44 protein-coding genes and 1 pseudogene (1 of these 45 running past the window's edge) are annotated in these 57671 nt (G+C 69.2%); 28 read left to right on the plus strand and 17 right to left on the minus strand.

The window, feature by feature from the left end:
• Both HWX55_RS15325 and HWX55_RS15330 read left to right on the plus strand, forming a co-directional pair.
• Window positions 1–123 (plus strand): annotated as a pseudogene (locus tag HWX55_RS15325) (IS481 family transposase); the annotation flags it as partial.
• A gap of 68 nt (window positions 124–191) precedes the next feature.
• Window positions 192–791, plus strand: coding sequence for a GNAT family protein (locus HWX55_RS15330; protein WP_175976325.1), 600 nt, complete (start codon window positions 192–194; stop codon window positions 789–791).
• 127 nt (window positions 792–918) lie between these two features.
• Here the strand turns inward: HWX55_RS15330 and HWX55_RS15335 are convergent, their stop codons facing one another.
• The 4 genes from HWX55_RS15335 to HWX55_RS15350 all read right to left on the minus strand — a co-directional run bounded on the left by HWX55_RS15335 (window position 919) and on the right by HWX55_RS15350 (window position 3096).
• Complete coding sequence (locus tag HWX55_RS15335) at window positions 919–1497, minus strand: DUF4142 domain-containing protein (RefSeq protein ID WP_175976326.1); 579 nt, start codon at window positions 1495–1497, stop codon at window positions 919–921.
• Window positions 1498–1899: 402 nt separating this feature from the next.
• Entirely contained in the window at window positions 1900–2523 is a 624-nt protein-coding gene (locus HWX55_RS15340) for an HAD hydrolase-like protein (RefSeq protein ID WP_175976327.1), read from the minus strand.
• A gap of 49 nt (window positions 2524–2572) precedes the next feature.
• Window positions 2573–2839 carry a Txe/YoeB family addiction module toxin gene (locus tag HWX55_RS15345; protein WP_175976328.1) on the minus strand — a complete coding sequence of 89 codons (267 nt, stop codon included), beginning with the start codon at window positions 2837–2839 and terminating at the stop codon, window positions 2573–2575.
• Window positions 2836–3096, minus strand: coding sequence for a type II toxin-antitoxin system prevent-host-death family antitoxin (locus HWX55_RS15350; RefSeq protein WP_011547275.1), 261 nt, complete (start codon window positions 3094–3096; stop codon window positions 2836–2838). Before HWX55_RS15350 ends, HWX55_RS15345 begins: the two co-directional genes overlap by 4 nt.
• A gap of 204 nt (window positions 3097–3300) precedes the next feature.
• Here HWX55_RS15350 and HWX55_RS15355 point away from each other — a divergent pair, with 204 nt between their 5' ends.
• Together HWX55_RS15355 and HWX55_RS15360 are read left to right on the plus strand one after the other, a co-directional pair.
• Entirely contained in the window at window positions 3301–3744 is a 444-nt protein-coding gene (locus HWX55_RS15355) for a GNAT family N-acetyltransferase (RefSeq protein ID WP_175976329.1), read from the plus strand.
• A gap of 57 nt (window positions 3745–3801) precedes the next feature.
• The gene (locus HWX55_RS15360) at window positions 3802–4020 is read left to right on the plus strand and encodes a DUF1653 domain-containing protein (protein ID WP_006480837.1); all 219 of its coding nucleotides are present in this window, start codon (window positions 3802–3804) and stop codon (window positions 4018–4020) included.
• Between the two features lie 29 nt (window positions 4021–4049).
• On the opposite strand, the gene atpC is transcribed toward HWX55_RS15360, so the two are convergent.
• Together atpC and atpG are read right to left on the minus strand one after the other, a co-directional pair.
• Complete coding sequence (gene atpC / locus HWX55_RS15365; RefSeq protein ID WP_175976330.1) at window positions 4050–4508, minus strand: ATP synthase F1 subunit epsilon; 459 nt, start codon at window positions 4506–4508, stop codon at window positions 4050–4052.
• A 10-nt stretch (window positions 4509–4518) separates the two neighbouring features.
• The gene (gene atpG, locus HWX55_RS15370) at window positions 4519–5400 is read right to left on the minus strand and encodes an ATP synthase F1 subunit gamma (protein ID WP_175976444.1); all 882 of its coding nucleotides are present in this window, start codon (window positions 5398–5400) and stop codon (window positions 4519–4521) included.
• Between the two features lie 36 nt (window positions 5401–5436).
• Between atpG and HWX55_RS15375 the strand changes: the two genes are divergently transcribed.
• The 4 genes from HWX55_RS15375 to fabI are packed head-to-tail and all read left to right on the plus strand — an operon-like array spanning window position 5437 to window position 9651.
• The gene (locus HWX55_RS15375; RefSeq protein WP_279612685.1) at window positions 5437–6516 is read left to right on the plus strand and encodes a phosphate acetyltransferase; all 1080 of its coding nucleotides are present in this window, start codon (window positions 5437–5439) and stop codon (window positions 6514–6516) included.
• A 10-nt stretch (window positions 6517–6526) separates the two neighbouring features.
• Window positions 6527–7732 (plus strand): acetate/propionate family kinase, encoded by a 1206-nt coding sequence (locus HWX55_RS15380; protein ID WP_175976332.1) that lies wholly within the window; start codon window positions 6527–6529, stop codon window positions 7730–7732.
• Between the two features lie 10 nt (window positions 7733–7742).
• A complete protein-coding gene (locus HWX55_RS15385) occupies window positions 7743–8864 on the plus strand; it encodes an alpha/beta fold hydrolase (RefSeq protein WP_175976333.1) in 1122 nt (373 codons plus the stop codon).
• 28 nt (window positions 8865–8892) lie between these two features.
• A complete protein-coding gene (gene fabI, locus HWX55_RS15390; protein WP_050014998.1) occupies window positions 8893–9651 on the plus strand; it encodes an enoyl-ACP reductase FabI in 759 nt (252 codons plus the stop codon).
• A 21-nt stretch (window positions 9652–9672) separates the two neighbouring features.
• Here fabI and HWX55_RS15395 read toward each other — a convergent pair whose 3' ends face one another.
• Both HWX55_RS15395 and HWX55_RS15400 read right to left on the minus strand, forming a co-directional pair.
• Entirely contained in the window at window positions 9673–10884 is a 1212-nt protein-coding gene (locus HWX55_RS15395; RefSeq protein ID WP_175976334.1) for a crosslink repair DNA glycosylase YcaQ family protein, read from the minus strand.
• 356 nt (window positions 10885–11240) lie between these two features.
• A complete protein-coding gene (locus HWX55_RS15400) occupies window positions 11241–12629 on the minus strand; it encodes an MFS transporter (RefSeq protein WP_175976335.1) in 1389 nt (462 codons plus the stop codon).
• 390 nt (window positions 12630–13019) lie between these two features.
• Here HWX55_RS15400 and HWX55_RS15405 point away from each other — a divergent pair, with 390 nt between their 5' ends.
• Both HWX55_RS15405 and treA read left to right on the plus strand, forming a co-directional pair.
• Window positions 13020–13649 carry a TetR/AcrR family transcriptional regulator gene (locus HWX55_RS15405; RefSeq protein WP_124595242.1) on the plus strand — a complete coding sequence of 210 codons (630 nt, stop codon included), beginning with the start codon at window positions 13020–13022 and terminating at the stop codon, window positions 13647–13649.
• A 137-nt stretch (window positions 13650–13786) separates the two neighbouring features.
• Entirely contained in the window at window positions 13787–15511 is a 1725-nt protein-coding gene (gene treA, locus HWX55_RS15410; protein WP_175976336.1) for an alpha,alpha-trehalase TreA, read from the plus strand.
• Window positions 15512–15610: 99 nt separating this feature from the next.
• Here treA and HWX55_RS15415 read toward each other — a convergent pair whose 3' ends face one another.
• Both HWX55_RS15415 and HWX55_RS15420 read right to left on the minus strand, forming a co-directional pair.
• Entirely contained in the window at window positions 15611–17101 is a 1491-nt protein-coding gene (locus HWX55_RS15415; protein ID WP_175976337.1) for a carbohydrate porin, read from the minus strand.
• A gap of 92 nt (window positions 17102–17193) precedes the next feature.
• Complete coding sequence (locus HWX55_RS15420; RefSeq protein WP_175976338.1) at window positions 17194–17460, minus strand: hypothetical protein; 267 nt, start codon at window positions 17458–17460, stop codon at window positions 17194–17196.
• A gap of 1082 nt (window positions 17461–18542) precedes the next feature.
• Between HWX55_RS15420 and HWX55_RS15425 the strand changes: the two genes are divergently transcribed.
• Both HWX55_RS15425 and HWX55_RS15430 read left to right on the plus strand, forming a co-directional pair.
• Window positions 18543–18680, plus strand: a complete 138-nt coding sequence (locus HWX55_RS15425; RefSeq protein ID WP_162838124.1) for a hypothetical protein — start codon at window positions 18543–18545, stop codon at window positions 18678–18680.
• Window positions 18681–18802: 122 nt separating this feature from the next.
• On the plus strand, window positions 18803–20449 hold the full coding sequence (locus tag HWX55_RS15430; protein WP_175976339.1) for an NRAMP family divalent metal transporter: 1647 nt from the start codon (window positions 18803–18805) through the stop codon (window positions 20447–20449).
• Between the two features lie 127 nt (window positions 20450–20576).
• Here the strand turns inward: HWX55_RS15430 and HWX55_RS15435 are convergent, their stop codons facing one another.
• Window positions 20577–21485: a LuxR family transcriptional regulator gene (locus HWX55_RS15435; RefSeq protein WP_175976340.1), complete on the minus strand. Its 909-nt coding sequence runs from the start codon at window positions 21483–21485 to the stop codon at window positions 20577–20579.
• Between the two features lie 281 nt (window positions 21486–21766).
• Here HWX55_RS15435 and HWX55_RS15440 point away from each other — a divergent pair, with 281 nt between their 5' ends.
• The 15 genes from HWX55_RS15440 (at window position 21767) to asnB (ending at window position 38084) form a co-directional block, all read left to right on the plus strand.
• On the plus strand, window positions 21767–22600 hold the full coding sequence (locus HWX55_RS15440; protein ID WP_175976341.1) for an autoinducer binding domain-containing protein: 834 nt from the start codon (window positions 21767–21769) through the stop codon (window positions 22598–22600).
• Window positions 22601–22850: 250 nt separating this feature from the next.
• Entirely contained in the window at window positions 22851–25067 is a 2217-nt protein-coding gene (gene sctV, locus HWX55_RS15445) for a type III secretion system export apparatus subunit SctV (RefSeq protein WP_175976342.1), read from the plus strand.
• On the plus strand, window positions 25064–25342 hold the full coding sequence (gene sctS, locus HWX55_RS15450; RefSeq protein WP_009687668.1) for a type III secretion system export apparatus subunit SctS: 279 nt from the start codon (window positions 25064–25066) through the stop codon (window positions 25340–25342). Before sctV ends, sctS begins: the two co-directional genes overlap by 4 nt.
• Window positions 25342–27387 (plus strand): type III secretion system outer membrane ring subunit SctC, encoded by a 2046-nt coding sequence (sctC, locus tag HWX55_RS15455; RefSeq protein ID WP_175976343.1) that lies wholly within the window; start codon window positions 25342–25344, stop codon window positions 27385–27387. The genes sctS and sctC overlap by 1 nt, the downstream gene beginning before the upstream one ends.
• A complete protein-coding gene (sctD, locus tag HWX55_RS15460) occupies window positions 27368–28726 on the plus strand; it encodes a type III secretion system inner membrane ring subunit SctD (protein ID WP_175976344.1) in 1359 nt (452 codons plus the stop codon). The genes sctC and sctD overlap by 20 nt, the downstream gene beginning before the upstream one ends.
• 138 nt (window positions 28727–28864) lie before the next feature.
• The gene (locus HWX55_RS15465) at window positions 28865–29077 is read left to right on the plus strand and encodes a hypothetical protein (RefSeq protein ID WP_050015022.1); all 213 of its coding nucleotides are present in this window, start codon (window positions 28865–28867) and stop codon (window positions 29075–29077) included.
• A 124-nt stretch (window positions 29078–29201) separates the two neighbouring features.
• Window positions 29202–29678 (plus strand): hypothetical protein, encoded by a 477-nt coding sequence (locus HWX55_RS15470; protein ID WP_175976345.1) that lies wholly within the window; start codon window positions 29202–29204, stop codon window positions 29676–29678.
• Window positions 29679–29728: 50 nt separating this feature from the next.
• Window positions 29729–30613 carry a type III secretion inner membrane ring lipoprotein SctJ gene (gene sctJ, locus HWX55_RS15475; RefSeq protein ID WP_175976346.1) on the plus strand — a complete coding sequence of 295 codons (885 nt, stop codon included), beginning with the start codon at window positions 29729–29731 and terminating at the stop codon, window positions 30611–30613.
• On the plus strand, window positions 30610–31350 hold the full coding sequence (locus HWX55_RS15480; protein WP_175976347.1) for a SctK family type III secretion system sorting platform protein: 741 nt from the start codon (window positions 30610–30612) through the stop codon (window positions 31348–31350). Before sctJ ends, HWX55_RS15480 begins: the two co-directional genes overlap by 4 nt.
• Window positions 31332–31961 carry a type III secretion system stator protein SctL gene (sctL, locus tag HWX55_RS15485; RefSeq protein ID WP_027781117.1) on the plus strand — a complete coding sequence of 210 codons (630 nt, stop codon included), beginning with the start codon at window positions 31332–31334 and terminating at the stop codon, window positions 31959–31961. The genes HWX55_RS15480 and sctL overlap by 19 nt, the downstream gene beginning before the upstream one ends.
• The gene (sctN, locus tag HWX55_RS15490) at window positions 31958–33334 is read left to right on the plus strand and encodes a type III secretion system ATPase SctN (protein ID WP_175976348.1); all 1377 of its coding nucleotides are present in this window, start codon (window positions 31958–31960) and stop codon (window positions 33332–33334) included. The genes sctL and sctN overlap by 4 nt, the downstream gene beginning before the upstream one ends.
• Window positions 33327–33995: a hypothetical protein gene (locus tag HWX55_RS15495; RefSeq protein WP_175976349.1), complete on the plus strand. Its 669-nt coding sequence runs from the start codon at window positions 33327–33329 to the stop codon at window positions 33993–33995. Before sctN ends, HWX55_RS15495 begins: the two co-directional genes overlap by 8 nt.
• Window positions 33989–34798 (plus strand): type III secretion system export apparatus subunit SctT, encoded by an 810-nt coding sequence (gene sctT / locus HWX55_RS15500; RefSeq protein ID WP_069619387.1) that lies wholly within the window; start codon window positions 33989–33991, stop codon window positions 34796–34798. Before HWX55_RS15495 ends, sctT begins: the two co-directional genes overlap by 7 nt.
• Before the next feature lie 16 nt (window positions 34799–34814).
• A complete protein-coding gene (locus tag HWX55_RS15505) occupies window positions 34815–35846 on the plus strand; it encodes an EscU/YscU/HrcU family type III secretion system export apparatus switch protein (RefSeq protein ID WP_175976350.1) in 1032 nt (343 codons plus the stop codon).
• 267 nt (window positions 35847–36113) lie between these two features.
• On the plus strand, window positions 36114–38084 hold the full coding sequence (gene asnB, locus HWX55_RS15510) for an asparagine synthase (glutamine-hydrolyzing) (protein WP_175976351.1): 1971 nt from the start codon (window positions 36114–36116) through the stop codon (window positions 38082–38084).
• 56 nt (window positions 38085–38140) lie between these two features.
• Here asnB and HWX55_RS15515 read toward each other — a convergent pair whose 3' ends face one another.
• The 5 genes from HWX55_RS15515 to HWX55_RS15535 all read right to left on the minus strand — a co-directional run bounded on the left by HWX55_RS15515 (window position 38141) and on the right by HWX55_RS15535 (window position 55318).
• The gene (locus HWX55_RS15515; RefSeq protein WP_175976352.1) at window positions 38141–51634 is read right to left on the minus strand and encodes an LWXIA domain-containing protein; all 13494 of its coding nucleotides are present in this window, start codon (window positions 51632–51634) and stop codon (window positions 38141–38143) included.
• Between the two features lie 252 nt (window positions 51635–51886).
• Window positions 51887–52675: a lytic transglycosylase domain-containing protein gene (locus HWX55_RS15520; RefSeq protein ID WP_175976353.1), complete on the minus strand. Its 789-nt coding sequence runs from the start codon at window positions 52673–52675 to the stop codon at window positions 51887–51889.
• Window positions 52675–53349, minus strand: coding sequence for a type III secretion system export apparatus subunit SctR (gene sctR, locus HWX55_RS15525; protein ID WP_006480865.1), 675 nt, complete (start codon window positions 53347–53349; stop codon window positions 52675–52677). The genes HWX55_RS15520 and sctR overlap by 1 nt, the downstream gene beginning before the upstream one ends.
• Window positions 53350–53352: 3 nt before the next feature.
• On the minus strand, window positions 53353–54507 hold the full coding sequence (sctQ, locus tag HWX55_RS15530; protein WP_175976354.1) for a type III secretion system cytoplasmic ring protein SctQ: 1155 nt from the start codon (window positions 54505–54507) through the stop codon (window positions 53353–53355).
• A gap of 412 nt (window positions 54508–54919) precedes the next feature.
• A complete protein-coding gene (locus tag HWX55_RS15535; RefSeq protein WP_175976355.1) occupies window positions 54920–55318 on the minus strand; it encodes a winged helix-turn-helix domain-containing protein in 399 nt (132 codons plus the stop codon).
• A 417-nt stretch (window positions 55319–55735) separates the two neighbouring features.
• Here HWX55_RS15535 and HWX55_RS15540 point away from each other — a divergent pair, with 417 nt between their 5' ends.
• Window positions 55736–56938 carry a Fic family protein gene (locus HWX55_RS15540; protein ID WP_175976356.1) on the plus strand — a complete coding sequence of 401 codons (1203 nt, stop codon included), beginning with the start codon at window positions 55736–55738 and terminating at the stop codon, window positions 56936–56938.
• Window positions 56939–57059: 121 nt separating this feature from the next.
• On the opposite strand, the gene HWX55_RS15545 is transcribed toward HWX55_RS15540, so the two are convergent.
• Window positions 57060–57671 carry the final stretch of a xanthine dehydrogenase family protein molybdopterin-binding subunit gene (locus HWX55_RS15545; protein WP_175976357.1) on the minus strand. It continues 1599 nt past the right edge of the window, so only the last 612 of its 2211 coding nucleotides appear in the window; its start codon lies beyond the right edge, outside the window; the stop codon is at window positions 57060–57062.

A 57671-nucleotide genomic window follows, 5' to 3' on the forward strand; every position in this document is an offset into this window, starting at 1 on the left:
GAAGCCTTGGCGAGTTGGCAGCATCACTACAACTGGCATCGAGCTCATAGCGCCATCGGCGGCATTGCGCCGATGGCGAGACTTCCTGCGTCGAGAAACAACCTCTTGACGCTTCACAGCTAGCGGCACCGCCGTATGATGGGCGTTTCGCCGCCATCGCCATCATCGCCGCCATTTTCCGGAATCCCGTCATGACCGACTCATCGTTTTTGCTCGAACAACCGACCCTCACCGGCGCACGTGTCGTGCTGCGCCCGCTCGACGTATCCGACCGGCAGGCGCTACTCGACGCCGCGGCCGACGGCGAGTTGTGGAACCTGACGGTCACGGTCGTGCCGGGCGCGCAGACGGTCGACGCCTACATCGATGCGGCGTTGCAGGGCCGGGTGGCCGGCACCGTGATGCCGTTCGTGATCGTCGATCGCGCGTCGGGCCGCGCCATCGGCAGCACGCGCTTCTGGAAGATCGACCGCAAGAATCGCAAGCTCGAGATCGGTCATACGTGGCTGAGCGAATCGGCGCAGCGTACGCGCGCGAATACCGAAGCGAAGCGATTGCTGCTGGGCTATGCGTTCGACACGCTGCGATGCGTGCGCGTGCAGTTCACGACGGACGAGCTGAACGAGAAATCGCGCGCGGCGATCCTGCGGCTCGGTGCGAAACAGGAGGGCATCGTGCGTCACGAACGGATCATGCCGGATGGCCGCAAGCGCAACTCGGTGCGCTTCAGCATCATCGACGACGAATGGCCGGAAGTGCGGGCGCGACTCGACGCGAAGCTGGCGACGTAACGCGTGACGTGTGAGGCGGAGCGCTCGATGCTCGAGACGTGCGTCGCGCCGCCGGCAGGGGAGGCGGCGGCGCGACGGCGGGGGAAACGGTGCGCCGCGCACGATGCGCGGCGCTGCATCGGATGAATTACTGCGCCGATGCGAGGTGATGACGCTGCGCGAGCTTCCGCGCATCTGCGTAGTGCGCCTGCAGGATCGGCAGCGCCTGGCGTGCGACTTCCTTCAGCTTGGTGTCGCGGCCCGATGCGATTTCGGCCTGGAACGCCGAGATCGCCTTCTGCTGGCCGGCGAGCGCGACCTGTTCGATATACGCCTTGTCGAATTCGGCGCCGCGCAGGCTCTTGATGCTGTTCAGCACGGTCGTGTCGGGGTCGTTGGCCGGCACGTCGACGCCGCGCGGGCTGGCCGCGCGCATCGCCTGGATGATCTTCGCATCGTCGGTCGACACGCGTTGCGCGAACGCCTTGACCTGGCTGTCCGACGTGCGCGCATCGGCGATGCGCGCGGCGTCGTGCTGGGTCGACACGGTCTTCGTACCGTCGTTGATGAAGGTCTGGTCGGCTTCGTGGATGCGCGTCGCGGTCGCGGCCGGCGCAGCCGATGCGCCGGGTGCCGGTTGCGCGGTTTGCGCGGTCGCCGTCACGGCGACGAGAAGCAGGCCAGCGGCAGACAAGGCAAGGCGCGAAATGTGGGGAAAGCGGTTCATGGGACCTCCTCGATCGGGGCTCTGGTTGAAAAACGGATCGTGCGATCCGTCGCTGTGCGAGAGACCGGGCGCGCCCGGGCCGGATTCGACTGCCGCTCTGCCGCGGCGGCGTTCGAAGTGTTTTCCGGCCCGACTGATTCTAGGAGAGCGGTCGGGTAGCAGGTGCAACCGTGCTGTGGCTTGTGTAACGGTTGGTAAGACGAAACGATGAGCACGCGCGCAGGCCGGTAGGGCGTACCTGATGCGCGTGCGGCGGCGGCAATTTTTGCGTGCGCGTGACGCATGCAATGGATGAGATGTGCGCGCGTGTCGTCGGCATTTCATCGGCGCGATGTCGTCACGGCAGTTGTCGTCGCGGCGCGTCGGCGAGTGGGCTGCGTGTGCGTGGCGTGCGTGAAAGCATTACACGCGATCGAGCAGCGCATCGAGGCGCGGCAGCAACGGCGTCGCGCAATGCGCCTGCAACGCGTCGGGCGCGGTGTAGCCCCACGCGACGCCCTGGAACGCGATATGTGCACGCCGTGCCGCGTCGGCATCGCGGATTTCGTCGCCGACGTACAGCACTTCGTCGGCGCGCACACCGGCCTCGCGCACGAGCGCGCGCAGACGGCGCGCCTTGCCGAACAGCGGAATGCCGCATGCGAAATGGTCGACGCGCGCGCCGGCGCGCGGGCCGAGCCGGTCACGCACGATCTCCTCGGTATTCGACGTGGCGATCGCGATGCGGATGCCGCGCGCGGCGAGCGCGTCGAACGTCTCGTCGACGCCGGGAAAGAGCCGCACGTTCGCGACGCGCGGCCGCATCAGGCGGCGCATGTCGATCGTCACGCGCGGCACTTTCCACATCGGCACGTCGAGCGCGCGAATGATGTCGCGCGCCGACATCCCGCGCAGCGCCGGGCGGAGTTCGGGCGTGGCGTCGCGAAAGCCATGCAGGCGCGACGCTTCCGACAGCGCGGCGAGAAAACTGTCGAGCGAATCGGCGAGCGTGCCATCGAAGTCGAAGGCGATGAGGCGGTAGGTCATCAGGCGAGGCGTGCGAGGCGGAACGTGGCGAGGGTAGTTGGCGGCCGTGCTACTCGTAATGGTAGCGACAGGACACGATGCTGACTTGAAGGTCGTCAGCCTCGTAGACCAGACGGTTCGTATCGTCGATACGGCGCGACCAGAAGCCGGACAGATTGGCTTTCAACGGCTCGGGCTTGCCGATGCCTTCGAACGGCGTTCGCGGGGTTTCGCGAATGAGCTGGTTGATGCGCTTGAGCGTCTTGCGATCCTGCCCTTGCCAGTAGACATAGTCGTCCCATGCATCGGAAGTAAAGAGCACGCGACGTACGCTCATTCATCATCCTCGGCGAGCTTGTGTTCTTTCGCTTTGCCTTTGCGCAGTTGCGCGATCGAACGTTCGAGATGGGCGACGTTGGCCGGCGAGCGCAGCAAGTGGACCGTCTCCATCAAGCTGTCGTAATAGTCCTGCGACATGATGACGGCGTTCGGTGCATCGCGGCGCGTGATGAGCGTCACGTCTGCATCGTCGACGACCTGGTCGATGACGGTCTTCAGGTTGCCGCGAGCATCGGAAAAATGAATCGTGCGCATGGTGTGCCTCACCTGTACGTGTAATCGTACAAGTATAGCATCAACCGGATATATGTACAGAAAGTTGTACAGGTATGGGCGCGCCACGTGACAGGGCGGCGCGCAACTATGCTTCCGCGGTGGCCCGGCCGTGCCCTTGTCCCGTACCTCGCGGCGCGGTATCGTCGATGCTCCGCCTTCCGCCCCTCGAACCGGAGAACAGACGTGCCCGCAGCCACCCCCGCCACGCTGAGAATTTCCACCGACAAGCGCGAACTCGACATCGACGCGATCTTCGACTTCCTGCATCGCGACGCGTACTGGTCGCAGGGCATTCCGCGCGACGTGGTCGAGCGGGCGATCGAGGGCTCGCTGTGCTTCGGCGCGTATGTCGGCGACCGGCTCGTCGGGTTTGCGCGGCTCGTCACCGATCACGCGACGTTCGCGTATCTGTGCGACGTGTTCGTGCTGCCGGCCGAACGCGGCAACGGCTACGGCCGCGCACTGATCGACCATATCTTCGCGCAGGAGATGGTGCAGCGGCTGCGCCGCATCATGCTCGCGACGACCGACGCGCACGAACTCTACCGGCCGGTCGGTTTCGGTCCGCCCGCGAATCCCGAGCGGCTGATGGAGATCCGCCGGCCCGACATCTACACGAAACGCTGACGCGCGCCGCAGCGCATACAATACGCGCTTTCCGTTTTTGCCGAAGAGAAGCACACCATGACCGAACAGGAAGCCGAACAGCTCGCGACGCACCGCCACTACAAGGGCGGCCTGTACCGCTACATCGGCGTTGCCCGCCATTCCGAAACCGAGGAATCGGTGGTCGTCTACGAGCATCTGTGGCCGCATGCGCGCGGGCTGTGGGTGCGGCCGGAAGCGATGTTCAACGGCAACCTCGAAGACGGCACGCCGCGGTTTCGCAAGCTGCGCGACTGAGCGGGCGGCGCCGGGGCCGGCGCCGGTGTCTAGCCCGCGCTGCCCGGCTTGTCGTGCGGCGATTGTTGTCGCAGCGCCATCGCAAAGAAGCGCCGGATTTCATCCATCAATTCCGCGCGGGCCGACGCGAAATCGAACGCGCGCCGGTTTTCGTGCGCGTAGCGCTGGCGCCAGTCGTCGGCCGCATGCCGCGCTTCGCGTGCGCGCAGATCGTCGAGTTCGGGCGTGCGCAACGCGTGATCGGCGATCAGCGTCACGCCGTCCCGGCTGACCTCCAGCACGCCGCCCGCGACGAGCAGGCGGCGATGCTCGCCGGTCGGCGCATCGACGAGCATCACGACGCCCGGCCGGATCCGCGTGAGCAGCGGCGCGTGGTGCGGGTAGATCCCCAGTTCTCCGCTTTCCCCCGGCACGACGACGAAATGCGCGTCGCCGGCATACAGCACCGCTTCCACGCTTACGATGTCGAGCTTCATCGACGTCTTCATCCGTACTCCTTCAGACTGCCGCCGCGCCGGCGACGATTTCGCACAGCTCGGTGGTGATCTGCGCCTGTCGCGTCTTCTGGTACAGGTGCCGCAGTTCGCGCAACACGCGGTCGGCGTTGTCCGTCGCGGTCTGCATGCTGAACATTCGCGCGCATTGCTCGCACGCGTAGTTCTCGACGACGGCCTGATAGAGCGTCGCCTCGACGTAGCGCAGCAGCAACGTGTCGACGACCGGCTTCGGCGCGGGCTCGTACAGATAGTCGGACGCGGGTGCGGACGCGGGCGCGCCGTCGGTCGGCGCGCCGGTGTCGAGCCCCACGATCGGCAGCATCGCATCGATGCGCGGCTCGTACGCGAGCGGGCTCGTCAGCCGGTTGTATGCGACGTGCACTTCGTCGAGCTCGCCGTTGACGAACGCGGTCAGCGGCACGAGCAGCGCACCGAGCAACTGCTCGAAGTGCGGCTCGGCGGCCAGGCCGCTCGCACGCGCGGCGATGGTCGCGCCGTGGCGCAGCAGCGGCGCGAGGCCGCGCGCACCGATCACGCTCAGTTCGCATGCGACGCCGGCCTCGTCCCAGCGTTCGAGCGCATCCACGCATTCGACGAGCAGCCGCGCATTGAGCGGGCCGCACAGCCCGCGATCGGTGCTGACGACGATCAGGCCGACGCGGCGCACGGTATCGCGTCGCGCCATCAGCGCCGATACGTGGTCGGGACGGTCGCGCAGCACGCGTTCCGCCATCGCGCCGATGCGCGCCGCGTACGGGCGGAACTCGCGCGCGCGTCGCTGCGCGCTCGCCATCTTGGTGCGCGCCATCATTTCCATCGCCTTGGTGATCTTGCGCGTGGACGAGGTACTGGCGATCTTCGCGCGGATTTCGCGTATGTGCATGTCAGGGGGGGGCGTCGCGGCCATCCGGATGTCATCGTGCGGATTCATGCTATCGGGACTTCACCTGAAACAATTGACGGAAATCAAACGACTTCGCCCGGTCCCGCACCAGAATCCGTTCACATGATCCTTGCGAAGGGGCAGTCGATGACCGAGTTACGCACGCATCAGAAATACGACGCGCTGATTGCGCGTTGCCGCGCATTGCGCCCGGCGACGGTCGCGGTCGCGCATCCCTGCGACGAGGTATCGCTACACGCGGCGGCTGCCGCCGCGCGGGCCGGCATCATCGTGCCCGTGCTGGTCGGCCCGGTGGCGCGAATCACGATGCTCGCCGCGACGCTCGGTGTCGACCTGTCCGGCTATCGGCTCGTGGATGCGCCGCACAGTCATGCGTCGGCGGCGCGCGCGGTCGAGCTGGTGCGCGCGGGCGACGCGCAGGCGCTGATGAAGGGCAGCCTGCACACCGACGAGTTGCTGGCGGAGGTGGTGCGCGCCGACACGGGGCTGCGCACCGGGCGGCGCCTGAGCCACGTGTTCATCATGGACGTGCCGACTTACCCCAAGCCGCTGTTCATCACCGACGCGGCCGTCAATATCCGTCCGACGCTCGAACAGAAGGCCGACATCGCGCAGAACGCGATCGATCTCGCGCATGCGCTCGGCATCGCCCGGCCGAAGGTGGCGATCCTGTCGGCGGTCGAGACGGTCAGCTCGAAGCTGCCTTCGACGCTCGACGCCGCCGCGCTGTGCAAGATGGCCGAGCGCGGCCAGATCACCGGCGCGCTGCTCGACGGGCCGCTCGCGTTCGACAACGCGATCAGCCCGGAGGCCGCGCGGCTCAAGCATCTCGGTTCCGCGGTCGCCGGCGATGCGGACATCCTGCTCGTGCCCGACCTCGAGGCCGGCAACATGCTCGCGAAGGAGCTGACGTTCCTCGCGAATGCCGATGCGGCCGGCATCGTGCTCGGCGCGCGCGTGCCGGTGATCCTGACGAGTCGCGCCGACAGCGAACGCACGCGCCTGGCGAGCTGCGCGGTCGCGGCGCTCGTCGCGGCGGCGCGCGCCACGGCGGCGCCCGTTGACGCGCCGGCGCTTGCGGCCGACGCACACTGACGAGGCCGCGATGCGACATCCCGTCCTGGTGCTCAATGCCGGCTCGTCGAGCCTCAAGTTCTCGGTCTACGACACGCGCGACGATCGTTCGCTCGATGCGGGCCTGCACGGGCAGGTCGAGAACCTGCATGGCGCACCGCATCTGTTCGTGGCCGATGCGCACGGCGCGACGCTCGCCGACAGCCCCGTCGCGCGACCGGGGCATCAAGGCGCGATCGAGGCGCTGCACGCGTGGTTCGCTGCGCACGTCGGGCGGGAGGCCGCGTTCGACGGCGTCGGGCACCGGGTCGTGCATGGCGGCCCGTATTTCACCGCGCCGGTGCGGATCGACGCGCGCGTGCTCGATGCGATCGCGTCGCTTTCGCCGCTCGCGCCGCTGCACCAGCCGCATCACGTCGACGCGATTCGCGCGGTGGCCGCGGTTGCGCCGAACCTGCCGCAGGTCGCGTGTTTCGACACCGCGTTCCATGCGACGGTGCCGGCGCTCGAACGGGAGTTCGCGTTGCCGCGCGCGCTGACCGAGCAGGGCATCGTGCGCTACGGGTTTCACGGGCTGTCGTACGAGTACATCGCGACGGCGCTCGCGGCCCTCGATCCGTCGTGGGCGCGGCAACGGACGGTCGTCGCGCACCTCGGCAACGGCGCGAGCCTGTGTGCGCTCGAGAACGGCCGCAGCGTCGCGACGACGATGGGCTTCACGGCCGTCGACGGGCTGCCGATGGGCACGCGCACGGGCGCGCTGGACCCGGGCGTGATCCTGTATCTGCAGCGTCACGCAGGCCGGTCGCTCGACGAGGTCGAGCATCTCATCTATGCAGAATCGGGCTTGCTCGGCGTGTCCGGCGTGTCGAGCGACATGCGCACGCTGCTCGCGAGCGACGCACCGTCGGCCGCGCATGCGGTCGAGCTGTTCGCCTATCGCGCGGCCCGCGAGCTCGCCGCGCTGGCCGGCGTGCTCGGCGGTCTCGACACGCTCGTGTTCACGGCGGGCATCGGCGAGCACGCGCCGCACGTGCGTGAACGGATCTGCAATCGCGCCGCGTGGCTCGGCATCGTGCTCGACGACGCGGCGAACGCGGCCGGCTTGCCGGTGATTTCGAGCGACGCGTCGCGCGTGACGGTGCGCGTGATTCCGACCGACGAGAACCTGATGATCGCGCGCCACACGCGCCGCGTGCTGGACGACGCGATCCCTTCCACGCCGTATCCGACCTGAGAGACCTCCGATGACAGCACGCGACACGCCTTCCCCTGCCGTCAGCGCCCCCGCGCTGCCGATTTTCTGGCCGATGGCCGCCGCCACCGCGATGTTTGCGGCCGGCTCCGAGATCGCGGCGCGAAATCTCCGCTTCCTCGCGGAAGAGGAGAAGCTCCATTTCGAAGCGCATCCGGCGCTGGCGTCGACGAACCGGCCGTTGCTGGAGTTGCGCACGATGACGTTCCGCGATTATTCGGTCGCGCCGGCGCACGGGCTGCCGACGATCGTCGATGCGCCGTACGCGGGGCACAGCGCGATGATCGCCGACTACCAGCCGGGGCAGAGCCTGATGCAGACGCTGCGCGAGCACGGCGTCACGCGTCTGTACCTGACCGACTGGCGCTCGGCCACCGAGGACATGAAGGATCTCGAGATCGACCAGTATCTGGCCGAGCTGAACGTGTGCGTCGATGAACTCGGCGGCCGCGTGAATCTCGTCGGCCTGTGTCAGGGCGGCTGGATGTCCGCGATGTATGCGGCGCGCTTCCCGCACAAGGTCGCGAGCCTCGTGCTGGCCGGCTCGCCGATCGACACCGACGCGGGCGACGGCCCGATCAAGCGAATGGTGCACACGTATCCGACGTCGTTCTACGAGGAACTCGTCACGATGGGCGGCGGGCTGATGCGCGGGCGCTTCATGTTGCGCGGCTGGAAGAACATGCACCCCGACCAGCACTATCTCGCCGAGCACGTCGACCTGTACGAGCATCTCGACGATCCCGAATACCTGCGCAAGCGCGAGGTGTTCGCGAACTGGTACGAAAGCCCGATCGACTTGCCGGGGCGCTGGTACCTGCAGGCGATCGTGCAGATCTTCAAGGAGAACCGGCTCGCGAAGGGCACGTTCGTCGCGCTCGGGCGCACGCTCGACCTGAAGGACGTCGCGTGCCCGACCTATCTGCTCGCCGGCGAGGCCGACGACATCACGACGCCGGAGCAGGTGTTCGGCGCGCACGATCTTCTCGGGACGCCCGCGTCGCGGATCGAGAACCGGCTCGTGCCGGGCGGCCATATCGGCCTGTTCATGGGGACGCGCACGCTGACGACGGTGTGGCCCGACATCGCGCGATGGATCGCGGCGCAGCGCTAGGCCGGCGCGGATCGGCAAGGGAGGCGACATGACGTTGCGACACAAGCGGGGGCTCGTCGTCGGCATCGCGAACGAACAGAGCATCGCGTGGGGATGCGCGCGTGCGTTTTGCCGGGCCGGCGCGACGCTCGCGGTGACCTGGCAGTCGGACAAGACCTTGCCGCACGTCGAGCCGCTGTTCGCGCAACTCGACGCGCCGATCCGGATGCCGCTCGACGTCGGGCGGCCCGACCAGATGGCGGCGGTGTTCGATGCGATCGCGGCCCAATGGGGCGAAATCGACTTCGTGCTGCATTCGGTTGCGTATGCACCGAAGGCCGATCTGCACGGCCGCGTGGTCGACAGTTCGCCGGAAGGCTTCGCGTTGGCGATGGATACCTCGTGCCATTCGTTCATCCGGATGGCGCGGCTCGCCGAGCCGCTGATGACGCGCGGCGGGAGCCTGATGGCGATGAGCTATCTCGGCGCGGAGCAGGTCGTCGCGAACTACGGGGTGATGGGGCCGGTCAAGGCCGCGCTCGAAGCGAGCGTGCGTTACCTGGCGGCCGAACTCGGCGGCGCGGGCATTCGCGTCAACGCGATTTCGCCGGGCGTGCTGCCGACGCGCGCGGCGTCGGGCCTGCCGGACTTCGGCCGGCTGCTCGACGACACCGCGCGCCGGGCGCCGCTGCATCACGCGCTGGACATCGACGACGTCGGCGCGTTCTGCGCGTTTCTCGCCAGCGACGGCGCACGGGCGATCACGGGCGGCACGCACTATGTCGACGCCGGCATGCACATGCTCTAGCGCGTCGGCGGCGCGCGGCGTTCAGGTCCGCGCGAATGCCTGCACGAGGGCCGGCGGCGCGTGGGCGACCGTGACCTCCGGCGTGCCGTGCCACGCCGCGAGTTTCTTCACGGCCTTCGCGACGTCGGCCGCGAGCCCGGCGCCGAACCGCACGCCCGGCTCGACGTGCACGGCTTTCAGCTCGACCGTGCCGAGCGTGCGATGCGCTTTCGCATCGACGCGGCCCACCAGCCGGCCGCGATGCAGCATGGGCAGGCAGAAATAGCCGTAGCGCCGCTTGTGCTCGGGCGTATAGCACTCGATCGTGTAATCGAAACCGAACAGCGTCGACGCGCGCCGCCGGTCCCACACGACCGGGTCGAACGGCGACAGCAGCGTCGTGACCGTCGAGCGCAGCGTGTCGGCCGCGGCCGCCGGCAGCAGCGCGTCGAGCGAGCGATGCACGTAGGCCGGTTCCTTCCAGTCGTCGATCTGCACCGGAATCAGGTCGCCGGCCTCGGCGAGCCGCTCCAGCTCCGCGCGGTATGAACGGCGCGGCAGCCGATAGTAGTCGGCCACCCAGTCCGCGCGCACGACGCCGAGCGCGCGGCACGTGTAGTCGAGCAGCGCAGGCAGCACGGCCTCGCGCGGCGGCAGGTCGCGCGCATCGTCCCAGGCGGGCAGCACGCGTTCGCGCACGTCGTACACGCGCTGGAAATTGCGGCGCTCCGACACCATCAGGTCGCCCGTCGTGAACAGCACTTCCAGGTGACGCTTTTCCGGCTTGCGATCCCACCAGCCGTTGCCCTTCACGCCATCCTCGCGCGCGAAATCGGCCGAGCGCACCGGGCCTTCGTTGCGAATCCGCGCGAGCAGCCGTTCGATCTCCGGACGATTCTGCTCGTGCCATTCGGCCGCATATTTCCAGCCCATTCCCGACGGGTCGAGCATCTTGTAGCGCATCAGCCCGAACTGCTCGATCGGCAGGAAACACGCTTCGTGCGACCAGTATTCGAACAGGCGGGCCTCGGCGAGATGTTCGTCGAGCCAGTGCGGCGGGAAATCGCCGAGACGGCTGAACAGCACCAGATACGGGCTGCGCGCGACGACGTGGATGGTATCGATCTGCAACTGCGCCATCCGGCGGATCGTGTCGAGCACGTCGGACTTGGTCGCCTTGCGGCGCGGCGGTGTGAGCAGGCCCTGTGCGGCGAGATGGAGCGCGCGGGCGGCGGCGGGCGAAAGCGTGAGCATCGGCGGGACGGTCGAGGGTGGCGATCGGGAACCACTTTAGCGCGAAAGCGGCGCGCGCGTGCGACGTGCGGCTGCAACACGTCTGACAATGGTTGACAGATGCGTTTTGCAAGTTTCCCTATAGTGCGGTTCATGGCGCGACGATCAATGCGCGCAACGATTCCGCTTCCGACGCACATATGTCCATGGCACGCAGGAAGCGAATCCGGGATTCCCGACCCCCATCGGGAGACCCGGAGCCCTGAGCGGACATCCATGCGGCTGTGCACCGGCCCCGTGTGGATGTCCGCTGATTTTTTTGTTTTTCCGGTTTTCATCCATTGCCGCGCGACGGGTCATGCCGTCGCGCCGGCCGCTTATGCCCGCTTGCCGCGCGCGACTTCGTCGCCGGCGCCGGGCGGCAGCCGCCGCGTGATCGGAATCGACGCGAACGAGCACAGCCCGACCACGAGGAACGCGGGCCAGAAATCCGACCACATCATCGTCTGATGGCCCTGGAGCCAGTGCGACACGTGCAGCACGAGGCCGGCCACCGTCACGCCGAGGCCGAGCGACATCTGCTGGACGACGCTGCCGAGGCTCGTCGCGCGACCTGCGTCGCGCGGCGAGATGTCCGCGTAGATCATCGAATTCAGGCTCGTGAACTGCAGCGCGGGGAAGATGCCGCCGACCAGCACGATCAGCCAGATCGCCCAGGTCGCCATGCCGGGATGGAACACGCCGTACGCGGCGATCGCGAGGCCCGCGAATGCCGCGTTGTAGATCAGCACCGTACGAAAACCGAAACGGCGCAGCGTATGCGTGGCGGTCGAACGGCTGACCGCGCCGCCGAGCGCGGACGCGCACGTGATGAGCCCCGAGTGGAACGCGCTCATGCCGAGCCCTTCCTGCAGCGCGAGCGGCAGCAGGAACGGCACCGCACCGAGCCCGATGCGGAACAGCGACCCGCCAACGACGCTCGCGTGGTACGTCGGGATCTTCAGGAAACTGAGGTCGAGCACGGGGCGCTCTTTGCGGCGCGCGTACGGCACGTACAGCGCAAGCATCGCGGCGCCGGCCGCGCACATGATGACGGCGTTCGAGCGCGACGTGAGCGAACCGTCGATCAGCGTGAGGCCCATCAGCAGCAGCGCGGCGCCGCTGGCCGACAGCAGGAAGCCGAACCAGTCGAGCGGGCCCGGATCGGGCTCGTGCGTGTTCGCGATGTGCTTGCTGGCGAGGTAGATCCCGTAGATGCCGATCGGCACATTGATGAAGAAGATCATCCGCCAGTGCAGGTAGGTCGTGATGAAGCCGCCGACGAGCGGCCCGACCGTGGGCCCGAACAGCGCGGGAATCGCGAGGTAGTTCATCGCGCGCACGAGATCGGCGCGCGGCACCGCGCGGAAGATGATGATGCGGCCGACCGGGACCATCATCGCGCCGCCGACGCCCTGGATGAAGCGCGCGAACGTGAGCACGCCGAGCGAGTTGGACGCCGCGCACATCAGCGAGCCGACGACGAAGATGCCGATCGCGGTGCGGAACACGGCGCGCGCGCTAAAGCGGTCGGCGAGCCAGCCGCAGATCGGGATGAACACGCCGAGACCGACCACGTAGGCCGTGATCGCAATGTTCAACGTGACGGGGTTGTGCCCGAAGTCCCTCGCCATCGCAGGCAGGGCGGTGACGATGATGTTCGCGTCGACGCTTTCCATGAACAACGCACAGGCAACGATGAGCGGTGCTAGAAAGACGGGCGACATGGGCAGGGCGCGCGGTAAAGACGCCATTATGCCCACAATGTGACCGCTGCGTCACGTACGACAACAGTTGTTCCGCATGTTGCAACAGTCGTCTTCTCCGGCGGATGGCGCGGAAAGGACGACCGCGCACGTGCGAGCGATGTGCTGCCTGGGCGATGAACAACGCGGCATCGTCGTCGCGATGCGCACGCGTTTTCGATGCGAGGCCGGAGGTTGACGCGGTGATCTGCGAACCGCTTGCCGCACGGCAAGTCGACCGCGCGTTCGCGTTGGAATGCGCGACGAGCGGGGGACGACATTGGCCCCGGTCATGTCGATTCCTTTTGACCGCGTGGCCGTGCGTTTCTAGAATATGAGCACTTGCTCACATTCGAAAGCTGCCTTCCCGCCATGTCCGAATCGTCGTCGCGCATTCCGCTTTCGCCGCGCAAGGCGCCGCGCCAGCGCCGCTCGGTGGCCACCGTCGATGCGATCGTCGAGGCTGCCGCCCGCATTCTGGAGCGCGACGGCTTCGACGGTTACACGACGAACGCGGTGGCCGCGCTGGCCGGCGTGAGTATCGGCTCGCTCTACCAATACTTCCCGAACCGCGATGCATTGACGGCCGCGCTCGTCGAGCGCGAGAGCGCGCATCTGCTCGACGACGTCGACCGGGCCGCCGCGCTGTCGTGCTGCGACGACGTGCTGCGCACGCTGGTGCGCGGGGCCGTCGCGCATCAGATGCGCCGGCCGGTGCTCGCGCGGCTGATCGATTTCGAGGAGGCGCGCTTGCCGCTCGGCGCGCGCACCGCGCGCGTCGCGGACCGCATCCACGCGACCTTGCTGCATGCGCTCGGGCTGCGCGATGCGCCGCGCGTCGCCGCGCCCGACGTCGTGGCACACGATCTGCTCGCGATCGTGAAAGGCATCGTCGATGCGGCGGGCGCGCGCGGCGAGACCGATGCGGATGCGCTCGAAGCGCGTGCGTGGCGGGCGGTACGCGGGTATCTGCGCGAGTCGCGCGAATCGAAACTTGCTTGACATGCATGTTTCGTGCGACAGTCAGGCCCATTCGCACCACAACATGACGCGTATCGATCGAAGGCCATCGAGACGAACGCGCGCGCGAACGAGACCTCGTGCCGATCCACTCACCATTCGAAAGGAGGGGACACGCCATGACGTCACGTCGTGCCGCACCGCTTGCATCTCGCTTCCCGTCGCGTCAGTCACCGCCCGCGCCGCGTCCGCGCTGGGCGGCCGCACTGGCCATTGCCTATCTCGCCGTCGCCGGTTGCGCCGCGCAGGCCGACAATGCACACCAGGCCGCCGCGCAAGCGGCGAGCCCGTCCGCGTTGCCGGCCACCCCCGCAGCCGCAGCCGCATCCGCTCCCGCGTCCGGCACGCTGCTGCCGCCGCCGAGCCAGCTCTACGGCGACCTGTTCGTCGCGGTGCAGACCGCGCAGCTCTATCCCGACCAGAAGACCTTCGTCGACGCCACGCCCGATACCGATCCCGCGACGATCGTGCAGTTGTATCAGCAACAGAAATCGCAGCCGGGCTTCTCGCTGAAGGCGTTCGTCGACCAGCATTTCACGCCGCCCGCGACAGGCGGCGTGACGCCGCCGCCGAACCAGACGCTGCGCCAGCACATCGACTGGCTGTGGCCGCAGCTCACGCGCACGAGCACCACGGCGCCCCCGTACAGTTCGCTGATTCCGCTGCCGAAGCCGTACGTCGTGCCGGGCGGCCGCTTCCGCGAAGGCTACTACTGGGACACCTATTTCACGATGCTCGGGCTGCAGGTGTCGGGGCGCGAGGATCTCGTCGACGACATGCTCGACAACTTCGCATACCTGATCGATACGATCGGGCACATCCCGAACGGCAACCGCACGTACTACGCGAGCCGCTCGCAGCCGCCGTTCTTCGCGTACATGGTCACGCTCGCCGCGCAGGTCGAAGGCGACAAGGTCTACCAGAAATACCTGCCGGCGCTGCGCAAGGAGCACGCGTACTGGATGCAGGGCGAAACCACCACGCCGCGCGGGCAGGCGACGCGCAACGTGGTCGCGATGCCCGACGGCGCCGTGCTGAACCGCTACTGGGATGCGAGCGACACGCCGCGCGACGAGTCGTATCTCGAGGACGTGACGACCGCGAAATCGGTGCCGTCCCGGCCGGCGAACGAGGTGTACCGCGACCTGCGCGCGGGCGCCGAAAGCGGTTGGGACTACAGCTCGCGCTGGTTCGGCGACGGCAAGACGCTCGCGACGATCCGCACGACGTCGATCGTGCCGGTCGACCTGAACAGCCTGATGTTCCATCTCGAGACGACGATCGTGAAGGGCTGCGCGGTCACGCGCGACATCGCGTGCGTGGCCGATTTCTCGGCGCGCGCGGGGCGGCGTGCGGCCGCGATCAATCATTACCTGTGGAACCGTCGCGGCTATTACGGCGACTATGACTGGCAGTTGCGCAAGCCGCGCGACGGCGTGACGGCGGCCGCGCTGTATCCGCTGTTCGCGGGCGTCGCGTGGCCGGAGCGCGCGAAGGCGACCGCGCGCGAAGTGCGCAAGACGCTGCTGCAGCCGGGCGGGCTCGCGACGACGACCGAGAACACGGGCCAGCAGTGGGATGCGCCGAACGGCTGGGCGCCGCTGCAGTGGATCGCGATCGACGGGCTGCGCCGTTACGGCGAACCGGCGCTCGCGAAGGACATCGGCACGCGTTTCCTGTCCGACGTGAAGCAGGTGTACGCGGCCGAAGGCAAGCTCGTCGAGAAGTACGTGGTCGAGGGCAGCGGCACGGGCGGTGGCGGAGGCGGCGAATATCCGTTGCAGGACGGCTTCGGCTGGACCAACGGCGTCACGCTGAAACTGCTGGGGCTGTACGGCGAGTAACGCACGGCGGCGCGGGCCGCATGCCCGCACGGCAAGCCACCACACGGGCCGGACCGTCGCGCAGGCGGCCGTCCGGCCCGTGCCTCGATGCGCCGGGCATCAGAACGTGATCGTCGTGCGCACGCCGACCACCGTTTCGTCGCCGATGCGCGCGCCCGCCGCGTTCGGGTTCGGGATGCCGCCGCCCGGACGGAAGAAGTGCTGCAGGTCGGCCTGCACTTGCCACCACGGCGCGACCTGATACTGGTACGTCGCCTCGATGACCGTCTCCGCGCGGCGCACCGGATAGCCCGGCGTCGTGTACGCGCCCGTGTCGCCGTCGAGGCCACGCGCATGCGAGCCGATCTTCGCGTAGCCGATCGCGATGCCGGCGACGTCGTTGTCGCGTCCGACGAACGGCGCCTTCAGCGTCACGCCGGCATTGGCCGCGAAATCGACGATATTGCGATCGCCCGGCGAGCCCATCACGCGCGCGAACACGCCGACCGAGCGCGGGCTGTCGGCCGACGGCCGCCACACCATCTGGTCCGCGACCGCATAGAAGCCGTAGTTGCCGCGATGCGTGGCGGGCGTACCGTTGCTCGCCGGATCGGCGAGCGACAACCCGTCGGTGCCGTAGCGCGGATCGTTCGCGTGCTGCGACTGATACCAGACGCCGAGTTTGTACGTGCCGGGCAGGCCGGCCGGCTGTGGCGCCTTCGGATCGGCGGCCGGCGCGTTCAGCGCGTACTGCACTTCGCCGATCACGAATGCGCCGCTGCGCAGGTTGAAGTTGGTGCCGTGCGCATTCAGCACCTGCGCGTCGCCGTCGCTGCGGCCGGCCGGGTTGCCGTCGAACACGCCGACCATCGCGGTCCACGCGTCGGCCGGCTTCACGCGCAGCCGCACGCCGAGCGACGACAGCGGATACGCGGGGCCGCCGGACGGCAGGTCGGTGGACGGCAGCACGGGCCAGCCGAACGTCGCGTTCATGAACGTCGCCGCGTTCTCGCTCACCATGAATTCCTGGTCGACGCTCTGCTGGCCGACTTTCACGTCGACCTTGCCGTCGAGCAGCGACTGCTGATACCAGAGCTCCCACAGGCGCGTGGTCGAACTGGCTTCGATGCCGGTCGCGGTCTGCAACGTCTGCAGGTAGCGCTGCGAGAGGTTGGTGCCGTGGATCTGCAGCCCCGACACGTTGAACGTGCCGCCCGGCAGGCCGATCGCCTTGCCGGTGTCGACGTTGAAGCCGAATTGCGTGAGCCCCTGGTACGCGCCGCCGCGACCCGTGCCGCCGGACGTGTTGTACAGGTACTCGCTGGTTTCCTGCAGGCTCAGCGTGACACCGTGCTGGTCGAGCACGTCGCGCAGGCCGCCGATGTTGCCGAGCAGGTTCGAGCGCTCCCACAAGCCGGTGGGAGCGGGCGCGGCAGCATCGGCGGCCTGTTGTTGCGCGGGGGCGGCCGCATCGCGCGCGCCGGCCGCCGGTTCGGTTGCGGCGGGAGACGTCGCTTGCGCGAATGCGGGTGCGGCGGCGAACGACAGCAGCAGCGCGGCGAGCGCATCGACGCGACGCTTGCGCGGGACGGGTGCGAGAGTGTTCTTCATTTGGTTCCGTTGGCAGTTTGATTAGTTAGGCTGAAGAAACGGGAACGGGATGCGGGACGCATGGCGAGACGGGCCGCACGGACGCAGAGGGATTACGGCAGCCAGCCGCCGACGCGCCACACCTGCGCGAAGCCGACGCGTGGCGCGACCGAGCACAGCAGCGCGGCGAGCGCGAGCGCGGCCGCCGTCGCGGCGATCAGCGCGCAATCGAGCAGGCGGGGCGCCGCCGGCACGTGGGCGAGCGCGAAGCCGCGCCAGTGGCCGAATGCCCGCGCGAACGGCGAGCGGCCGAAAAAGGAGCGGTCGCACGCGACGTGCGCGACGCGCTTGAGCCTGACCGCGAACGATTGAAAGAACATGACGCTGCCTCCGTTTCCGTCCGGCGAACGCCGGACGACGTGATCGAGCGCGGGTGCGTGACGCGACCCTGCGATCGGAGGATGGAACATAACGGAGCGTGCGACTGACGAACCGGCGATGGCCGGCCCGGGAGGAGGCGCGCTAACCCGACGAATGCGAGCTAGCGGCGAAAGACATGCGTCTGGCTGCTATCTCGCGATGGCTTGGCCGGCCTGGACCGGCATCGAACTGCAACTAGAGCATGTGTCCACGGAGGGACTCCCTTGATGAATTGGGGCGGATTGTAGTCGCGACTTTTGCTGCGGCGCAAGCAAAAAACGCACGAGCGATGCGCTGTGTCGCGTGCGCGTCGCCGCGTGGCGGGGCTGTCGCGCGGCCGCCCGGCGATCGCGACAAGGATGCGCGGCAGGGCGCCGGGCCGTTGCTCGCACGCATCGGCGCGCGGTTGCCCGGTGACGGCGCTGAAAGGTTTCAGAACGTTATTTCGAGGGCAAATCTTTCAGTCGCGTCAGGCGGGAAATTTATTTCGAAAAATGGGGTTTCAAGGGGTTGACTTCACTTTCGGGCGGTCCATAGAATCCGCCATCTTCACTCTTGGGGCCGCCGCCTTGGACGCCTGCAGTAGTCGATCTTCGAACGACATTTCCGCCTGAGCGACCGACGTCCGCGCCTCATCGACGCCGCCGTTTGTCTCCCGGGCAAACGGTGCGCGCAGCAGTATTCCGCAGCCACTTCCTACGTGCACCCTGATTCGCGCCGGTTAGCGTGATGCGTTCTCGCATGCGTTGCCCGGTTTCACCGCCGCCAGGCAGGCGGCCGCGTTCGCGCATCCGTTCTCCGGGCGCACGAACGCCGGCCCGCCCGCCGGACGGCGGTCAACCGTGTTCTCCGGAACACCGCACAGGAGCCGCCGTGAACGACAGTGACAGTTGTCCCTTATGCCCGTTGCATACGCAGACCCTTTTGAACCCGGGTCGCGGGGACACGCCGGCCGCCTAGCCTGACACGTCGTTCAGGCGCCGGACTGGCCCCGCGCCCACGACGCGGCCGGCACGATGCCGTCGCCGCACGGAGCCAGACCATGAACTTCGGCCTTCTGCTGTCGAACCTTCCGCACGTCACGGAATCGCGCCACCACTACGACGCGATGCTGACGCTCGACGCCCGTCCGCGGGTGTTCTCCCGCCTGCTGAACCAACTGAAAGCGTTGATCCACTGAAAAGAAGCGCCGAGCGCGCCTCGGCATGCGCACGCGCGCCCGCCTTCGAGCGGCCGTCCCGCGCGCATGCCAAGGTCACACGCTCATCGAATCGCATAACCCTTAGCCGTACGGAATACATCATGTCCACGCCCTCCAACGTCTCTCCACCGATTGCGGTCGAGCGCAGCGCCGTGCTCGACGAAGCCCATCTGGGCGACATCCGCGGTGCGCTCGGCACGATCTCGCACCACGACACCGGTGCGCGCGGCACGTGGTGGGCGCGCCTGCGCACGCTGCTCGCGATCATCGGCCCGGGCCTGATCGTGATGGTCGGCGACAACGACGCCGGCGCGTTCGGCACCTATACGCAGGCCGGCCAGAACTACGGCACGACGCTGCTGTGGACGCTGCTGCTGCTCGTGCCCGTGCTGTACGTGAACCAGGAAATGGTGCTGCGCCTCGGCGCCGTTACGGGCGTCGGCCATGCGCGCCTGATCTTCGAACGCTTCGGCAAGTTCTGGGGCGCGTTCAGCGTGATCGACCTGTTTCTGCTCAACGCGCTGACCATCGTCACCGAGTTCATCGGCATCACGTTCGTGCTGGATTTTTTCGGATTGCCGAAGGTGGCCGGCGTGTGCGTGGCCGCGGCCTTGACGATGGCGGCCGTCAGTACCGGCGATTTCCGGCGCTTCGAGCGGTTCGCGATCGGGCTGTGCGTGCTGAGCCTGCTGCTCGTGCCGGTGCTCGTGTCGATCCACCCGCCGGTCGCGCAGATGACGCGCGATTTCTTCGTGCCGAACTGGCCCGCGCACGCGAAGCTGTCGGACGTGATGCTGCTCGTGATCGGGATCGTCGGCACGACGGTCGCGCCGTGGCAATTGTTTTTCCAGCAGAGCTACGTGATCGACAAGCGCATCACGCCGCGCTTCATGAAATATGAAAAGGCCGACTTGTGGATCGGCATCGCGTTCGTGCTGGTCGGCGCGGTCGCGATGATCGGCTTCAGCTCGGCGCTGTTCGGCGGCCATCCGGAAGCCGGCAACTTCACCGACGCGGGCGGCGTCATCGCGGGCCTGGAGCGGTATGCGGGCCGCACGAGCGCGACGCTGTTCGCGGTCGCATTGCTCGACGCGTGCATCATCGGCGCGGCGGCCGTGTCGCTGTCGACCGCCTACGCGATCGGCGACGTGTTCAAGATCCGCCACTCGCTGCACCGCGGCGTGACCGACGCGAAGGGCTTTTATCTCGTCTATTTCGGCATCGTCGCGGCCGCGGCCACGCTCGTGCTGATCCCCGGCAGCCCGCTCGGCCTGCTGACCGAAGCCGTGCAGACGCTCGCCGGCGTGCTGCTGCCGAGCGCGACGGTGTTCCTGCTGGTGCTGTGCAACGACCGCCAGGTGCTCGGCCCCTGGGTCAATTCGACGAAGCTCAACGTGTTCACGGGCGCGGTGATCTGGGTGCTGGTGCTGCTGTCGATCATCCTGACCGCGTCGGTGATGTATCCGGACATCAGCGGCGAAGCGATCGTCGACGTGCTGGTGGGCGGCACCGTGCTCGCGATCGCCGGCTATCTCGCGACGGTACTGATTCGCCGCAACAAGCGCGTCGTCGAGCCGGCCATCGATCGCTCGCTGCGCGACACGTGGCGCATGCCGCCGCTCGACACGCTGGCGCCGCAGAACATGACGCTCGCGACGCGGATCTGGATGGCCGTGCTGCGCGGCTATCTGGTGATCGCGGTCGGCCTCGTGATCGTGAAGGTCGTGCAGATGACGCTGTTGAAGTAACGGCGCTCGTCTGCCAGGAAGCGGCGTCGGACCCGGCACCGCGCCGCCACCCGTCCATGCCGGCCCGCGAGGCCGGCATGTGCGTTTACGCGGGCGATGACGCGCAACGGCGTTGCGCCGCCGCGTGTCAGATCAGCTCGAGCTTCGACGTCAGGTACGTGAGCTGGATCCGGTTCGCGACGCCGAAGCGCTTGCGCAGCTTGCGCAGGTGATAGTCGACGTTGTGCGCGCTGGTGTCGAGGCGCCGGCCGATCTCCTTGTCGGACGCGCCTTCGGCGATGCCGAGCAGCAGCTCCTGCTCGAACGGCGTGAGCCCGTTGACCGCACGCTCGCGCGACGTCGAGATCAGTTGCGGCGACGCGAACTTGTGGACCGACAGCCCGATCGACAGCGCCTGCTCGATCGTCGCCGGCGTGATCCATTCGCGCGTGCGGCGCGGCGCGGTGAAGCTCATGAATGCGTGCAGCCGCGTGCCGGGCACGGCCATCGAATACATGATGCCGCTGCACATCCCGTCGTCCTGCATCGTCTGCAGGAAGCCGTCGAGCGCGGCCGGGCTCACGGACGGCGCGTCGTCGCGCTCGCGGTGCGCGCGGCGCAATTGCTGCAGATCCCACACGATCGGCATGTTGCACACGCGCGCGCCGAGCGTGCGCGGATCGACGTCGTGATGGCTGTGCCGCACGTAGTCGCCGCGATAGGTGGCCGGCGTGAACGCTTCGTGCAGGTAGAGGCTTTCGACGCGCTCGCGCGTGAATTCGAGGGCGAAGTACGCGAACGTCGAGAAGCCGGTCAGGTGCAGCAGGCTCGTGACGATCCGGTTGCGCTCGGCCGTGCTCTGCGCGTGCGCGAGCGTATCGGCGACGCCGAGCTTCGGCGCGTGCGGCTGCGCGTCGTCGCCGCGCTTCACGTCGTCGCACCAGACGACCTGCACGGTGCGCTCGCGCAGCGCGTCCGCGCCGGCGTTCGACACGCGCGACGAACGCGGCAAGCTGGTTGGGGCGACCGCTTCTTCATGCAATGCAATATCGGACATGAGCCATCCCTCGGAATCGACGCGCATCGCCTGGCGGCGGCCGTATCGTGTACGGCATTCGCGGCGGTGCGACCGAGCATCGTTGTGATTGCGCCGTCGTCATCCCTGACGAAACGCGGGGGCATTGTACAAAAATGCCGGTGTGTGGGTAATATGCCGTAATACTAATCGCGGCGAAAGTTTCATGTTCGCGTGCATATAACGACGACCAGAAAATCATAAAGAAAAGACCAGATCGTGACGGGGCGCAGTTTCACATATTGGGAAAGGGCGGGCTCCTCATGACATATGCTGACGGCGCACCACGCGTCGAGTGGTTCTCACAAGCCGATATCGCGGCCGCTGCCGCTTATTCGAACGAATATCACGCCATCGAGCGTGACGTTTTTACCGGTATTCAAATAGCGCCCGGTAAAACCGACCTTGCGTCATTCGATTTCGCGCAATGCCATGCGCGATTGCGGCAAATCGGATTCAGCACGCTCGGTTACGGCGCGTACGAAATGATCGGGCGCCGCATTCTGCGCGCGCATCTGCTGCGCGATCTCGCGCCGGCGACGTTCATGCAGCCGTTCATCGAAGGGATGCTGTACGAAAGCGACCCGCGCTTCGCGCAGGTGCGGCAGAGCGGCTTCCCGGTCGCGTGGCGGCTCGACGAGATCGAGGCGGCCGCGCAGGGCAGCGGCGATCGCAAGGTGCTGGCGCTCGCCGGCCACTTGCGTGCGCACGCAATGAACAGCGGCGTGATCTTCAGTCTGTCGGCGCCGCGCCTCGACCTGCGAGTCGCGGTGAACCTGACGTCGGAAACGCACGGCACCGAATGGATCGACGATCGCGTGATCGGCGGCGCGCTGTCGGTCAGTCTTGCCGTGCACCGCGTCGCGCTGCCGTTCCTCGAGGCGCGTGTCGCGCGCATGCGCGGCTTCGCGCTCGGCGACGAGCAGCAGCAGGTGCTCGACCGGCTCGTGCACGGGCTGTCCGATCAGGAGATCGCGAGCGCGCTGCGTACGTCGCTGCACAAGGTCGGGCACCACATCCGCTCGCTGGAAAAGCAGTTCAACGTACAGAATCGCGCGCAGCTCGCGTACCTCGCCGCGCGGCGGCTGCCGTCCTGATCTGACGTCTTCGGGCACGCGCGCCGGCGGCCTCGGCGCGCGATGGAAGCGGTTCCGGCGGCGCGTGCCCGAACCGGCCGCCGGGTTTCGTAGTCCGATTCGATCGTCTGACGAAAACGCGCTTTCACGCTACGAGGCGCGCTTCTTTTTCTTTCAGTTCCCGTCGCTACACTCGTCCCATTCAACGGTCCGCGCAGCACGGGGAAGGGTTGCCCGTGCCAGCCGGCGATAACGACAGGACAACGGCACGATGGCTGAACCGAAGGCGCTCCCCCGCGACTGGCAGCGGTTGTTTTCCGCCGGCCGCGGCGTGTCCGGACGGCGCCTCGGGGGCGCATCGCCGCGCGCCGACCTGTTTCTCGCAACCTTCATCGTCGCGGTCGTCGCGCTGTTCATCCTGCCGCTGCCGCAGACCGCGCTCGACGGGATGATCTCGCTGAATCTCGCGGCGAGCGTCGTGCTGCTGACGGTGTCGACCTACGTGCCGTCGGCGGTCAGCTTCTCGTCGTTCCCCGCGTTGCTGCTGTTTACGACGCTGTTCCGGCTCGCGCTGAACATCGCGTCGTGCAAGCTGATCCTGCTGCATGCGAACGCCGGCCACGTGATCGACGCGTTCGGGCGGCTGGTGGTCGGCAACAACGTGGTGGTGGGCGGCGTCGTGTTCCTCGTGATCGCGGTCGTGCAGTTCATCGTGATCGCGAAAGGGTCGGAGCGGGTGGCCGAAGTCGGCGCGCGCTTCTCGCTCGACGCGATGCCGGGCAAGCAGATGAGCATCGACGCGGACCTGCGCGCGGGCATCATCAGCGCCGACGAAGCGCGCGAGCGCCGCGAGAAGCTCGAGCAGGAATCGCAGATGCACGGCGCGATGGACGGCGCGATGAAGTTCGTGAAGGGCGACGCGATCGCGGGCCTCGTGATCGCGTTCATCAACATCGTGGCCGGCATCGCGGTCGGCACGCTGATGCACGGGATGGACATCGGCGAGGCGCTGCAACGTTACGCGATCCTGACGGTCGGCGACGGGATGGCGTCGCAGATTCCATCGCTGCTGGTGTCGATCGCGGCCGGCATCGTGACGACGCGCGTCGCGACGCGCGATGCGCGGCAGCGCCAGCTCGGCGAACAGCTCGGCGAGCAACTGGGGGCGCACCCGCGCGCGCTGCTGATCGCGGCGTTCGTGCTGACCGGTTTTCTCGTCGTGCCCGGTTTTCCGAAATGGTCGTTCGCGCTGATCGCGCTCGGCCTCGGTGCATTCGCGTTCTCGCAACTGAAGCGCAAGACGTCGGCGCCAAGCTTCAACCTGATTCATGTCGCGGGGCGCGTCGGCGCGGCCGACGACGGCCAGCCCGCGAAGGTGTCGCACGCGGCGGGCGTCACGTCGCTGATCGCGGTGTCGCTGTCCGACGAGCTACGCACGGGCCTGAACCTCGCGCAATTGCAGGCGGCGCTGTCGAGCGCGAAGGCGCGCGTCGACGCGGACATCGGCACGGTGTTTCCGCGCATCACGCTGAACGACGACGAGGGCGCGCCGGCCGGCACGTACCGGATCTACCTGCAGGACGTGCTTGCCGCGCACGGCGCGCTGAAGCCGGGCTGGCTGCTGTGGGACGGCGTCGCGCCGCTACCCGAGCGCGCGGAGCGCCAGCCGGCCGAGGCGTTCGGCCCGTTCGCGACCGCGCTGTGGATCAAGCCGGACGGCGCGGCGCCGGACGGCAAGTGGCTGTCGAGCGAGAGCGCGCTGGCCGCGCACGTCGAGCAGATCGTGCGCCAGCATGCGGACGAATTGCTCGGCATCCAGGAGACGCAGGCGCTCGTGCATCTGGTGCGCCGCGATCACCCGGAGCTCGTCGGCGAACTGACGCGGCTCGTGCCGCTGCAGCGCGTGACCGAAGTGCTGCGTCGGCTGCTCGCCGAACAGGTGCCGATCCGCAACTTGCGCGTGATCTTCGAGAGCCTGATCACGTGGGCGCCGAACGAGCCCGACGACGTGATCGCGCTGGTCGAACTCGTGCGCGTCGACCTGCGCCGGATGATCACCGACCGTCACGCGGGCACGGCGCGCCAGCTGCGGGTCGTGCTGTTCGAGCAGAACCTGCAGGAGCGGATCGAAAGCGCGGTGATGCGCACGAAGCAGGGTAATTTCCTCGCGCTGTCGAGCGCGGTCAAGCAGGACATCGGCGAGCAGGTGCGCGCGATCGTGCAGGCCGCGCAGGCGGCCGGCACCGGCGGCCACGGTGGTCACGGCAATGCGCCGGGCGCCGCGCGGCTCGCGGTGATGGTCGCGCTCGGCGCGCGCCGCTACGTGAAGACGATCCTGCAGCCGGTGCTGCCCGACCTCGCGGTGCTGTCGTACCAGGAAGTCGAGGAGGACGTGCAGTTGCATACGGTCGGCTGGGTGAAGAACCCGCCGGACGACGGCACGGTTGGCGCGGGCGCCGACGTGCGCGCGCCGGGAGCCGTGCAATGACGAGCTCGACGATCCTCGACCTGACGCGCCAGGCGCTGATGCTCGTGCTGCTGCTGTCGCTGCCGATCGTGCTGATCGCGACCGTCACCGGCCTCGTCGTCGCGATCCTGCAGGCCGTCACGCAGGTGCAGGACGCCAATATCGGCATCGCGGTGCGGCTGATCGCCGTGATGGTCGCGCTCGTGCTGCTGTCGGGCTGGCTTGGCGGCGAAGTGCTGCGCTTCGCGCAGCAGGCGCTGGAACGCATGTTCGTTTCTTCCACAGGAGTCTTTTGATGCGTCGACGCGTCGCCTCGATCCGGTTTCAACCGCGCAGCCTGCAACGGGCCGCGCTTGCCGTGTGCGCGACCGCGCTGCTCACGGCGTCGCTGTGCATGGCGCCCGCGCAGCATGCGCGCGCCGCGGACCTGCGCTGGCGCAACAAGCCGTTCACGATCGTCGCGAACGGCAAGAAGATCGGCGACTTCATCCGCGAGCTCGCGTCGTCCCAGGGCGTGACGGCGGTGGTCGACCCGAAGGTCGACGGCGTGATCAGCGGCCGCTTTTCCGGCACGCCGCAGCAGACGCTCGACACGATCTGCTCGACCTACGGGCTCACGTGGTACTACGACGGCTCGTTCCTGTACGTCGATCCGGCCGACCAGTCGCAAACGCAGATGATCCCGATCCCGCCGAACGCGTCCGGCGAAATCGGCCGCGCGCTGCAGGCGATGCAGATTCCGGACAAGCGCTACACGCTGGTGATCAACGATCGCGCGAACAGCGTGTACGTGGCCGGCCCGCGCCGCTACGTCGAGCTCGTGCGGCAGGCGATCGGCTCGGTCGGCGATCCGTCGGCGAACGGCGCGCATGCGGACATCCGCGCGTTCCGTCTGAAATACGGTTGGGCGTCGGATTTCACGATCAACCGTTCGGGCAAGGAAGTGACGGTGCCGGGCGTCGCGACGATCCTGCGCCGGCTGTTCGGCAAGACCGGCGATACGACCGCGGCGCCGTCGAGCACGCCGCTCGGGCAGGCCGCGCGCCAGGTGAAGCTCGGCTCGGGGCTGACGATCGCGGTGCCGCGCCTCGACTTCCCCGACATCTCCGGCGGCCCGCGGCAGGGCGGCTATGGCGGTGCGGACGGCAGCATGGGCGGCGGGTTCTCGCCGTTCTCGAACAACGGCGGCGGCGACACGCTGCCGCAGATCGTCGCCGATCCGGCGATCAACGCGGTGATCGTGCGCGACCTGCCGGAGAACATGTACCGCTACCAGTCGCTGATCGGCCAGCTCGACGAGCGGCCGCGCATCGTCGAGATCAACGTGACGATCATCGACATCAACGAGGATTCGCTCGACAGCCTCGGGATCGACTGGCGCCTGCACACGACGCACGGCGACGTGCAGATCGGCAACGGCCAGAACGCGCTGAACGGCAACACGCAGTACAACGGCGCCGGCAACCCGCCGCTGACGTTCGGCATCGGCACGTCGGAAACCGGGCAGACGGGCGCCTTCATGCCGACCGGCATCGCGCTGACCGCATCGATCGGCGGGTCGCTGCGCAACTACCTGCTCACGCGCGTGAACGCACTCGCGCAGAAAGGCCAGGCGCAACTGCGATCGAAGCCGAAGGTGCTCGCGCTCGACAACACCGAGGCGATCCTCGAGAACCTCACGCAGTTCTACGTGCAGGTGCCGGGCTATCAGGATTCGTCGCTGTACAGCGTGACGACCGGCACCAGCATCAAGGTGACGCCGATGATCGTCGACGAGGCGATCCGCAATGCGGCGGCCGTGTCGGGCAATCCGCAGAGCGTGATGATGTCGATCGACATCCAGGACGGCAATATCGTGCCGGGGCAGGCCGTGTCGAACGTGCCGGTGATCCAGCAGCGCAACATCGTCACCAAGACGATGATCGACGAAGGCAAGAGCCTGCTGATCGCCGGTTTCAACGACGACGAGGTGCGGCTGAACAAGAGCGGCGTGCCCTGGCTGTCCGACATTCCGCTGATCGGCAACCTGTTCAAGTACACCGACAAGTCGGGCAACCACATGGAGCGGTTCTACCTGCTGACGCCGCGCGTCGTGACGAATGCGTCGATGTATGCGCCAGACGGCTCGCCCGTGAACCCGGGCGTCGACGGTCCGGCGAACCCTGAAGGGCTGTCGATGTATCGGCCGCCGGACAACGACGTCGCGGTGCCGCTCACGCCGAAGCCGCTGCCCGGCACGAAGTTCGGTCCGCCCGCGTTGCCGCCGCCCCCGAAGGATGCGGCGTCGCAGCCGGCCGCGACGACCGCAGGAGTGGTCACGCATGTCGACGAGCATCATTGATCCGCACGGCGACGGCGCGTTGCCCGGCGGCGCGGGAAGCGCGGGGGCCGGTTCGGCCGCGCTCGCGTCGCCGTGGAACCTGTGCTTCCTGAGCGGGCCGATGTACGGCCGCACGATGTCGCTCGCGCGCGGCGCGAACTGGGTCGGCACGGCGGCCGATTGCGAAGTGATCCTGCCCGATCGCGAGATCGGCGCGAAACAGGTATGCCTGCAGGTCGGCGCGCTCGCGGTGACCGTGCAGAACCACGGCGGCGACACCGGTGCGCCGGTGCTGTTCAACGACGAGCCGCTCGGCAGTGGCCGCCGCTCGCTGACGCCGAACGACGTCGTGACGGTCGGCTCGATCCGGCTCGGCATCGCGCGGCATGCGCAGGCGAGCGTCGCGGTGCCCGACGAAGCCGATGCGCCGGACGCCGCGCGCGAGGCCGCGTGGCTCGGCTGGCTCACGGGCGGGCTACGCCGCCTCGGCAGCCGGCGGCTCGTGATCGCGCTGGTCGCGCTGTGGGTCGGCGTGCTGCTCGGCGCACTCGGCTACGGCTTCGTCGCATGGTCGGGGCGGCTGCCGTGGCAGCACGAATCGGTGCTCGCGCGCACGCACCGGCTGCAGCAGCTGCTGCACGCGTATCCGGAGCTGGCGGTCGCGCCGCGCGACGACGGCGTGATCGTATCGGGTTACGTGAGCGACCCGGCCGCGCGCGAGCGCGTCGCGCAGATCGTCGCGGGTGTCGACAACGCGGCGCTCGGCAACATCTATGTGGTCAGCGATCTGGTCGCGACCGCGCAGACCTATTTCAGCGATACGGCGCTGACGGTCACGTATCTCGGGCGGGGCCGGATCGAGCTGACGGGCACGGCCGCGCGCGCGCAGATCGAGCCGCGTATTCGCAACTACATGAAGGACGCTCGGCCGGCGCTCGAGGTGGTCGATCACGTGCGCGACGCCGATGCGGCCGCGCCGCGCACGGCGACGACGCTCGGCGGCACGGCGGGCATTCCGGAGATCACGACCGTGTTCGCGGGCGACGGCGACCAGCGCTACATCGAGACGGTCGACGGCAGCCGCTATTTCGAAGGCGCGCGGCTGAAGGAGGGTGCGACCGTCGTGTCGATCGGCCCGGACGAAGTGGTGTTCGAGCGCAACGGCCAGCGCATCACGATGCCGCTCGGCGGCCCGTCGGCGCATGCGCCCGAGCAGGCGCCGGCGCCGCCCGTGGCGCCGCTCGCGAGCGGGGCGGCGGCGGGCGTCGCGCAGCCGGTGCCGGGGCCGACGCTGTTGCCCGATGCGCCGGCGACGCCGGCCGTCGCGACGGCCGGCGCATCGAAGGGCGCGACGCACTAGCGTCGAGACAGGATTTGCGCAGCGCGTTTCGCGATGCGCGCATTACGCGACACGCCGCGCATGCGGCGCGTCACGTCGCTGGCGGGGCATGGGGCCGCCGCCGGAAGGTGGAGTGTGGTTCACGTAAAGGAGCGAAGCATGGGTACCTCGGCAACAGGTGGTGTGACGAACACGGGCGACGTGCAGAAGCAGGCCGACGACCTGACCAAGACGCAGCTCGAACTGACCAAGATCAACTTCCAGGTTCAGCAATCGACTGCGACGTTCGAAACCAGCAACGCAGTGACCGCGCAGGAAGGGACGGCGAACGCCCAGGTTGCGCAACACCTGAGTTCCGCCGGCCGCGCGTGACGCCGGTCGCCGGCCGTGCCGCGCGACGTCGCATGCCGGGGCCGCCCGTGACGGGCGCCCGGTGTGGTGTCGATGCGTGCCGGCCGGCCCGTTTCCGGCTCTGCCGGTCAAGGAGGACACGATCATGTCGGTAACAGGCGTAGGCGCGGCGCCGCCGGGCGCGGCGGCGCTCGCGAGTGCCGCGCAGCAAACGGGCACGGCGTCCGATCCGGCGCAGGTGCGCCAGTTCGATGCGCTGATGCAGCCGGGCGCGTCGACGGCCGCCCCGCCGTCTTCGTCGGGCGTCGCGATGGCGCGCGCGCCGGCGGATGCGGCGCCGGCCGTGCAGATGACGCCCGCGCAGGCGAACCAGTCGTCGCTCGTCGAGCGGTTGCGCACGTACGGCAACGATCTCGATTCGCGGTACGCGAACATCGACAAGCATCGCAACGAGATGCTGACGTCGATGGCGGACAGCCGCAGCGACCCGCTGATGACGATGGTGAAGGCGATGGATTTCCAGTGGACCGCAACCACCACGATTTCGGAATACCAGTTGAGCCTGTCGGTTGCGCAGGCGGCGAACGGCTTCACGCATACGGTGCTGAAGACGCAGGAGTGAAAGCGCGCGTGCGGGCCATGCGGCCTCACGCGCCCTGAAGCGGACAAACGATGACGACGATCGATTCGACGCCGCGCACGCATGCGTGGCGCAGCCGGGCGGCGCGCGCGCTGCTCGCGGGGCTGCTCGTGCTGTTGGCCGGGTGCCAGAAGGAGCTGTACTCGGGCCTGTCGGAGCGCGACGCGAACCAGATGATCGCGGTGCTCGGCGACGCGGGCATCAGCGCGTCGAAGGACAACGACGCGCGCGACACGTCGGACCGCAACGCGTGGCTCGTGAGCGTCGCGGACGGCGACATGCAGTCGGCGCTCACGGTGCTGCACGCGAACGGGCTGCCGAAGCCGAGCTATGCGAGCCTGGGCGAACTGTTCCAGAAGCAGGGCCTCGTGTCGACGCCGGCCGAGGAGCGCGTGCGCTACCTGTACGGCGTGTCGCAGGATCTGTCGCGTACGCTGCAGGACATCGAGGGCGTGGTCGTCGCGCGCGTGCAGGTCGTGATTCCGGAGAACGATCCGCTCGCGGACAAGATCAAGCCGTCGTCGGCCGCGGTGTACATCCGCTACCGGCCGGGTGTCGACTTGCGCGCGATGGCGCCGATGGTCAAGGATCTCGTCGCGCACAGCATCGAAGGGCTGCAGTACGACAACGTGTCGCTGTTCCTGCAGCCGGCCGCCGCGCGCGCGACGCGCGTGGACGGAATCGGCAGCGCGGTGTCGGACATCCTGCGGCTGCGCTCGCCGCTCGGCTGGCTCGTGTTCGCGCTGATCCTGCTGACCTGCGCGGTGATCGCGCTGTCGGCCGCGCGGCGCGGGATGTTCGGCGCGCGGCTCGCGGGCCTGCTCGGCGCACCGCGCGGTGCGAACGGCGGCGGCGCGGCCGCACAGCAGGCAGGCGGCGGGCTGCGCACGCCGGACGGCGCGCGCGACGGCGCATGAGCGATCCGCATGCGCGGCCGCCGGGCGACGCGTCTGACGCGACGCGGCTGCCATGGCTGCAGCCGCTTGCGCCGCCGCCGGCCGCGCGCGCTGCCGTGTTCCATGCGCTCGTCTGCGATTTCAACCTGCGGCCCGACCGCTATCTGCACGTGACGCGCGTGCCGGCCGACTGGCCCGCGCGCTACCGTTCGCCGGACGCGTTCGGCGCGGCCGGCCGCAAGCTGCTCGCGCGACACCTGCTCGACGTGAACGGCGTGGCCGACCGGCACGACTTCGACGTCGCGAACCCGTGTGCGCGGCTCGCGCTGCTGCCGGGCGCGGCGCTCGAGCAACTGGCCGCGTATGCGGGGCTGCTGCTGCATCGCGCGTGGCTGCGCGACGCGCTGGCCGGGCGCCGCATCCGCGCGGAAGTCGCGGCGCGGCTCGGCGGCGATGCGCTCGAACTCGCGCTCGAACGCGCGCCGGAATTCGGCGCGCTTGCGGAAACGCTCGAACCGTGGCGCGCCGATCCCGCCGCGCTGCCGGCCGTGATCCGCGCGCGCGGCGGCCGGCTGCTCGCGGATTTCATCGGCGTGGCCGGCGACGCGGTCGCGCGGCGCGTGCGCCTGAAATTCAACCGCGCGATCGACGACGAGGCGCCGTACTGGCTGAACCGCGCGCAGCGCGATCAGTTCGGCGAACTGATGTTCCTGTTTCTGATTCCCGAGAGGCTTGCGTCATGGGACTGGCTTTTCTGATCACGAGCGACAACCTGCAGCTGCTGTCCGAGCGCAAGGTGCTCAAGGAGCGCGAATACGCGGCGCTGCTCGACGCGTCCGCGGTGATCGCGACCGCGCATGAAGAGGCCGCGCGCATCGTCGCCGACGCACAGCGCGAATTCGACAAGCGCCAGGCGGCCGGCTACGACGAAGGCATGCGCCGCGCGCAGCGCGAGCAGGCCGCGCAGGCGTACACGCAGGCGCTCGCCGCCACGCGCACGATGGAGACGATGAAGGACGCGATGGCCGATATCGTCGTGAAGGCCGTGCGCGCGATCGTCGGCGAGATGAGCACGCAGAAGCTGTACGAGGCCGCGCTCGCGCGGATTGCGCCGCTCGTGCGCGACGAGGCGTTCCTGATCGTGCGTATCGCGCCCGGCCGCACCGACGAGATGCGCGATGCGCTCGACGGCGCATTCGCGGGGCAGTCGAACCGGCAGAAGATCCGCATCGTCGAGGACGCGCAGCTCGAACGCCACGCGTGCACGGTCGAGACGCCGTCCGGGCGCATCGACGCGAGCCTCGACCTGCAGATCGACGCGTTGCGCCAGGCGATCCGCCGCGACGCGCTGAAGGGGGCCGCGCGATGAACGCGCCGCTCGACGATCCGCCGTCGTTCGGCGACGACGACGGCGCGCCGTTCGATCGCGGCCGCCTCGTCGGCGAACTCGATGCGGGGCTCGCGTTCTTTTCGCCGGTGTCGGTGCAGGGCCGCGTCAACCACGCGGTCGGGCAGATATTGAACGCGACGGGCATCCGCGCGCGGCTCGGCGAGATCTGCGAGCTGCGCACGCCGAACCAGCCGACGCTGCTTGCGGAGGTGGTCGGCTTTTCGCGGCAGACGACGCTGCTCACGCCGCTCGGCGACGTGGCCGGGCTGTCGCCGGAGACGACCGTCGTGCCGTCTGGGCGCGAGCATGTGTTCCCGGTGGGCGAAGGGCTGTTCGGCCGCGTGCTCGACGGGCTCGGCCGGCCGCTCGACGATCGCGGGCCGGTGACCGGCGCCGCGTGGGTATCGACGCAGCAGGACCCGCCGAATCCGCTTGCGCGCAAGCTGATCGACACGCCGTTTCCGACCGGCGTGCGCGTGATCGACGGCCTGATGACGCTCGGCGTCGGGCAGCGCGTCGGCATCTTTGCGCCGTCGGGCGTCGGCAAGAGCACGCTGCTCGGGATGATCGCGCGCGGCGCGCAGGCCGACGTGAACGTGATCGCGCTGGTCGGCGAACGCGGCCGCGAGGTGCGGGAATTCATCGAGCACAGCCTGTCGCCGGAGGTGCGCGCGCGTTCGATCGTCGTCGTGTCGACGTCGGACCGCCCCGCGATGGAGCGCGTGAAATCCGCACTGGTCGCGACCGCGATCGCCGAGCACTTTCGCGATGCGGGCAAGCGCGTGCTGCTGCTGGTCGATTCGCTGACGCGCTTCGCCCGCGCGCAGCGCGAGGTCGGCCTCGCGAGCGGCGAGCCGCCGACGCGGCGCAGCTTTCCGCCGTCGACGTTCGCGGTGCTGCCGCGCCTGCTCGAACGCGCGGGGCAGGGCGCGCACGGATCGATCACCGCGCTGTACACGGTGCTCGTCGAAGGCGACGAGGAATCGGACCCGATCGCCGAGGAAGTGCGCTCGATCCTCGACGGCCATATCGTGCTGTCGCGCAAGATCGCGCTCGCGAACCGCTATCCGGCGATCGACGTGCTCGCGAGCCTGTCGCGCGTGATGCCGCTCGTCGCGAGCCGCGCGCACCAGCATGCGGCCGCGCGCGTGCGCGAACTGATCGCGAAGTACCAGGAAATCGAGCTGCTCGTGCAGATCGGCGAGTATCGCGAAGGCAGCGACCGGCTCGGCGATCTCGCGCTGCGTGCGCGCGACGCGATCGGCGCGTTCTGCGCGCAGGCGTCGGACGAGGACGTGCGCTTCGACGCGCTGCTCGCGAAACTGACGAAGCTGGCGAACGATCATGTCTGAAGCCGACGACCGTCTCGTGCTCGCGACGCTCGCCCGCCTGAAGCGGGTGCGCGAGATGCGCAGCCAGATCGCGCGCGTCGCGGCCGCGCGCCAGCAGGGCATCGCCGCGCAGAGCCGGCGCGCGCTGGCGGCCGCGCGGGCGCAGCTCGCGCAGCAGGTCGCCGCGAAGGCCGCGATCCAGACACGGCTCGCCGACGACGTGCGCGAAGCGCGCGCATTGCAGGACGCGGCGGCCGATACACGCACGTTCGACCGGCATATCGGCACCGCGAACGCGTCGGTGAGCGAGGCCGCGCACGTGCATCGCGGCCACGAGGCGACGCTCGCCGACCTGCAGCGCGCCGCGCGCAAGGCGAAGGCCGCCGAGGACAAGCTGGACAAGGCCGGCGAGAAGGCGCTGCACGCGCGCGCCGCGCGGGTCGAGCGCGACGCCGACGAGGTCGCGGACGGCTACGCGGTCCGGCGCTTCGCGACGGGCGGCACCTGGGTGGCCGGCGCGGGCGACGCGGCCGGTCATGCGTCCACGCCGCCGGAGGCCGCCGCCGCGTTCGATGCGGCAATGACCGAAGCGGAAACCGGTGCCGACATCACGGCTGAAACCGGCCCGTCCGCCTCGCCCGACGACTCCGCCCCGCCCGCCGTCGCGGAGCGCCGATGCTAGACCAGGCCGCGGGTTTCAACGACGTCGCCGGCATGCTGCGGCCGCTGCTCTACGTGATGCCGCGCCTGCTGCCGATCATGTTCGTCGTGCCGGTGTTCAACGAGCAGATCATCACGGGCCTCGTGCGCAACGGGATCGCGGTCGTGATCGCCGCGTTCGTCGCGCCGACGATCGATGCCGCGCAGGTCGCCGCGCTGCCGTTCCTGATGTGGTGCCTGCTCGTCGCGAAGGAGGCGGTGGTCGGCATGCTGCTCGCGGGCGCGTTCAGCGCGGTGCTGTTCGCGATCCAGGGCGTCGGCTACCTGATCGACTTCCAGACCGGCAGCGGCAGCGCCGCGTTCTTCGATCCGATGGGCGGGCACGAGGGCGGCCCGACGTCCGGATTCCTGAATTTCGTCGCGATCGCGCTGTTCGTCACCGCGGGCGGGTTGCAGGTGCTCGTGCAGCTGTTCGCGCAGTCGTACGCATGGTGGCCGATCGGCTCGCTCGGCCCCGATTTCTCGTCGATGCTGCAAACCTTCATCGTGCGGCAGACCGACACGATCTTCGAATGGATGGTGAAGCTCGCCGCGCCGGTCACGATCGTGCTGGTGCTCGTCGAACTCGGCATCGGCCTGGTCGGGCGCGCGGTGCCGCAGCTCAACATCTTCGTGTTCTCGCAGCCGCTGAAGAGCGCGCTCGCGCTGCTGATGATGGTCTTGTTCCTGCCGGTGGTGTACGCGTCGCTGCATTCGCTGCTGAGCCCCGACAGCGGGCTGATGGCGCTGCTGCGCGCGCTGTTCGCCGCGCACGGCGGCGGCTGAACGCGCGGGAGCCGACATGGCCGAAAAGGACCAGAAGCCGACCGCGAAGCGCCTGCGCGAGGCGCGCGAGAAGGGCGACGTACCGAAGAGCGCGGAAACGGTGTCGTCGGCGTTCTTCGTCGGCGTGTGCGTGGCGCTCGCGGTGGGCATCGGTTCGATGTTCGCGCGATTGCAGGCGCTGTTCCGGCTCGTGTTCGACGCGGTCGGCGCGGCCGATCCATCCGCGCGGCTCGCGGTGCTGATCGACGGCGCCGCGCGCGACTGGGCCACGCAGTCCGCGCAGATCGTCGCGGCCGGGCTGCTGGCGGGGCTGCTCGCGGGCTTCGTGCAGGTGGGCGGCGTGATGGCGTGGAGCCGCCTCGTGCCGCAGTTGTCGCGGCTCAACCCGGCCGAGGGGATGAAGAACCTGTGGTCGCTGCGCAACCTCGTCAACCTCGCGAAGATGCTGCTGAAGACGGTGCTGCTCGTCGCGACGCTCGGCTGGCTGATCGTCGAGTCGCTCGATCCGTCCGTGCAGTCGGGCTTCACGCGGCCGGTCTCGATCCTCGCGCTGATCGTGAAGCTGCTGATGCTGCTGTTCGGCTGGGCCGCGCTGATCTACATCGTGATGGCGCTGATCGACATCGTGCACCAGCGGCACGAATTCAACCAGAAAATGAAAATGTCGATCGACGAAGTGCGGCGCGAGCACAAGGAGGACGAAGGCGATCCGCACATCGAGGCGAAGCGCCGCCAGCTTGCGCGCGAAGTGCAGTTCGCGTCGCTGCCGGACCGGGTCGGCTATGCGTCGGTGGTCGTCTATTCGTCGCGCGTCGCGGTCGCGCTCTACTACGGCGGGATGGGCTCGCTGCCGTGGGTGCTCGCGCGCGGCGAGGGCGACGCGGCCGAGCGGATCGTGCGGCTGGCCCGCGACGCGCTGCGCCCGACGCTCGCGAACGTCGGGCTCGCGCAGGCGCTGTACGAGACGACGCCCGAGAACGGCACGATCCAGCCGCAGCATTTCCGCGAGGTCGCGCAGTTGCTGAAATGGGCGACCGGCGCCGCGTGACGCGGCGTTCCGGGGGGCGTCATGCTGGTATGCCCCCTTTTTTTACCTGCCTTGCCTGCCGGCCATCCGGCGGGATTCGATATGGCCCCGTGATCTGGCCATCCGCACGCGGCGCTTGACGTCCATTTTTTTCCGGACGGTGCCCGCATTCACTGGTGAATTATTGCTGATTTATTTCTTCGTAATATGGCTCGACCGTCATGCCCGACGGCGGGCCGCGAGGTGCGCGGTGCGTGACGGAACAGGTCAACAGGGGCAGACAAATCAATGTGCGGAATCGACGGCTTTCTGAATAGCGTCGCCTTCGATGAGGAGACAGCGCGCGGCACGCTCGCGCGAATGACGGCGAGCCTCGCGCATCGCGGGCCGGACGGGCAGGGCATCTGGGTCGACCCGGATGCCGGCATCGCGCTCGGCCACCGGCGGCTCGCGATCGTCGACCTGTCGGTGCACGGCCGGCAGCCGATGGCTTCCGCGTGCGGCCGCTACGTCCTCGTCTTCAATGGCGAAATCTACAACCATCGCGAACTGCGCGCGGAGCTCGAGCGCACGGGGCGCGCACCGGCGTGGCGCGGCCACTCCGACAGCGAGGTGCTGATCGCGGCGATCGTCGCGTGGGGCGTCGAGGCCACGTTGCGCCGCGCGACCGGCATGTTCGCGTTCGCGCTGTGGAATCGCGCATCGCGGGTGCTGACGCTCGCGCGCGACCGGATCGGCGAGAAGCCGCTCTACTACGGCCGGATCGGCGACGCGCTCGTGTTCGCGTCCGAGCTGAAGGCGCTGCGCGGCTATCCGGGCTTCGACGGCGCGATCGACCGCGACGCGCTGTGCCTGTATCTGCGCCAGTCGAGCGTGCCCGCGCCTTACACGATCTATCGCGGCATCCGCAAGCTGCCGCCCGGCACGTACATCCAGTTCGAACATGCGCGCGACACGCCGCGCGTGCGTGCGTACTGGACGCTCGAACAGGCGATCGAGGCGGGCCGCGCGCAGCCGTTCGAGGGCAGCGCCGGCGAAGCCGTCGATCAGCTCGACACGATCCTGCGCCAGGCCGTCGCGCGGCAGATGGAAGCCGACGTGCCGCTCGGCGCGTTCCTGTCGGGCGGCATCGATTCGTCGGCGATCGTCGCGCTGATGCAGGCGCAATCGGCGTCGCCGGTCGACACGTTTACGATCGGCTTTCACGAGGCCGGCTACGACGAGGCCGGTTACGCGAAGGCCGTCGCGCGCCATCTCGGCACGCGCCATACCGAGCTTTACGTGACGGCCGACCACGCGCTCGGCGTCGTGCCGAAGCTGCCGTCGATCTACGACGAACCGTTTTCCGATGCGTCGCAGATTCCGACCTTTCTCGTCTCCGAACTGACGCGCCGGCACGTGAAGGTGAGCCTGTCCGGCGACGGCGGCGACGAGCTGTTCGGCGGCTATACGCGCTACTTCCTGACGCCGCGCCTGTGGCGCAAGCTGCATCGCGTGCCGGCCGCGGTGCGCGCGCGGATCGCCGCCGCGCTGCATGCGTTGCGGCCCGATCACGCGGACCAGCTCGCGGCCGTCGCGCAGGGCGCATGGGGCGGCGGCGTGGAAGCGCGCGAATCGTCGTCGCGCATCGGCGATCGCCTGCACAAGCTCGGCCATGTGATGACCGCCGAGAGCCGCATCGGGCTGTACCGGCTGCTGATGTCGTCCGTGCATCATCCGGAGCGCATCGCGCTCGCCGGGCAGGAGCCGCCGACGCCGCTCGACACGGTATCCGCGTGGCCCGCGCACCTGAGCTTCGCCGAGCAGGCGATGGCGATCGACACGCTCACGTACCTCCCGACCGACATCCTCGCGAAGGTCGATCGCGCGGCGATGGCCGTGAGCCTCGAGACGCGCATGCCGTTTCTCGATCATCACGTCGTCGAATTCGCGTGGCGCGTGCCGGCGTCGGTGCGCTTGCCGGAAGGGCAGTCGAAGGCGCTGCTGCGCCGGCTGCTGGACCGATACGTGCCGTCCGCGCTGATCGACCGGCCGAAGCAGGGCTTCTGCGCGCCCGTCGACCACTGGCTGCGCGGCGCGCTGCGCGACTGGGCCGACGCGCTGCTGCGGCCGTCGCGCCTGCGCGACGAAGGCTTCTTCGATGCGGCGGCGGTCGAGCGGCTGTGGCGCCAGCACCAGACGGGCCGGATGAACTGGCAGCACCAGCTGTGGACGGTGCTGATGTTCCAGGCGTGGCTGGAACATCAGCGGGCGACGTGATGCGGCGTGCCGCGCGCAACCGGCGCGCGCGGCGCCACGCGCACCGCGCGCGGGGATCAGCCGACGATCAGCGGCGTGCCGACCGACAGGCGGTTCGGATCGCGTGACACCGACGGATTGAGCTGCAGGATCTCGTTGAACGCGCGCGTATCCTGCTCGCCGCGCGTCATCGCCTGCTGATCGGCGCGCGACACGTGCGCGGCGTCGAGTAGCGACTGGCGATGCTGGTCGGCGATGACCCACAGCGAATCGCCGGCAACGACGATGTAGGGCTGCGGCGACGCAGACGGTTGCGCGGTCGACGGCGTGGCGCTGGCCGATGGCGAAGCCGGCGCGGCAGGCGACGCACTGGGCGATGCGCTCGCCGAAGCGCTTGGCGCGGCGCTTGCCGAAGGGCTGGCCGACGCGCTCGGCGACGCGCCGGGCGCGAGATTCGATTGCGACGAATTCGACCGGTTCGACGAACCGGACCCCGAGCCGAAGAACGTCGTCAACAGACCTTCGATCAGCTTGTACGCGAACGCGCCGACCGGAATCAGCACGACGGCCGTCGGGATCTTCTTGATCAGCGGCGTCGCGTTCGGGAAATGCGTGTTCAGACGCCCGCCGAGCAGCAGCGCGGTGGACACGCCGGTCGCGATCGCGAGATCGTAATGGCCGCCGCTCCACTGCACGCCGGTGCCGAGGCCGCCGTACGCGACGGCCATGAAGTCGCTCGCCGAATCGGTGAAGCGCACGATGCGGCTGCGCTTGTCCGCATTCACGCGGTGCGCGCCGATCGTGTAGACGAGGCCCGCATATGTGGCGCCGAACGCACCGCTCGCGATGGCGGCCGAGCCGTAGGCGAGATCGAACGCCCCGTGCGCGTGCACGACGCCACTGATGCCGACCGCGAGCGTCGCGGTCGACGTGATCGCGGCGCCCGCGCGGCCCGCGATCCCGAACAGGTGACGCGGGTTGCCGGTATGGAGCTGCTGCAGCGACGTACCGCCGACGGTGCCCTGCATCTGCGCGAGCACGTCCGCGGCGAGCGCCTTGATGTGGGTGGTCGCGTCGTCGAAACTCATCAGCCCGACGCGGTTCAGTTCGACATACTGCGCGGCCAGCGTCCGCGCTTCGTTCGAGATCTGCTCGAGCTGCGCGCGGCGGTTCTGGCCGTAATCGTGCGCGCCCGAGCGCAACTGCCGCGACAGCGTCACTTCGAGCCGCGTGAGCACCGCCTGCGCGGCCTTCGGATCGCCGGCCTGCAGGCTGCGCACCGCACCCTGGTGCATGACCTGGAACACGCGACCGAGACGCGAGCCCAGCAGGAACGACGACGTCGCGCTGCTCAGCATGTCCTGCCGCAGCACGTGCGTCGCGCCGAGCGTATCGGCGATCACGAGCGCGCCCGCACCGGTGACGAGCGAGCTGAAGCCGATCGACTTCCACAGCTCCGCCTTGCGGAACGACGGCCGATGCACGCGCAGCGCGTTGATCTGCGCGAGCGCCTGCAGTTCCTCGATCATCTTCGCCTGTTTCGGGTTCGCCGCGATCTGCCGGCCGACGCTGATCGGCTTCGACGGATCGTTCTTCAGCGCTTCGCGCTCGACCACCGATTGCCAGTACGCGCGACTGTCGGGCAGCGGCCCGGCGGGATCGGCGGTCGACACGACGGTGCCGCGTGCCGGCGCGCGGCCGCCGGCTTCCGCGAGCCAGCGTTCGCCGAAGCGGCGGGCGAGTTTTTCGGTGCGCGTGGCGGGCGGATGATCGGCCGCCGCCCACTGCGTCATCGCATGCTCGATCGTCGCCTTGCGCGCCTGGTTGACGAGCGCGGTCGTGTTGCGTTCGTACAGTTCGCCGCGCAGCGTCGCGAGCGCGTCGTCGGACAGCCCTTTCGACTTGCCGATGCGCGCGATTTCCGCGAACAGCACCTGCTGCTGGTTCGCGAACGCCTCGGGGCTCACCGGTTCGAACACGCGCGTGAGCGCATCGGCGCCGTGCAACCGTGCGAACTTGCCGTGACGGTCGGTCTGGTAATAGTCGACGATCCGTTCCGCCAGCGCCCGCGTCAGGTCCTGGTTCGCGATGAAGTCGGCGCCGTGCGTGCCGTACGACAGCCCGACGTGCAGCCAGTCGATCGCCTTGCGGTCGAGCAGCGCATCGAGCAGCTCGACGTGGCCGGCGCCCGGCACCGGTTCGAGCACGGCGTCCCATCCGTGAAAGCTCAGCATCACGTTCGGCGCGGGTTCGCCGGCGTGATCGTGCGACCACGTCTCGAACGACGTCATCAGCCGCGTGTATTCGGCATAGCTGTCGTTGGTGCCGGCGATCGTGCGGCGGTCGTCCGCGGAGACGAGCGGGCGGCCCGACGCCGCTTCGAGACGAAGCTGGAAGCCGTGGCGCGATGCCGCGGTGAGCCATTTGTGCAGATGCGCGATGTCGTCGAGCTCGAGCGTGCGCGTGGTGCCGTCCGGCGCCTCGCGCGTGATCGTCGCGTCGGCCTCGTTGTAGCGCGCGCCGATCGGGGAGCCGAACTGGCGCGCGCGCCGGATGAACGCCGGATCGTGCTTGCCGCCGCGCGCGGCCGCGAGCGTATGCGGATCGACCGGAATCGACACCACCGGCATCGCGCCGCCATATTGCTCGACGTAGCGCACCGCGAGCGCGGGATCGTCGCGCAGGTTGAACGCACGCGCCATCGGCGCGACGCGGTCCTGGATCTCGGCCGGCGCGCGCACGAACGCCTGGATCGCGCGCTTGTCGATCATGCGTGCCGCGCTGTGGCGCGTGGCGTACGCCTGCATCCACTTCACGAAGCGGTTGTGATCGCCGCCGGGATCGGCGACCGGCCCGCGCGACGGCATGCTCGACACCTCGCGCGCGAGACCGATGGGGATGCCGAGCGCCTTCAGCATCGGTGCGTCGGCCAGGATCGTCTGCGGTTCGTCGGTCAGCGCGAGGCCGCCGGCATCGGGCTGGTTCTTGCGTGCGGTGACCGCCTTCACGCGGTCGATCGTCGGGAACCAGTCGGCCACCTTCGCGGCGCCGTAACGCATCACCCATTCCGCGACCGTGCTCGAACCCAGGCTCGGCTGGTATGGCCGCAGCGTCAGCGGCTTGGCCGCCGGCGTTTTCGGCGGCTTCGGCGCATTCGACGCGTTTGCCGCGTTCGCGGCGCGGCGGTTGCGCCGGCCGCCCTTGCCGCGCAGCGCATTGCGGACCCGGCTGGCGGGGCCGGTTGCGCCGCTGGCGCCGCCGCCCGCCGGCTGCGCGGCTTGCTGGGCCGCGGCGAGGTCGGCCTGAGCGGCTTTCACGCGATCGATCTGGCCGGCGATCTGCGTGCGGATCCAGCGCGTGGCGAGGTCGAACTTCTGCGGCAACGCATCGAAATACGACTTCTCGTCGAGCAGCTGCGTGAGTCGTTGCGCGAGCGCGGCTTTCTGCGTGGCGGTCGCGCGCGGATCGAACGCCTCGGGCGCGAGCGTCGACAGCAGAAAGTGCTGGTTCGCGCCGAACGGGCCGCGCCCGAGCGGCATCTCGTCGAGCGGGCGGCCCGCGTCCGGGTGGTCGCGCAATTGCTCGGCGTTGTCGTACCAGAGCGCGTTGCCGTCGTGGATCGCGATGATGCCGCGGCGCGTATGCAGCGATTCGGCAACCGGATGATCGGTCTCGTACACGTACACGTAGTGATCGCCGCCCAGCGCCTTCAGTTCCAGCGCACGCATCAGGTGCAGCGTGTTCGCGCCGCTGAAGTCGATCGCGAGCTGCTTGCTGTCCGGGACGAGCTTCGGCGGCAGGAACGGACTGTCGGCGCCTTCGATCTCGGCGATCTTGCGGCGCACGCCGGGGTCGGCTTTCGCGAGGCCGCGCTGCACCCGCGTGCCGAGTTTCTGCATCGGCGGCTTCTCGTCGCCGAGCGCCTTGCGCATTTCCGCCGGCGCGAAGCCGCCGTAGCGCTCGACCGTGTCGTGCGCGACGTCCGTCACGACGAATCGCACGCCGCGCCGGCCGCCGGACAGGTTGCGCGCGCGCCGGCGGAATGCGGCGCCGAGATCGCGCGGCGCGATCGTCGCGTCGCCGAGCGACGTCGACTCGTGATAGGTCCAGTCGTGCGCGGCGTTGCGCGTCGCGTAGCCGAGCACCTTGCCGGTTTCCTTGTCGATCGCGTAAAGCGTCGCGCCGTCGCCGGCCGCTTTCGCCGCCTGCTTCGGCCGGCGAAAGCGCGGCGCGTCGGCAAGCGACTTCAGCGTCGTGACGACGTCCGCGTCGGGCGTCGCGGCCGCCTGTTCGGCTTCCCACGTGCGGCCGTCGCTGCGCGCGGTGACTCGCGCGGCGCCGCCGTACTCGCGCAATTCCGCGAGCGGCACGGGCGACACGTAGAAATCGACGTCCGCCCGTTCCGCACTGCCGTTGTCCTTCAGCGCGCGATAGACCGCGTCGGGGATCGACACGGCCGGATCGGCGGACGCCTTGTCGACGAACGTACCGTGCTCGTCGGTGCGCATGCTCGCGACGAACTTCGGCTGCGCATGGCGCGCGTCGATCGACGCGTCCGGCCGCGCTTCATGCTCGGCGATCAGCACGTACGCATTCGTGCCGAACGCATCCTTCATCTGCTGGAGCGACGCGAGTTGCGAACCGTCGATGCGGATCAGGTCGCGCTTGCCGTGCGAGGCGAGGTGATCGAGCGCATGCTGGCGGCGCGCGGCGTCAGCCGTCGCCGCGGGCACCGGCGCGTTCGATGCCGGCTGCGGCGCGGGCGCCGGCATCTCGCTCGGCATGCCGAGCGCATGCATCGCGTCGGCCTGGCTCGCGTAGTACGCGCGATAGGTCGCGTGGCCCGGCACGGACGGCGCGACGTCGCCGAAGGCGGCCGCGAGCCGGCGCAGCCCGGCTTCGTCGCCGGGCATCACGTGGTCGGCTTCGCGTGCGATCGTATCGGGCAGGCGGGCGTCCCGGGCGATGTCGATGCCGCCATCGTCGAGGATTTCGCGGCGCACCGCGAACGCGTTCGCCTGCGCGCGCGCCTCGGCCATCAGCGCGCTGTCGGTCAGCGCGTCCGGCGACGAGCGGTCGAGCGCGAGGCGGCGCGTGATCGTCTCGACCGCGTGCTGCGCTTCGTGCGCGAGCGTGTAGACGAGCGTGCCGGCGCCGTAGAACTGCCCGTCGAGCACGATCCGCTGCTTCGCGGTATCGATCCGGCTGCCGCGCCCGGGCCGGCCCACCACGATTTTCCAGCCGGCCTCGCCGGCCAGCGCGACCTGCTGGCGCAACAGGCTCGAGCGGTCGACCAGCGCATGGGCGGCCTTGGGCAGCGGCGCGCCGCCGAACCGCATCCGGATGCGCGTGATGACGGACGGCTTCTGCACGAACGCGTCGGGCGGCAAGTGCTCGGTGATGCCGGGATGCGCGAGCTCGATCGCGCCGCGCGCGATGCCGTCCTCGAGCATCACGCGCAGCGTGCCGATCTCGCGGACGATGCCTTCCACGTTCAGCTTCGGCGCATCGGTCATGACCGTCGACGGGTCGCTCAGGTAGAAGTCGCCGTGCGCGTCGAACACGCCTTCGAAGTCGTAGTACAGACGGTGCTGCGCGGTGATGTCGCGCGCGCGGTCGAGCTGCGCGAAGGCGTCGCGGGTGACGCGCGACGGCAGCATGCCGGCCATCACGTCGTGGCTGCTCAGCGACGCGAACGGCGCGTACATCACGGCCACGCGATCGAATGCCGCGAACGGGCCGCCGACCGTAAGCGTGCGCAGCCCGTGTGCGCGCAGCGCCGCGAGCCCTTCCTGTTCGAGGCGGATCGATTCGATGTGGCCGAGAATCGCGCGATTGTCGGTGCCCTCGTAGAGACCGATCGCATTGCGGCGGCCCAGTTCGAACACGGTCTTCTCGATGCCGGCGCCGGTGGCCGCGCCGGTGAAGCGCTCGACCGGCACGCGTGCGGCCGGATCGCCGCTCGCGTGGACGCCGTTGCCGTCGACGTCGAGCGCGCCGAGGTCCGGGCGCTGGTGCGGCGCCGGATCGTAGCGCAGCCACGCGTTGGTATGGCTGAGCCGCGCCTCGGCGCCGCGCCCGACCGCGATCGTCGGCGGCGCGTAGACGGGGCGCTGCCAGACGTTCGCGAGCCATGCGGCCGCGTCGCGGCCGTTGCGTGCCGACAGAATCACCGACGAGCCGGGCAGGCCGAGCACCGAGCGGTGCGCGAGCGTGACCTCGACCGGCGTGTACGGCCGGCCGTCCGGATCGACGAGGCGGCCTTGCGCGTCGGTGACGCCATGCACGATCACGATGCGGCCGTCGCGGTCGTAGGACAGCGGACCCGAGCGATCGAGCGTCAGCGCGTCGACGCCGGCGACCGGCTTGCCGTCGAACGGCGAGGCCTTCACCGCACGTGCGCGCGACCATGCCGTTTCTTCGGCGAGTGTCGCGGCCGTCTCGCGCGGCGCCGGCATCGTGACGCCGGTACGCTGCGCGGCCTGCGCGTGGCGCCGATACAGCTCGCCGTAGGTGACGCCGCCGTCGAGCGACGTCGGGCTGTGCTCGAACGCGTCGGCGAGGCGCGCGAGCGAGGCGGCGTCGCCGGCCCGCGCGCGGCCGTATTCGTTGGCGATCGCATCGGGCAGCGCGACGTGGCGGCCGATGTCGATGCCGAGGTTCGCGCGGATCTCGTCGCGCACCGCGAAGGCGTTGACCTGCGCGCGCGCCTCGGCGAGCAGCGCGCTGCGCACGTAGCGCTGCGTCGAGCCGTAGTCGAGCCCGAGCGTGCCGGTCGCGGCCTCGAGCGCATGGCGGGCTTCGTGCGCGAGCACGTAGACCATCGATCCGGTCGACTGCAGCCCGCCGTCGATCGTGACGCGCCGCCGGCGCGTGTCGATCTTGCTGCCGCCGCCCGGCTTGCCGCGCACGACTTTCCAGCCTGCGTCGGCGCCGAGCTGAAGCTGCTGCGACAGCAGGCTCGATGCGTCGATCAGCCGGTACGCTTCCTTCGGCAGCGGCGCGCCGCCGAAGCGCATCCGCACGCGCGTGATGACCGACGGCTTTTGCACGAACGCATCGGGCGGCGGCGTTTCGGCGAGTCGCGGATGCGCGAGTTCGACGTGGCCGCGCTCGAGGCCTTGCGTCAGCGCGCGTTCGATCACCGCGAGCCGCTGCAGCGTGGTGAAATGCTCGCCCGCGCCCATGCCGATCGCACCGGGGTCGCTCAGCAGGAAATCGCCGCCGCGCGTGAAGAGGCCTTGCAGGTCGAAGCCGATGCCGGTGCGTTCGACGACTTCGCGGATCTGCCGGATGTGCTCGAGCGCCGCGCGCGACACCACGCGCGGCAGCCCGCCCGTCTCGAAGCCGAAGCTGTGGAACACGCCGAGCGGCCGGTACAGCACGGCGACGCGATTCAGCGCGGAGAACGGGCCGTCCATCGTCACCGTCTTCAGCCCGTACGACGCGAGATCGTCGAGTGCGATGCTCTCGTCGATCGCCGCCTCGATCTGGCGCGCTTCGGACGTATGCGGGCCGTTGTCGTAAACCGCGAGCGCGGCATCGTGGCCGAGCGCGAACACGGTTTTTTCGGCGCCGGCGCCGAGCAACTCGCCGACGTGACGCTCGACGTCGATCCGCGCCGCCGGATTGCTTTCGAGGTGCACGCCGTCGGCGTCGGCCGCCAGTTGCCCGAGATCGTGCGGTGCCGCGGGCGCCGGGTCGTAGCGGCGGAACACGCCAGTGTCGAGCAGCGCCGCGCGTTCCCCGACCGCGTGCGGGGGCGGCGCGTACACCGGCCGCTGCCACAGATTCGCGAGCCCGGCGGCCGCCGCCTCGCCGCCGTGCTTCGCGGACAGCACGATCGAATAGCCGTCCTTGACCAGGAACGACGGCGCCTGGTCGAGCGCGTATTCATGCACGCCGGCGGGCCGCCCGCCGGCGAGCAGCGTGCCGTCCGGCAACGTGTCGGCGTGCAGCATCAACACGCCTTCGTCCTCCAGCATCGTGAAGTGGCGGCTGCGCGCCGCCTGCAGGTCGGCCGCCGCGGGCACGGGCCCGTCGCCGAACGGCGACGCATATTCGGCATGCGCGCGGCTCCATGCCACGCGTTCGTCGAAGCTGCGCACCCCGTGCGGCACGTCGCCCGTCTCGTGCGTCTGCGGCGCGGGCATCCGGCGCGGGATGCCGCCGCGGCGCTTCTGGCGCGACCATACGTCGTCGTAGAAATCGCGGTAGGTCTCGCCGTCGCGGCCCGACACGGGCGCATCGGCGAATGCGTCGACGAGGCGTCCGACCGTGCCCGCATAGTCGCGCGACGGCGCGCGCCATGCGGCGCCTTCGCGCTCGATCGCATCCGGCAGGCGCACGTGCGCGGCGATGTCGCCGCCGCCCGCGAGCTCGATTTCGTAGCGTGCCTCGAACGCGTTGATCTGCGCGCGCGCCTCGGCTTCGAGCGCCTTGCGCGTGAAGCGGCTGCGGTTGCCGTAGTCGAGGTTCAGCACGCCGGCCATCGCCTCGACCGCATGGCGCGCTTCGTGCGCGAGCGTATAGGTGATGCTGCCCGGATGCTGGAGCGCGCCGTCGATCGTCACGCGGCGCTTGCGCGGATCGATGCGGCTGCCGCCGCCGCGCTTGCCGAGCGTCACGCGCCAGCCGGCGTCCTGCAGCATGCGTAGTTGCGTGGCGAGCGTGCCCGACTGCATCGCGAGCGCCTGCGCGGCTTCGGGCAGCGCCGCGCCGCCGAAGCGCATCTGCATCCGCGTGACCCAGCCCGGCTTCGCGGCGTCGGGCGGGGCGGTCTCGGTCGTTTCAGGGTGCGCGGCGGCGAGGCCGATGTCGTCGTTCGCCGCGGTGCGACGTTCGCCGCCTGTCGGCGCGCGGTCGGCCTGGCCGCCGGCGTCGTCGAGCGCGCGTGCGCCGCGGTCGGCCGCGGCCGTTTCGCGTTCCGCCATCCGCTCGGGCGTGCCGGCGCGTTCCGGCTTGACGAGCACGAGCACGCGGTTCGGCGCGCTGAACACGCCATCGAGCGCGTTGACCGGCTCGGGCGGCGCAGCCGTGCGCGGCATCGCCGGTTCGTTCGCGCCGCGCTTGCCGGCCAGCACGATCACCGTGTCGTCGGCAGCCGCGCGGGGCGCAGCCGGCGGCGTTTCGTCGGGCGCGATGCCGGCCGGCAGGCCGGCTTCATGGGCCGCGACCGTCTCCGGCGCGGGATCGAAGCGCAGCACGCGCGCGCCCGCGCGCAACTGGCCGTCCGCCCCGAATGCATCGGGCGCGGCGGCATAGACGGGCTTCTGCCAGCGGTTCGCGAGCTCGGGTGCGAGCGCCGCGTCGTGTTCGCCGGCGACGACGATCACCGGTTCCGCGAGATCCTGCGGGCGCGGCGACGATGGCCGCGCACCCGGCGCGTCGGGCGTCGCGCCGCTGCGCACCACGTAGACCGTGCGATCGCCGATTTCCATCGGCTCGGCGCTCGGCCCGCGCGGCACGGCGATGCCGGCCGGATCGGACGTCGCCGCGCGCGCGACGGGCGCGTCGTCCGTCAGATCGACGACCTTCGCGTTGACGCGCGGCGGCGCGCCGTCCGGCTTCGCGCGCGTGCCCGGGCCGGCCGGCTCGTCGGCCGCGACGGGCCGCCAGCGCATCGATTGCGTGTCGGCGCTACGCCGGTTGGTGCTCGCGGTCGTACTGCTTTCGGCATCGGTTTCGTCGCGCTGCTGCTGCACGCGGGCGTGTTCCTCGCTGGTGCGGCGCGTCCTGCGCGCGTCGGCGGACACGCTCGCGGCTTCGCCTTCGGCCGCCGTCTGCGCGAGGCGGCGCGGCGCCTGCGCGCCGGCGACCGTCTGCCGGTAGGCGTCGCTCGCTTGGTCGAGCACGTGTTGCAGCACGTCGAGCGGCGTCTTCGCGACGATCTTCGGCGTCACGCTCATCTCGCCGTCGGGGCCGAACGACATGCGCTCGCCGGTGCCTGCCACGTCGTCGACGCGCGTGCCATTGGTCCAGGCCTTCGGCGACACCGAGACGACGGACAGCGTGCCGTCCTCGCCGAGCACCACCGATTTGCCCGGCGGCAGGCGCTTCGCGGATGCGCGGTCGAGCACGCGAATCGGCGTGTTGTCGTAGGTCAGCACCTTGTCGCCCACGCGCAGCGTGCCGTCCGGCGACACCTTGACGGCTTCGCCGTCGAGCGTCACGCGCGTGCGGCCGGCCGCGAGCGACGACGCGTCGCCGCTGTTGAGAATCCGGCCGATCGTCTGGCTGTCGACGCTGACGGTCTTGCCGTCGGCCCCGCGGATCGGCACCGGCTGGCCGATGCGCGTGCGCACCGATGTCACCGCGCGTTCCTTGAGGCCGCCGGCGGCCATCAACGCGACGTTGGTGATCCCGGACTTGAGCTGCTCGCCGGCCGCCTTCTTGTCCCCGGTGACGAAATACTCGTAGCCCGCTTCGCCGAACGCCTCGACCGCGCCGCCCACGCCCGTCACGACCGCGGTGGTCCGCGCGCCGGTGGCGAGCACCGACGCGACCTTCGGCGTGCGCGTGAGCGCCGTGACCGCGCGCGTGAACAGCTTGCTGCCGGCCAGTTTCGCGGCGCCCGCCGCGCCCATCGGCACGAGGTTGATGAAGTCGGCCCGCGCGCCCGGGTCGGTAAACGGATTGAGACTGCGCCCGTGGTCGGCGCGATTGGCCAGATCGAGTCCGGCGCTCGTCATCGTCGCGCCGATCGCCGTATACATCATCCCCGCACCGAGGATGTTCAGCGGCACGCCGACGATCGCGCCGATGCCGGTGCCGTCGAGCAGCGTGCCGAGACCTTCGAGCGCCATCCCGCCGACCATCATGCCGATGTTCAGGCCCGTGCTCGTCAGCGTGTTCAGAAAACTGTCGAAGCCGCTTTCGTGATGCGCGGCCTTCGACACGAGTTGCAGCGTGCCGTCCGCGTTGTGGCCGGTCGCGATGTCGACGGTGCCGTCCGTCGACAGCTCGTTGTTGTCGATGTAATCGTTGATGTCGTCGTAGTTGCTCGCCGTCTCGTCGACGTACTGCGTGCCGTCCTTGCCGCTGACCTTGAACAGCGCGCTAGTGGTCATGCCGGCATCCTTGGCCGCGTAGACCATCGGCAACACGCTGACCTGCGTCGTCGCGCCGCCGCCGATCGACAGCAGCTTGTCGCGCACGCTGTTGATCGTCTTCAGCTTGTCCTTGTCGGTGTAGCGCGCGACGTCGTCCTTCGTCGGCGATACGGGATCCGAACCGTCGCTCGACGCCGCGTCGTTCTGGACGTCCGGCTGCATGCCGAGCGCGACGCCGATCAGATTGCGCTGCTCGTTGTCGGTCAGCTTGCCGAACGCGATCGTGCCGCCGTTGTTCGTGCTCGCGCTGGCTGCGTCGAGCAGCGAGTTCGACAACTCGCCGCGATGCGCTTCATAGAAATCGTGCAGCGCCTTCTTGTAGTCGTTCTCGGCGTCCGAACCGGGCGCCGCATAGCGCAGCCGTTCGTCGAGGCCGGCGTCGAACCCGTCCATCAGCACCTGCTGGTGCGACGTTTCGCTCAGCAGCTGCAGGCGCTGCACCGCGTTGTCGGCCTGCGTGACGGCCGCCTTTGCCTTGTCGAGCTCGTCCTGATACAGGTTCGGACGCGGCGCCGACGGCGCCGGGATCATGTCGTCGCCCGAGACGGTGCGAAAGCGCATCGGCGGCGGATTCGCGGCTGCCCAGTCGTCGTACTTTTTCTGCACCGACTCGAGCGTGCTCTTCGCCTGCGTCTGCTTGATGTGCGCCTGCGACAGCGCGAGCTGGGTCGCGCGCTCGTTGACCGAATCCGACATCCGGCTGTCGGCCGCGCGGATCGCGCCCGCGACGGTCTGCATGCGCTTCACGTCGAGCATCGTCGGGCCGGCCTGCGCGGCGGTCGGGCCCGACGACTGCGGCAGCAGGAACGGGCGGTCGAGCAGCGGCGACGCGGGCAGCGACGATGCGCCATTGGACCCGCGCAACGTCGGCGAGGCCTGCGGCGACGCGCTCGGCAGCGTCGGCGTGCCGGTGGGGGCGGCCGACGTCGCCGTCGACAACGACGATGGGGGCACACCCGGCAGGCCGTTCGCGGTCGACAGCGACGGCGTCAGCAGCGGCGGTTGAAGCGTGGGTTTCGTGAAGATCGATTGCGCGTTCACCTTCGCCTTGAGCTGCGACGCCTGATCGTCGTACTGCTGCGCGAGCGTCGCGCCGTACGCGACGACGAAGCCGTCGTGCGCGATGCTCGCCTGCTGCTTCGCCTGATCGAGCTTCGCATACGCATCGCCGAGGTCCATATCGACCTGCGGATCCTTGATCATCGCGTGCGGATTGTCCTTGTGCCACGCGCTGGATGCATCCTGCTTCTTCGTATAGTCGGCCTGCAGCGTGTCGACCTGCCGCTGCGCGGACAGCATCTGCAGATAGCCGCCGCTCGTGTTCGCGGCGGTCTGCGCGCGGGCGAGCGCGGTCTTCGCGTCCGACACCTCGTTCGCGACGACCACCGTCGGTCCTTCCTTGCCGCTGGCCGAATCGTAGCGCTGCTGTGCGTTCGTGAGCGCCAGGCTGTCGTTGGCCGCGCCGTACGCGGCGTTCGCATAGTTCGCATCCTTCGCGGCGGACGTGACGGCCTGCTGCGCGGCATCCCGCGAAGCGGGCGCATCGGGCATCGTGACCTGCAGCTCCAGCGGCTGCAACGCGTCGTTCAGCCGCCCGACGCCCGCATCGAGCGCGGCCTTGTAGTCCGGATCGGCGAGGTACGACTGGAACTGCGTATACGCGAGGTTGGAATTCGCGACGTCCGCGAAGTATTTCGACGCACCCACGGCCGCCTTCGCGCTCGCGGTCTGCCAATTGTCGTAGAGCCGGATCTGCAGCGGGTTCTTGCAGTCGCCCGGTTGCGGCACCCAGTTCGGATCGTTCGCATGATCGGGGAAGGCGTCGAGCAGCGTCTTGAACTGCTGGTCGGCCGCGTGCTGCGCGTCGCCGGGGTCGGTCACCTTGCCGGAATCGTCGATCTTCATCCCGGCCGGCATGTCGGCGTTCGCCTGTTCGCCGTACAGGATCATGTAGCCGGCGTCGGTCGTCACGTTCAGCTCGCGCTGCGCGGTGTCGGCTGTCGTGCGTGCCTTCGCGTAGTCGGCCTGCGCGGTTTTGCGGTCGTCGGCCGTCGACTCGGGATCGCGGTTGACCAGATGCAGCACGTTCTGCGCGCCTTGCAGCGTCTGCGACGCGTTGTCGTATTTCGTCTGCGCGTCCTGGATCGCTTTCTGTACCGCGCGCGTCTTGTCGTTCTCGACCGTGATGTCGGGCGGCGGCGCCGTATATTGCGCGGCCATGCTCTGGATCAGCGACGTCGCGGACTGGATCTCGGCGTTGGTCGGCTTCGACGGATCGGTGGCCAGCGATGCGGTGACGGGAATCGGCGGCGCCGCGGTCGGGTTCGCGGGCCCGGCGGCCGGATCGTCCTTCTTCGGCGGCGGCGGAGGCGGGGGCGGCGGTGCAACGACCGGATTCAGCGTTTCCGACAGGAAGCGCTGCCAGTTGACACCCAGTCCCAATCCGTCGATCAACAGCATGCTCGTCTCCGTTGAGCCGCGCGATGCGCGGCACGCGCGGCGTCCTGCACGCCGCGACGTGATCGTTCGAGTGTACGGACGCACCCGGCGGCGGGAACGCCGCTGTTTCGTAGCGGCAGGAAGCGCTCGGCGCCCCGGCGTCGCGCGGGCTACGAGATGCGCGCGGCGTGCGGCAGCCATGCCGCGCGGCGTCGTTCGGACCCCTGAAAGCGGCGCGGACGCGCGCGTCCGGCGCCGCGCGCGATCATGCGATCACTGATCGAGACACCGCACGCACAGCCGCTTCGCCTGGCTCGCCGGCAAGCCGCGGCACATCATCACGACCGGGCGCGCATGGCACGACGGTGCGTCGGCGGAGGCGGCCGGCAACGGCAGCCGGCGCACGCGGTCGGGCGGCGTGGTCGCGGCCGCATCCATGCGGCGCTGCCGCGCCGGCGGCGGCACGTCGCGCACGACCGGGATCGGCTCGATGCCGCCTTCGTGCGCGTTGCGCTGCGCGCTCGCGACGACGCGGCTCACGTAGCCGGTCGAGAAGCCGGTCGTGAAGTTGCCGCTGTAATAGCACGACAGCGCCGCGCGCAACGCGGCCTGCGTCGCGCGGCCGGTGCCCGACGAGCGCGCGAAGCATTCGGTCAGGATCGCGCCGCCGGCCCGCAGATTGCGGCACGGCTCGAACATCGTCGCTTCGTCGAGCCCGTATTTCGCGAAATTGCGTTCGTTCACCTGCGCGAGACCGACGCTGTAGCTGAAGCCGCGCGACGACAGTTCGCGCGCGGTCGCGCGCGCCTCGTCGAGCGAGGCGGGCTGGCGCGCCAGATGCCCGCCGACCACGCCGATCGCATACGGATTGAAGCCCGACTCGGTGCGCACGAGCGCGGCGAGCGTAGCGGGGTCGACGTTCGGCGCGCACGCGCGCGCCAGTTGCGCGAAACCGGTGGCGCTGCCGGCTGCCTGCGCGACGCCGGGCTGGCCGCACGCGAGCACGAGCGCGACGAACGCGGCAACGCACGCGGCGGCGGTTCGCAGGGCGCGTGCGCGCATCATCCGGCTCCGGCGACCCGATACGACAGCACGAGCCCGTGCACGAGCAGCGACCAGCCGTCGAGCGCGACGAACAGGAGCAGCTTGAATGGCACGGAGATCGTCGTCGGCGAGATCATCTGCATCCCTAATGCCAGCAGGATGTTCGCGACCAGCAGGTCGACGACGATGAACACGATGTAGATCACGAAGCCGATCTGGAACGCCTTCGTCAGCTCGGCGAGCGTGAAGCTCGGCACCAGCACGAGCAGGTCGTCGTCCTTGATGCCGTCCGCGCGGTTCTTCGGCCACACCGACGTCGCGGTGCGCACGAAGAATTCGCGATCGCGCTGCCGCGTATGCGAGACGAGGAAATCCTTGATCGGCGGCAGCGCGGCATCGGCGAGCGCGCCGATGTCCGACGTCGACAACTGTCCCGACGCATCGAAGTGGCGCGCCTGCAGCGCGTCGCGGATCGACATCCCGACGGGCGCCATGATGAACAGCGACAGGATCAGCGCGATGCCGTTCAGCACCAGGTTCGGCGGCACCTGCTGGATCCCGAGCGCGGAGCGCAGCAGGCCGAGCACGACCACCAGCTTCGTGTAGCTCGTCACCATCAGCGCCGCGAACGGCGCGATGCCGAGCGCGGCGATCACCGCGATCAGCGCGACCGGATTCGGCAGGTTGCCCATCGTTCAGCGCTCGCGCGGCGCGGGTTGCGTCAGCGTGACGACGCGTACGCCGAGCTTCTGGCCGACCGCGATCAGATGGCCGGTGCCGATCAGCATCCCGTTCGCGACGAGATGGATCACGCTCTGGTTGATGCCCTGCTGCAGCTCGATCACGGCGCCCGGCTGCAGCGCGCTCAACTCGCCGAGCGGCATCGACGTGGGCGGCAGCTCGAAGCGCAGGTCGACCGCGAGGCCGTCGAGCGAGCGCGGTGCGTCGGCGGGCGGCGCGTCGTGCGTCGTCGGCGGCGCGGAGTCGGTGCGGGTCGGTTCCAAAGGCATCTCCCTGATTCGTTCGACGGTCAGCCGGTTGCCCGACGGCCGTCCGGTGATCTCCCACGCCGGCGCGGCCGGCAGCCGCGCGACGCACAGCAGGTTCTGCTCGTGCGCCTGCCAGCGCTCGATCGCGATGATGTCGCCGCCGACGACGTCGGCCAGTTCGGCCGTCGTCAGCTCGGTGCGGCCGATCTCGAACACGAGCGGTACGGGCAGGCTCGCGTAGGCCGCGCGCGCGTCGGCGAGCGCGGCCGGCGCGGCCGCGAAGAACACGGCCAACGCATCCGGCGCGTCGAACAGCAGCGCGCCGTGGCAGCGCCACGCGGCGTCGGCGCGCCGCAGCTCGAACCGCAGCGCGGCCGGCGACGCGCGCCAGGCGGGCGCGTGGTCGGGCGGCGGCAGCAATTCCACGCGCTGCCGCGTCGCCGCCTGCAGCACGGCCGCGAGCGGCGCGCACAGGTCGGCGAGCAGCGCCGCGCGGATCACGGCAGGGACTGCCGGATCGGCCGCGTCGCCGAGCCATTCGGTTTCCGCGAGCGGATCGATCCACAGCGTGCCGGCGGCCGGGCCGACGACGAAGCGGTACGCGTGCGCATCGGCGGCCGGCTCGGCGTCGACGCGCCAGCGCACCTCGTACGCGTGCTCGCCCAGCGTGATCGGGACGGCGCCGGTCGCGCAATACGCATGCGACAGCCCGCGCGCGGCGGCGGCGGACAGGCGCGGCAGGTACGGCGACGCGTCGAGCGCGACCGCGGCCGGCGCGGCGGCGGGCGGCGGGGAAGCGGCGGGCATGGCCCGGTTCGCGGCGTCGCCGGCGTCGGCATTCGTCAGGAACAGCGCAGGCACGGCGGGATCGGGGCGGATTCGGCGTCGGTTCGACGGGTTGTTCTGATGCCGGCGGCGCCGAGGGGCGCGCGGCTGCTGCGTCGATTGTAGGGACGGCGATGGCCGCGTGCCGCGCCGGAATCCGTAGTCGCGACCAGCGCGCGCAGACGGCGGGAGCGCGGCGCTACGAAGCGTGACGAAGTGCGGCAGGGTGCAGCGGGGTGCGGCGGCCGGCGATGAAGCGGGCGGCGCGACGGCTGGCGATCAAAGGCAACCGCCGCCCGGAGGCGGCGGTCGGGGCGCGACTGGCTGGCGGGGCCGGACGGCGGGCAGGCCGCATCCGGCTGGCAGGTCGCGAGGGGCTGCGGATCCGCGCAGCGCGGTGGGGAGGCGTTGCCGGCGCGCCGCGAACGGGCGGCGCGCGGGTGAAGCGTTACGCGTAGTCGGCGGACATCGCCGGCTGCGGCGCCGCGCGCACGATCGGCGCCGCGTCGTGGCGCTCGACGTGCGTCATCGCCGCACCGAACAGCACGAGACGATAGCCGACCGCGTAGATCGGGATGATGCGCAGGTTCTTGTCGTGTTCGAGCTGCAGCTTCGAACGGATCCGCGAGATATGGGTGTCGAGCGTGCGCGACGACACGCCGAGCTCGCGGCCCCATACGGCTTCCTGGATTGCCTGCCGCGGCACGATCTTGTTCATGTTGTCGAGCAGGAATTCGACGACGTCGAATTCGCGCGGGGTCACGTCGACGACCTTGTTGTCGATTTCGATCGTGCGGCGGACGAAGTTGATTTTTATGTTGTCGATGTACAGGTATTTGCAATCCATGGTGGCCCTCGCATGTCCGTAAAGGAGTGTTTGCGGGGTCCTGTGCTGCAACTTCCGGGCCAGGGAGATGGTTGTCCGGCGGTGCTAGCACGCGGCAAGAGCACGGACGGCGGGGGAGCGTTGAATTTAAAAGAGTTTCTAACGGGGAACGCCGGGCGACCGATGAAAGGGGCCGGGCAATAGTGAAGGATTGTTACGTAGCATCGGGTGGCGGCGTTACGGGCGTTACGTCTGACGTAACGTGTGGGGAGGGCACCGTGACAAGCGGCCCAACCCGGGTCGGCGGCATGCGATGGGAACCCTACATGGAACCCTACATTTAACCCTACGTGGTCCACTGAAAAATCAATATAAATCATCAACATAAGTTATTATAATTGCCGACATTGAACCCTACATGGAACCGTACAGGGAAGCATGACGACCGTCGCTACCTTCGAACCGTTGTTTCCCGAGGATCGCGTACTCGATCCGCTGCTCGAGCAGGCCGCCGAACTCGTCGATTCTTCGCAGCGGTTGCTTGCCATACGCGATACCCCGTTGGCCACCGCACTCGTGCCGCAATTGCGCGCGATGAACTCGTACTACACGAACAAGATCGAAGGCCAGCACACGACGCCTGCCAAGATCGAGGCGGCGCTGCATCGGGATTATTCGACCGATCTCGTCGAGCGCAAGAAGCAGCGCTTTGCGGTCGCGCATATCGCGGCAGAAGCCGCGCTCGAGGAAGAGTGGCGTGCGCTTCCGGTCGCTGCGTTGTTCGAGCCGGCGCGAATCTCGGCCATTCACGATCGCTTCTTTTCCTGCCTGCCTGACGACGAGCGAATGACCGCCGATGGCGATGTCGTCGTCCCGGGCGAATTTCGGCGCGGGGACGTGACGGTCGGGCGCCATCTGGCGCCGGAACCGGAAATGATCGCGCCGCTGCTTCAGGCCTGGGCGACACGTTATGCGCGCATTCGGGCCAAGGAATATCAACTGATCGGCATTGCCTGTTCGCATCATCGTCTCGCCTGGGTGCACCCGTTCATGGACGGCAACGGGCGCGTGGCGCGCTTGCATTCGCATCTCGGGTTGCGCGCTGCCGATCTGACCCACGGTCTCTGGTCGCCGCTTCGCGGGCTGGCGCGAGAGCATGAGCAGTATTACGCGAGGCTGAGCGAGGCCGATCAGACGCGTCGCAACGATCTGGACGGCCGTGGCAATCTATCCCAGGAAGGATTGGTCAAGTTCGCCCGGTTTTTTCTCGACTGCTGTCAGGACCAGGTCGGTTTTATGGTGCATATGACCCAGTTCGACGGAGTGACGGGACGGCTGCTGGATTTGCTGAGGTTCCTGGAGGCCAACCCATGGACGATTCGCTCGGAAAAATCCGTGATCAAACCGGAAGCGGCGGCGCTGGCGATGGAGTTCGTGGCGCTGCGCCGGACCGTCACGCGTGCGGAATTCGCGCAGATGCTGGGTGTCAGCGACGTATTGGCGCGCAGGATCGTTCGATCGCTGCTGGACTACGGGCTGCTGACCTCGCCTTCGCATCGCGGCGAGCTTTCTTTTGGATTGCCGTTGAATAGCCTCCGGTTTCTGTTTCCGAGGCTTTGGCCCGAAGTCGAGCAGGAATGAGCGAGCGTGGCGGGCCGCGTCCTGTCATGCGGCTTCGGCCCGGATGAGCATGGTGTTGGCGATGCGTTGAAAAACACCGGCCACGGCGCCTACCTCGCGCCGCAGCCGGCGTCCCGGCCCATCAAGCCTTCGTGCTCTCCGCCGAATCGAACGGCAGCACGTAATGCCGCTTGCCCGTCGCCGCGAAGATCGCGTTCGCCACGGCCGGCCCGACCGGCGCGACGCCCGGCTCGCCGACTCCGGTCGGCGCCTCGGCCGACGGCACGATATGCACCTCGACCTTCGGCATCTCGGCCATCCGCAGCACGTGATAGCCGTCGAAGTTGCGTTGCTCGACCTGGCCGTCCTTCAGCGTGATCGCGCTGTGCATTGCCGCGCCGAGCCCGAAACCGATGCCGCCTTCCATTTGCGCGGCGACGATGTCGGGATTGATCGCGATCCCGCAGTCGACCGCGCACACCACGCGCTCGACCTTCACCTTGCCGTCCGCATCGACCGACACCTCGGCCACCTGCGCGACATAGCTCTTGAACGCCTCGGCCACCGCGATCCCGCGCCCGCGGCCCTTCGGCAGCGGCTTGGCCGGATCCCAGCCGGCCTTCTGCGCGGCCAGCTCCAGCACCGCGCGCATGCGCGGCTCCTTCGCGAGCAGGTCGCGGCGGAACGCGTACGGATCCTTGCCGGCCGCATGCGCGGCTTCGTCGATGAACGCCTCGACCGCGTACGCCGTGTG

Origin of the sequence: Burkholderia sp. BCC1047 (assembly GCF_902833155.1) — a bacterium.
Taxonomy (GTDB): Bacteria; Pseudomonadota; Gammaproteobacteria; order Burkholderiales; family Burkholderiaceae; genus Burkholderia; species Burkholderia sola.

What these genes read in the sequence shown, in the direction of transcription:
- HWX55_RS15330 (WP_175976325.1), top strand. Translation starts at nt 192, where the DNA reads ATGACCGACTCATCGTTTTTGCTCGAACAACCGACCCTCACCGGCGCA.
- HWX55_RS15335 (WP_175976326.1), bottom strand. Translation starts at nt 1,497, where the DNA reads ATGAACCGCTTTCCCCACATTTCGCGCCTTGCCTTGTCTGCCGCTGGC.
- HWX55_RS15340 (WP_175976327.1), bottom strand. Translation starts at nt 2,523, where the DNA reads ATGACCTACCGCCTCATCGCCTTCGACTTCGATGGCACGCTCGCCGAT.
- HWX55_RS15345 (WP_175976328.1), bottom strand. Translation starts at nt 2,839, where the DNA reads ATGAGCGTACGTCGCGTGCTCTTTACTTCCGATGCATGGGACGACTAT.
- HWX55_RS15350 (WP_011547275.1), bottom strand. Translation starts at nt 3,096, where the DNA reads ATGCGCACGATTCATTTTTCCGATGCTCGCGGCAACCTGAAGACCGTC.
- HWX55_RS15360 (WP_006480837.1), top strand. Translation starts at nt 3,802, where the DNA reads ATGACCGAACAGGAAGCCGAACAGCTCGCGACGCACCGCCACTACAAG.
- atpC (WP_175976330.1), bottom strand. Translation starts at nt 4,508, where the DNA reads ATGAAGACGTCGATGAAGCTCGACATCGTAAGCGTGGAAGCGGTGCTG.
- atpG (WP_175976444.1), bottom strand. Translation starts at nt 5,400, where the DNA reads ATGCACATACGCGAAATCCGCGCGAAGATCGCCAGTACCTCGTCCACG.
- HWX55_RS15380 (WP_175976332.1), top strand. Translation starts at nt 6,527, where the DNA reads ATGCGACATCCCGTCCTGGTGCTCAATGCCGGCTCGTCGAGCCTCAAG.
- HWX55_RS15385 (WP_175976333.1), top strand. Translation starts at nt 7,743, where the DNA reads ATGACAGCACGCGACACGCCTTCCCCTGCCGTCAGCGCCCCCGCGCTG.
- fabI (WP_050014998.1), top strand. Translation starts at nt 8,893, where the DNA reads ATGACGTTGCGACACAAGCGGGGGCTCGTCGTCGGCATCGCGAACGAA.
- HWX55_RS15395 (WP_175976334.1), bottom strand. Translation starts at nt 10,884, where the DNA reads ATGCTCACGCTTTCGCCCGCCGCCGCCCGCGCGCTCCATCTCGCCGCA.
- HWX55_RS15400 (WP_175976335.1), bottom strand. Translation starts at nt 12,629, where the DNA reads ATGTCGCCCGTCTTTCTAGCACCGCTCATCGTTGCCTGTGCGTTGTTC.
- HWX55_RS15405 (WP_124595242.1), top strand. Translation starts at nt 13,020, where the DNA reads ATGTCCGAATCGTCGTCGCGCATTCCGCTTTCGCCGCGCAAGGCGCCG.
- treA (WP_175976336.1), top strand. Translation starts at nt 13,787, where the DNA reads ATGACGTCACGTCGTGCCGCACCGCTTGCATCTCGCTTCCCGTCGCGT.
- HWX55_RS15415 (WP_175976337.1), bottom strand. Translation starts at nt 17,101, where the DNA reads ATGAAGAACACTCTCGCACCCGTCCCGCGCAAGCGTCGCGTCGATGCG.
- HWX55_RS15420 (WP_175976338.1), bottom strand. Translation starts at nt 17,460, where the DNA reads ATGTTCTTTCAATCGTTCGCGGTCAGGCTCAAGCGCGTCGCGCACGTC.
- HWX55_RS15425 (WP_162838124.1), top strand. Translation starts at nt 18,543, where the DNA reads ATGAACTTCGGCCTTCTGCTGTCGAACCTTCCGCACGTCACGGAATCG.
- HWX55_RS15430 (WP_175976339.1), top strand. Translation starts at nt 18,803, where the DNA reads ATGTCCACGCCCTCCAACGTCTCTCCACCGATTGCGGTCGAGCGCAGC.
- HWX55_RS15435 (WP_175976340.1), bottom strand. Translation starts at nt 21,485, where the DNA reads ATGTCCGATATTGCATTGCATGAAGAAGCGGTCGCCCCAACCAGCTTG.
- HWX55_RS15440 (WP_175976341.1), top strand. Translation starts at nt 21,767, where the DNA reads ATGACATATGCTGACGGCGCACCACGCGTCGAGTGGTTCTCACAAGCC.
- sctV (WP_175976342.1), top strand. Translation starts at nt 22,851, where the DNA reads ATGGCTGAACCGAAGGCGCTCCCCCGCGACTGGCAGCGGTTGTTTTCC.
- sctS (WP_009687668.1), top strand. Translation starts at nt 25,064, where the DNA reads ATGACGAGCTCGACGATCCTCGACCTGACGCGCCAGGCGCTGATGCTC.
- sctC (WP_175976343.1), top strand. Translation starts at nt 25,342, where the DNA reads ATGCGTCGACGCGTCGCCTCGATCCGGTTTCAACCGCGCAGCCTGCAA.
- sctD (WP_175976344.1), top strand. Translation starts at nt 27,368, where the DNA reads ATGTCGACGAGCATCATTGATCCGCACGGCGACGGCGCGTTGCCCGGC.
- HWX55_RS15465 (WP_050015022.1), top strand. Translation starts at nt 28,865, where the DNA reads ATGGGTACCTCGGCAACAGGTGGTGTGACGAACACGGGCGACGTGCAG.
- HWX55_RS15470 (WP_175976345.1), top strand. Translation starts at nt 29,202, where the DNA reads ATGTCGGTAACAGGCGTAGGCGCGGCGCCGCCGGGCGCGGCGGCGCTC.
- sctJ (WP_175976346.1), top strand. Translation starts at nt 29,729, where the DNA reads ATGACGACGATCGATTCGACGCCGCGCACGCATGCGTGGCGCAGCCGG.
- HWX55_RS15480 (WP_175976347.1), top strand. Translation starts at nt 30,610, where the DNA reads ATGAGCGATCCGCATGCGCGGCCGCCGGGCGACGCGTCTGACGCGACG.
- sctL (WP_027781117.1), top strand. Translation starts at nt 31,332, where the DNA reads ATGGGACTGGCTTTTCTGATCACGAGCGACAACCTGCAGCTGCTGTCC.
- sctN (WP_175976348.1), top strand. Translation starts at nt 31,958, where the DNA reads ATGAACGCGCCGCTCGACGATCCGCCGTCGTTCGGCGACGACGACGGC.
- HWX55_RS15495 (WP_175976349.1), top strand. Translation starts at nt 33,327, where the DNA reads ATGTCTGAAGCCGACGACCGTCTCGTGCTCGCGACGCTCGCCCGCCTG.
- sctT (WP_069619387.1), top strand. Translation starts at nt 33,989, where the DNA reads ATGCTAGACCAGGCCGCGGGTTTCAACGACGTCGCCGGCATGCTGCGG.
- HWX55_RS15505 (WP_175976350.1), top strand. Translation starts at nt 34,815, where the DNA reads ATGGCCGAAAAGGACCAGAAGCCGACCGCGAAGCGCCTGCGCGAGGCG.
- asnB (WP_175976351.1), top strand. Translation starts at nt 36,114, where the DNA reads ATGTGCGGAATCGACGGCTTTCTGAATAGCGTCGCCTTCGATGAGGAG.
- HWX55_RS15515 (WP_175976352.1), bottom strand. Translation starts at nt 51,634, where the DNA reads ATGCTGTTGATCGACGGATTGGGACTGGGTGTCAACTGGCAGCGCTTC.
- HWX55_RS15520 (WP_175976353.1), bottom strand. Translation starts at nt 52,675, where the DNA reads ATGCGCGCACGCGCCCTGCGAACCGCCGCCGCGTGCGTTGCCGCGTTC.
- sctR (WP_006480865.1), bottom strand. Translation starts at nt 53,349, where the DNA reads ATGGGCAACCTGCCGAATCCGGTCGCGCTGATCGCGGTGATCGCCGCG.
- HWX55_RS15535 (WP_175976355.1), bottom strand. Translation starts at nt 55,318, where the DNA reads ATGGATTGCAAATACCTGTACATCGACAACATAAAAATCAACTTCGTC.
- HWX55_RS15540 (WP_175976356.1), top strand. Translation starts at nt 55,736, where the DNA reads ATGACGACCGTCGCTACCTTCGAACCGTTGTTTCCCGAGGATCGCGTA.